Consider the following 57671-nt stretch of genomic DNA (forward strand, 5'->3'; position numbering starts at 1 on the left):
TTGGTAAATCCAGAAATCTTTGTAGTTTTCTACGCCGACTTTCTGTTGTAATTGGATAAGGAAATACCCGTGCCAGTAGTTCTAATCTCACTTGTTTTTCTGATTGCACCACAGATACCAAAGTTGTTATTACAAGAAACTGAGCTTTCGTCAGTTGTTTTTTTAAATGAGTCTGGTAAAATGTTGGTATCATTATTTTTTGGATAGGCAAGCGTGTAACAATTATGCTGCCTATTTTTTTTTAGCACACATGGGCTCAATCCTCACCACCTCTGGGTTTCAGGCTGGTTGTCACCCCCCCAGGGCACATACATCAAATTCAAAGTTGACCGTTGAGATAAGCACAGCGTAGGGAGCATCCCGGTTTTGCAAAAGCCTCAAATGGCGTATAGGTCGTTGAGGTAGGCACAACGAAGTTTTAGCATTTGATTGAAATTTTTTTTCAACCATTGAGCGCCAGAAATTTTCAACCTTCTATCTATTTGTTTGACCGTCGATTCCACCGCTCCCGAGCCGATGGAACAAATCTTGTCTTCTGATAATTGCTCATAGTTAACAATTCTAGAGCGATGCTTTTCTAGATATTTGTAAAAGTTTTGGGCTTTTTTTTGGCGACCATACTTAAATAAATCTAGGGTGGGTTCGACCCGGCCTTGCCATAAAAATTCCTTGGCTTTGGCTAGACGTTTCAACGACCCTCCCACTTTATATAAATTTTCAATTAAATGATACCAATCTAAAATTTCGCGTCGGGTTTTACCAGGATTCAACTGGCTAATAATGTTCCATATTCCCTCATGTCCATCACCCAGACAAGTTAATATCTCGGCTAAATGCTGATGGTTTATATAGTTAATTAACGCTTCATTATCTTGATAAAAAGCCCCATAATAACTTTCATGTAACCGCACGGCCTTATAATCTTGCCAATGAGACCCTTCTCCCAACTTCCCTCTCAGACGGACTTTCCCTCCATCTATGCTTGTTTCTTTGACTTCAATTTTGGCATGAGGTTCTGACCATTCTTGTTTTTCTACCAATCGATGTAAACAAGTGTGTCCAATCTTTACTCCTGTCTGAACTTCCATTTCTTGGGCAGCCTTGGAGTAGGAAAGATTAGCTATTTGACGGAGACAGCATTTTTCTAATAATGGAGATAATCGAGTAGATTTCTTGATATCTAATTTTTCGGCCTGTTTTTCAGTAATTATTAGTTCACCAATACAGCTTTTTACTGTGCGGGGTCGTCCTTGTTCTGTTCCCGTTGCTTGTTTGATAAAAAAAAACCGATTTGTGGGCCCACATTTTCCAGCCATTGTTGCCTGAGATGCTTTTCAATATTTTCCAGACTGGTCAGTTCACTTGGGGGTGTATTGTTATACAAAATTTTAGCAATTTCTGCCGTACAGGATTGCAACCGTTCTAGTTCTTCAGGGGTCATGGCTCTTTTTTTCGACTTTTTTTGACGCTTTTATCGATTTTAACTATTTTACGCTTATTCGGATATATTTACAAAACCGGGATGCTCCCCACAGCGTAAGGATTCAGGTGGTGGGTATTGACAAGTGTGATACTGGAAAGTAGGATATAGCAATTATGAAAAAAAACCTGCCACCCAAACTCAACAGTGAAATCTTAAAACAGTTGGCGACAGAGAAACTGGTAGATATGATAGTTGAGCAGGCGAGGGCTATAGAGCAGTTAAAATCCAGAGTAAGCTGTCAAACATCTAAACTGCATTAACTCGCGTTACCTTTATTTTTTATTTTTCGGTTCCAGTTCATAATTAGTCCTCCTTCATTTAACAGTTTATGTAACAGTGCTTTTAGTTTTTCAATGGATTCAAATAATCTATTAGCAACATATTCCTTGGCGGAATGCCATACTAATTCAATCAAGTTATAGTCAGGGCTATACTTGGGCAAAAACTCTATGATTAGATTCGGCATCTCTGACGCTATTTTCTGCAAAGTCTCTGCTTTTTTATGAAAACTAGCGTTGTCCAAAATTATCACAAACTTACAGCCTTTATCTTTAAAGTCTTCCGCTAAATTTCCTTGCAATATCCACTCTGCTTTTAAGTCTGCATAAAAATTTTTCAGCACAGCATAAAAATTAGCATAATTACCAGACGGAATAAAATCTACCCATCTTTTTTTGTCTGAATATCTCACTCCACCCATAACATTAATACGACCTTTTCGTCGATCTCCTCTTTTGCTACTTCGAGTTCCCTTTTTACACCAGTTCTTCCTTCTAATAACTCTTAAAGTAAATCCACTCTCATCCCAAAATCATACCTGCAAAAGGTCTGGAGATTCTTTTTTTATTTTTATATACTCAGCTAATTTATATTTAAATAAACCCCTTTCTACGGTATCTTGCTTAGACTCTAAGCTATATTTAGCCCAAAGGTAAACATACTTTTTTGATTTTAAAATCCTCCTAACTTGGGTACTACTCAGCTCTATTCCTGTCTTTTCTCCTAGATATATGGCAAGCCTAGCTGTTGTCCATCTCCCGAATTCATAGCCATATTTTTCAGGCTCAACTTCAATTTTTTCTCAAAGTAAGTTAATGTGTTTTTCTGTGGCTTTTCGGTAATTACCCTTCATCCTATTATTTTTAAAACTCTCTAAATTATCAGGATCGCCATGAAGGCTCCAATAAGCAATTTTTCTCAGAGAGCATCCTATTAATTCAGCAGCTTGAGCCTGTGTATTTCCGCTATTTAGCAATAAAAAAATTAAGGCTCTTTGCCGAATGTCTGGATGTCCATGCTCCTTTAATACTTGTTGAAGAGTTTGTTTTGTCTCGGCACTCAGGAAGTTTTTACTATGCATTAACTTTTCATAAATATGGTTATATTGTATTATACAATATGCGCTTTAAATGCACAACAGCTTAATAGAGCTAGAACAGGAAATAGAGAAACTTAAAATCAGCAGAGATTTAGACAACACAACATCATCAAAGCCACCATCGTCCGATATCCTCAAAAAAAGCGAGAAAAAACTAGAAGCTCAAACAGAGGAAAGGGAGAGACCAAAACGTAAACCAGGAGGACAACCAGGACATCCGGGAAAAACGAGGAAGGGGTTTGGTCGAGTAGATAGATTTGAGATATTACGACCGCAAGTGTGCAGATGTTGTGGTCAAGGGGAATTCAGGGGCGAACCAATAAAAATAGATACACAGCAAGGAGCTGCGGTTAGTAGAGAGTCCAATAGAAAGAGTAGAATATCAAAGATATACCTGTATTTGTAGCGAATGTGGGGAAACACTTTCCAGCAGACTGGTCGCCAGAAATAGTACCGGGACAAGATATCGGAATCAGACTGCAAGCTTTTTTGGGATGGATAAATAATTACGGACAATTATCCTACGAAAAACAACAAGAACTGTTGTGGGAATTAGGAAAAATAGACAATGGAGTGAGAACTTTAGTAGCCACCAATGAACGAATAGATGGTGCAGTGGCTCAAAGTATTGACCTGCTCAAAGAGTGGGTCAAACAAACCCAGCCCAATATCCATGCGGATGAAACGCCTTGGATGGTCAAGGGGATTAAAGAATGGTTATGGATTTTTGCCAACACAGATTTCGCATTATTTCATGCGGCGGGTACTCGTTCTCGCTCCGAGTTAGAATTAATTCTGGGTGCAAGCTATATAGCAGGGTAAACGCATCTAAATTAATTTGACAAAAATGTGAATTTGTGCATTACTAAATAACTAGGGCTTGCTGAAAAAGTCAGAAAACAGCATTTAGAAAGATGAGTGAATTCGCGATCACCTTTATGAGATAAGTTTTAGTCAAGCTTTCTTGGGTAAATACGATTTTTGCTAATCAGTAAAGGCAGAAAACCTAAAAAAAGCTGTTTGTTCTGAAATAGACACAAAAAAGCCAAAAAGCCTGCCGCAGGAGGGCAGAAAGATTCATCACCAGAAAAGTTATGGCGATGGTTGTTTGAGAAGTATTAGAAAGTTTAGCCATCACTCTACCAAGGCTGAATCTTCTTTTAGCTTCTCCAAATTTTCCCTCAATCGAGTTGCGAATTCTCTCGTCTGACTGAGCCTGTTTCTTCGTTGACTTGCTGATATTTGTCGGGGGTCTTCCTAGAGGTGGGCCACTCATCCTAATCCCTCTTTCTTTGCACCAAGCTCTATTGTCTCTCGTTCGATAAATCCGATCTACATGAATTGATTCTGGGTAAACTCCTGTGAATCGTTTAAATTCTTCTACTTGTGTTTTTAAGTCTACAGACTCGTTAAAATTATCCCAACTAATTCGGTATAAAAACACGTAGCCATTACGACAACTAGCTGACACTTTTGCCCCAACTTCAACGGATTTCCCGGCTTTTCCTCTGACAATTGGGCGGATGTGTGGTTGTGTTAAACTTACCCCATCTGTCCTGAATACTCTGTTCTTTATGTTCATACATCCATAACTGTTGACGGTAGACCTCTGTAGCCACTAACAGCATTTTATAATGATATTTGCTCAGCAACTGTAGCTGACCCATTTCATCGATATGAGCCAATTTTTTTTGATATATTGAAGTTGTTTTTTAATCGACTTTCTTCGTGCTTTTCGTAATGGCTTCCGGTTTTTGGCTATTGTTAAGTATTCTTTTCTGGCTGTGTTTCGATATGTTCTTGGTTTTTTTTTACTGGTAACTGAATTCGAGTATGTAGAGCGTCTATAATTTTTTATGTATGTTCTCTCGCTTGATTTAATAGTCCTAAGTCGGTCGGATATTTAATGTCGGCTGGCGCACAGGTTGCATCTAATATTAATTTTCCTTGATTTTTGGGTTCACTTATTTCTGATGAGTTTTTTTCAACTCCTACCCCAGGCACTTCGGTCTGCTCTTTGACCATTTTTTCGTGGATTTTATTGACTAGATTGACACCTATTCTCTGCCTAAAATGAACGAACATGGATGAGTTGAATGGTGAAGCATCACTATAGGCTGTCATACCTAGAAAGTATTGTAGGTATGGGTTTTTCCTTATTTTTTATACTGTTTCTTTGTCGCTGGTTCCTAACCTTTCTTTAATTATTAATGCCCCCAATGCCATCCTAAATGATTTGGCTGGAGCTCCAGTAGAGACTGTAAAATTTTGGGCATATTCGACTTCAAATTCTGACCACGCAATTAGTTTCGCCATGATTACCCAACGATTATTCTCTGACAATTGCCCCTCGAAGGGGAGGTCAAAGTTGGATGGCTCTTTTGGGGTTGGGTCAACTTTTCGGTACATTACGAAAGTGATGGTGTGCTGGACTTTTGACTCATTTTAGCTACTATCTTTGCACATTTTCAGCGCTAAAACGAGCCCAAGTCTTTTGATGTAAGGGTTTTAGGCTTATTCAGCAAACCCTAACTAGGGCTTGCTGAATAAGTCTGCGATCGCTCTACTTTACAGGCTATAAAAAGTGTGGGGAAGAATTTTGAGCCTAGGCCCTTGGTAGTTTTGTGCAAGGATTGAGAGTAAAATAGCATCAAACCCTTGCACCAGGACCTGCGATCGTGTACCGAAAAGTTGAGCTTGCTCCAACTCCCCCGTCAGGACTTTGAACTCTCTTTCGGAGGGAAATTGTCAGCAGATAACCGTTGGGTAAAAATGGCCCAACTAATACCGTGGTCGGAATTTGAAGCAGAATACGCTCAAAATTTTGCCTCATCTATGGGACCGCCTGCCAAATCATTTAGGATGGCATTGGGGGCATTAATCATCAAAGAGAAATTAGGAACTAGCGATCGCGAAACCGTCGAACAAATACGGGAAAACCCATACCTGCAATACTTTATCGGTCTCTCATCTTACAGTAATGAAATTCCATTTGATGCCTCTTTATTGGTACATTTTCGACAAAGGATAAGTGTCAATATGGTCAATAAAGTGAATCAAAAAATGGTAAAAAAGATTCGAGAAGCCACCACGCCTCAATCTGAATCAAACAAAAAAAAACCAGAAGAGCCGAGTGAGAGCGTACTTAGAGGAAAATTACTGTTAGATGCGACCTGTGCCAACGCAGATCTGACCTATCCCACAGATATAAGCATTCTCGATAGAGCCAGAATGCAAACAGAAAAAATTGTAGATATCCTCTACAAATCGATTAAAGACCTTTGCCCTAAAAAACCCCGAACCTACCGCAATAAAGCACGTAAAGATTACCTAGCTATTACCAAGCAGCGCCGACCGTCGCAGAGCAAAAAAAGAACAGCGATTAAAAAAGAACTGCAATACATCAAAAGAAATCTCTCTCATATTGAAAGATTAATCGAGTTTGGAGCTAGTTTAAACAACTTGAGTAAACGGCAATACAAGCTGCTGCTAGGAAAGTCATGAAGTTTACCGACAACAAGCATGGATGCACGAACACAAGACAAATAAAGTTGACGATAGAATTGTCAGTTTAACCCAACCCCATGTTCGTCCCATAGTTAGGGGTAAAGCAGGAAAACATACAGAATTTGGAGCTAAACTGTCAGCGAGCTGCTTGGAGGGGTATGTATTTTTAGATAGAATTAGCTGGGACAAGTTCAATGAGTCAGGAGACTTAATCGCCCAAGTAGAAGCTTTTAAAGAATTCACAGGACATTACCCAGAATCGGTTCATGTTGACAAGATTTACCGCACTCTCGACAATCGAGCATGGTGTAAAAAAATCGGTATTAGAATCAGCGGTCCGCCCTTGGGTAGACGCCCCACGAATGTAAGTAAAGAGAAAAAGAAACAAGCCACAGAAGATGAAAGAGTCCGCCAAGCAATAGAGGGAAAATTCGGACAAGCCAAGAGAAGATTTAGCCTCGATCGAGTGATGGCCAAACTTGACAATACCTCAAAAACAGCGATTGCAATTACTTTTTTGGTGATGAATCTTGTCGCAGGATTAAAAAGATTATTGTGGCTTTTTTTGTGTCAATTTTCATTACTTACAACTGGTTTTGGGTCAAAGATTATCAAAAATTATGCGTGTGGGAGCCAACTCAAACAAAAACTTAACTATCCGACTTGCTTGAACGAGCGATCGAACTTTTTTTGAGTTTTCTTGACTTATTCAGCAAACCCTAACTAAAAAAACCTTCTTAAAATTAAGAATTTTAACCCGACCTGAGCAGATTAAATCACAACCTTAAGAGTTTCTGAACTTCTTAAAGCCGGATAATTTTCCTTCCTAGATAGGTGTTAGATTTCGCTCATTAACTGGCAGAGTTTAAAATTTGAACTAAATAATTATTGTCCATTGCCGGTCGATACCGTTTCATTTTTAGACTTTGTTTAGAAGTTTTTTCTGGTTTTAGTAAATTTATAGCACTCCCGACGTAGGAGAGCAAAATTTTCGGGAGAATGAGCTTTGCGAATGCGACTCTTGTCTGAGCGAAAATGTAACATCTAATGTCCAATGTCAGCTATTTTCAATGCCCCAATGACTGCGAATCGCTCCAGCAATTTTTTCCGCATTACTGCTTAAACTACTAAGCGTAAAAACGAGCTTCTATCGTGGTTTTATTCCACAGCAGTCGTTCACTAATTATCATGACCACTGTTTTTGATCCAGTCCAGAATGCTTGATTATGGAGAGGTGGTAACTCAGATACATCAACAGTCCATCCCTGTCTTTTTTCCCCTCGCTGATGTCCAGCTTCTACTTGTTCATGATAGTTATACTCTCTACCTAGAACATCGGATTTTTGGGCTAATTCAAACCATTCTTTTACGGCTTTATACAGGAGAGGTTGATTTCCTTTTAAAGCTACAATATAATCTCCTTTTTTCTTGACAATCAGAGCTGTTATGTCTTTTTGACATCCCATAGCATCGATGGTTATTACACTTCCGGCAATTTCTAACATTTCTATTAATGCCGGAATGGCTGTCAGCTCGTTAGATTTTTTAGGGACTTTTTTTTCCTAAAACCAATTGATGAGATGAAGACCAGGCAGTAACTATATGTAGCGCTTTTTGCTGGTTATTTCGGTCATAAGACTGTTTCATTGTTTTGCCATCAATGGCAATCACGTTTAGTTTTAATTCCGCGACTATCGCATTTACCCAACTCAAAAAACATTCTTGAAACTGCTGCGGTTCAATTCGGGCGAAGAAGGAGACTAAATGTGTCATGAGATGGTATACCATTCGGTAATTCTAGAAAGCTTTTTAACCATTGATATTTGGCCCTGCCATAGGCTTCTATTGCCACCCATCCGTCGGCACCGCTGATGATAGCTAGAATCGCAATCGCTATAATATCTTTGAGTAAGTGTTCTTTACTTCTTTCTATCCTTGGGTCGTTCAAATTGGCAAAATGTTCTAAAAAACTGGCATTCAAAATATTCATTGAAGGCAATGAATCTGTTTGTTTTTGTTGGCAAGTTACAGTTTTACTAAAACCTCTTGCCATTGATAGCACCCATAAACTACAACAAGCTACATTGAAATTTAGTTAAATTTAACTGTAGCATATTTTGGGTGAAAGTTAAGATGCGTTTACCCTGTCTCATTTACAAGCTTGTTAAATATTGCTATCCAAGGAACTTTAGCCCAAGAACCATTACCTGCTGAAGCTTTTACGCTATAGATTTCTGGTACTTCCAATGAAGCACTTATTGATTTTGGCACTACATTTCTGACATAACTAGCAAACGAATGTCCCTTGAAGTTGTCATTACTGACCACTGGATATTCAAACATGATTTTTTCAAGGGACTCTCTAAGCGTCATAACCAAAAATTAATGTTGCATCTTCAATTTAATTATCGTCCCTTACTAGCAGCTTTCAAATATTAACCCTGGCGATAACCTAGAGCATAACCCTTAATTATACTGCAACTGCCCTATAACATTCTATACCAGATGTTAACTGCAAACAACCGTAAGATTACCCGATCGCCCATCCTGTATATTGCCCCAAATACAGCGCTGCCCCCAAGCCGCAAATCTCCCTTGCAGAAAGTGGCACAAACGTGATAGGGTATAAGCTTGTGTCCAAATAACACCAGTTCATGCCAAAACTCAAAACTCGCAAAGCAGCCGCAAAGCGCTTTAGAGCGACCGGCAGCGGTAAAATTGTGCGCCGTAAAGCTTACAAAAGCCACTTGCTACAGCACAAAAGTTCAGCTCGCAAAAGCCGTCTATCTAAGCTGGTCGTCATCGACGAGACCAACGATGCTAACGTGCGGTTAATGCTTCCATACTTGTAAAGTTTAACGGAAATTAAAGATGACACGGGTAAAACGCGGTAATGTCGCCAGAGCGCGCCGCAAAAAAATTCTCAAATTAGCCAAGGGTTTCCGAGGCGCACAGTCGAAACAGTTCCGCACAGCTAACCAACGGGTGATGCAGGCCCTGCGTAACGGTTATCGCGATCGCAAAAAACGCAAGCGCGATTTCCGCCGCCTGTGGATTGCTCGGATAAATGCTGCATCGCGCCAGCACGGAACGAGCTACAGCAGACTGATCGGCAACATGAAAAAAGCCAACATCGAAATTAACCGCAAAATGCTGGCACAAATGGCGATCATTGACCCCGCAACATTCGGTAAAGTCGTGGAAATGGCTAATCGAGCTGGAGGCTGAAAGTTCGCTTGATTTTCAAAAGGCAGAAAGCAGAAGTAAGAAAGATTTAACTGTCTGCCAGAGAAGGAAAACTCCTGATGAATTTAGGAGGTTGAGGGCAACTTTCCTTCTTTGTTCTTACTTCTGGACTCTTGCTTTTTCAGAAATCGCGATCGGGCCTGTCGGTCGCTATTTCCTGGTTTTTTATACAGTTGCAGAGGCAAATGTCAGAGATTGCTATCGCCTTAAAATAAATAAAACCTTCCACAGACATACCTAATTTTAAGAAAAACATGGATAGTAATTTGCTCATTGTTTACCTGTCAGTCCTGCTCGCTATACTCGGCAGCACATCCTGGTTTGTGGTGCGCCAGATTCTTAAAACTCGCAAGCTGGAAATGTCTCTGGAACGCTTAGAAAATAAGCTGACAGTAGAAAAAGGAACAGCACAGGAATACTACGAATTAGGAAGTATCTATGTAGATAAGAAACTGTACTCTCAGGCGATCGTACTGTTTCAAAAAGCCCTGAAAGCCAAAGACTTAGAAGGCGAAGAAAATCAAGCTGTTATTTACAACGCCCTCGGTTTTGCACACTTTGGCCAAGAACAGTACGACATCGCAATCCGCCACTACAAAGAAGCCCTGAAGTTGCAGCCCGAATACGTTACATCTCTCAATAACCTGGGTCACGCCTACGAGCGCAAGAAATTAACAGCTCAAGCCTTGGAAATGTACGAACAAGCTCTCGCCTGCGATCCAGACAATACCACGGCCAAACAGCGAGTAGAGTCCCTTCGGAAGCGTTTGGTAATCTATAATTGAGCGCCCATGTTAGGAGCAATACAGATCCCGCAAACCTGGTTTCATTCAGAAACCGGGTTTTTTCTTCACATAGTCCCAGATACTAAACTATCCAACACATTAATGCGTTAGTTTTTAAGAACAGGAATTCCGAGTCAAGCTCGATCGCACACCCTCCCAGCACTTTAAATTAATGTCAAGATAAAAGCAGTACCTGCAATACCGGTCAGTCCTAACAATAGAAGGAGGAGAACGTAGTGACATCAATTCTCGTTGTCGAAGATTCGTGGTTGACTCGCAGGGTAATCTGCAAAATTCTCCGAGCAGAAGGATACGAGACTTGGGAAGCATCGAGCGGCCCAGAAGCTCTAGAACAGCTCGGCACTAAAACCCCAAACTGTATGCTCTTAGATCTGCTGATGCCAGAAATGGAAGGTCGGGAAGTCCTGCAAGCTATGCGCGATCGAGGATATAAAATTCCAGTGATCGTAATTACCGCAGACATCCAAGCAAGCACCCGCTCGGAGTGCATGGAACTCGGAGCCCTGGCAGTCATTCACAAAATGCCCAACTCAGATGAACTGATCGGATGGATCAAAAAAGCTCTCAGTGTCAGCGAGGAGAGCACCCAATGAAATTAAGCACTCGACAGCTCGATGCTTTGCAGGAACTCGTCAATATCGGGATCGGTCAAGCCGCAGGGGTTTTGAACGACATGATCGACTCCCCGATTCGTTTGCAAATCCCGTACCTTCAAATTCTGACTCCCACCGACGTGGAAGAAGAGTTAGAGCAGCACCTCAACGGCGAGCAAATCGCCGCTGTCCAGCTCAAATTCACAGGCTCCTTTGGAGGCATTGCCCAGCTAGTCTTTCCCACCAACAGCGCTGCTTTGCTGGTGACGATGCTCACAGGGGAAGAAGGAACTCACGATCTCGATTCAGTCAAAATTGGTACGCTGAGTGAAGTGGGAAATATTGTAATTAATGGGGTTATGGGTGCAATCAGCAACGTGCTTCAGCAGCGCCTGAACTACTCAATTCCCACTTATAGTGAAGGGACGATTGCTAGTTTGCTGATCTCTGGCGGTTTAGCTACTGATACAGTTGTTTTATTAGCCCAGACCAGTTTCATGATTGAAAGGCTTCACATTGAAGGAGATATCATTCTTATTTTCAATGTTAATTCCTTTGACACCTTGTTGACTGCTATCAATCAACTTGCCGGGGGTCTATGATTGAGGAGAGCAAAAGTATTAAGGAAAAGTTTGGGGTTCTCGACAGCGTACCAGTCGGCGCCTGCTTGCTGCAAGACGATTTTGTGGTGCTGTTTTGGAACACTTGTCTGGAAGAGTGGACTAAAATTCCCCGCAGCCAAATATTGGGAACAAAGATCACAACCCATTTTCCTCACCTGAGTCAGTTAAAGTACGCCACTCGCTTCAAGCAAATCTTTGCAGGAGGCCCGCCAACAATTTTTTCTTCTCAAATTCACAAACACCTGATTCCGGCAACTTGGCAAGACGGCCAGCAGCGAATTCAGCAAACTACTGTGACTGCTGTGCCGGCCCAAGAGGCGGGCATAGAAGAACAGGAGATTAGAGACTGGGTTCTCCATACTCTTGAGTTGGAATCAGAGGGTACTGTCGGAGTCGGATCATCAAGAAGTGCTTTTTTGTCTAGCGAATCCCCACCCTCAGCTTCGTCATCAATATGGCCGGGGGTCAATGCCCCATCGTTCTACGCGCTGTTGGTGATTCAAGACGTGACTGACCTCACCCACCGCATCCAAGCTTACCGCACAATGCGGGATCAAGCTTTGGAAGAAGTGCAAGTGCGTCAGCGGGTGGAGGAAGAATTGCGCTCGAGTCAGCATTTCATCCAGCAGATTGCTGACGCTGCCCCTTATTTGCTGTACATATACGATTTGACCGAACAGCGCAACGTCTACGTCAACGGTCAAGCTTCTAAATTGCTGGGCTACACTCCCCAAGAAATTTTACAGATGCAAATTGCTTTGTATTCCAGTTTGGTGTACCCAGAAGATTTGCCGAGGCTCAAAGCCCACCAGCAAAAATTTCCCTCGACCCAAGACGGGCATATTTTGGAGTTGGAGTATCGCCTCAAACATCGATCGGGCGAATGGCGCTGGTTTCGCTGCCGCGACCAAGTTTTCGCCCGCACCGCCGACGGCTGCCCCAAACAAATTTTCGGCACCGCTCAAGATATCACTGAGTACAAGCGGGCAGAAGAGGCGCTGCGGCAGCAGAACGAACGAGAACTGCTGATGGCGACGATTACTCAGCACATCCGCCAGTCTCTGGATTTGGGCGAAGTACTCCGCACGACAGTGACAGAAGTGCGTCAGTTCCTTCAGGCCGATCGAGTTATGATCGTGCGCTTTAACCCCTGTACCGGCAGTCTCTGCGCTGGCCCGGCGACGGGGGCGGTGACAGTGGAATCTGTAGCTCCCAACTGCCAGCCAATGTTGGGAGAAACCCTGGAAAATTTCTGTTTTGACCAGTTCTATCTCGAAGCGTACCAACATCGATCGATCCGACCGATCGGCGATGTTTTGGCTGCGGATTTGCCACAATATCAAATTGACTTGCTCGCACAATTCGCGGTGAGAGCTTATTTGGTAGTGCCTTTAGTGCAAGGAGACGATTTGTGGGGGTTGCTGATGGCCCACCAGTGCAGTCCCCGGCAGTGGATGCAGTTGGAAGTAGAGTTGCTGTCTTCTCTTGCCACCCAGTTGGCGATCGCCATTAAGCAAGCAGAACTATACCAGCAGTTGCAAGCCGCCAACCTCAAGTTAGAGCGCTTGGCTAGTTTAGACGAACTCACCCAACTAGCAAACCGCCGCCGCTTCGATCAGTATTTAGAAATGGAGTGGCGCAGACAAGCGCGGGAACAAACTCCTCTGTCCCTAATTCTTTGCGATATTGATTCTTTTAAAAGTTACAACGATACTTACGGGCATCCGGGGGGAGACGAATGTTTGCGACAAGTCGCTGCGGCGATAGGCAATGCAGTCAATCGCCCCGCCGATTTAGTAGCTCGCTACGGAGGCGAAGAATTTGCCGTTATTTTGCCAAATACCGCGATTCAAGGCGCGGTGCTGGTAGCCGAACACATACAGCTCAAAATCGCAGCTTTGCAGCTTCCTCACGCTGGTTCTCAGGTGAGCCCGTACGTCACTCTCAGCCTGGGCGTCGCGAGTATTGTTCCTGCCTCTGAATCGGGATCCGAAATTCTAATTGCCACAGCCGACCAAGCACTTTATCAAGCTAAACGACTTGGGCGTGCTCGTATCCAACTTTACCAGCCCGATCCTGCTGCTGGCAAGCCGAATTGCACAGGCACTTCGATACTTCCTGTAGATTTTTCTCTACCCAACACTAATTTACCGTCTCCCACCAGCGCTTGACTAATTGCCATATTTGTGGATTCCGAGTAGTTATACCACTCCGCAAAAAAAATGCCCCTATCAGCGCGTGATCCAAACCCTGATATCCCTCTTATGTCACTCTGCGAATTAAAGAAGTAAGGAATGAAAATTTAAGGTTCTTCAGTATCTAGTATGCTAAACTAACAATTAAACTGCCAAGTAAGCAAACATCTAACTCGGAAGTTTTCAAAGTTTCTCAACCCGTAAGCAGAACGTTTAATCAAGTTGAGCTTATTGTTGATGCCTTCAACAACAACACTCGTAGTCTTATAATCAAAGTAAGCAATAATCTCATCTAGCCAACGAATAATAGTGTTATGACTATCGGGAAAAATTTTTTTGGCTCCTGATAGCCATCTTCCCAGTTTAAATAAACCAACCAACCAATTATTAGTCTGTTCAAAAATCTTTCTGAGCTTTTCTTTTAATTCAGGCATGAGCTTGAGAGTAGGAGATACACCACTTCCGGGTGTTATGAGGTACAGTAGCAGCAATTAGTAAACCAGTTTTTGAGATGTTTCGGATTCATTAAATCAAGAGCTACAGCAATTATGGTGTCAACCATTTTAGCAGGATAAACGCATCTAAATTAATTTGACAAAAACGTGAATTTGTGCATTACTAAATAACTAAAAAAACCTTCTTAAAATTAAGAATTTTAACCCGACCTGAGCAGATTAAATCACAACCTTAAGAGTTTCTGAACTTCTTAAAGCCGGATAATTTTCCTTCTTAGATAGGTGTTAGATTTCGCTCGTTAACTGGCAGAGTTTAAAATTTGAACTAAATAATTATTGTCCATTGCCGCTCGATACCGTTTCATTTTTAGACTTTGTTTAGAAGTTTTTTCTGGTTTTAGTAAATTTATAGCACTCCCGACGTAGGAGAGCAAAATTTTCGGGAGAATGAGCTTTGCGAATGCGACTCTTGTCTGAGCGAAAATGTAACATCTAATGTCCAATGTCAGTTATTTTCAATGCCCCAATGACTGCGAATCGCTCCAGCAATTTTTTCCGCATTACTGCTTAAACTACTAAGCGTAAAAACGAGCTTCTATCGTGGTTTTATTCCACAGCAGTCGTTCACTAATTATCATGACCACTGTTTTTAATCCAGTCCAGAATGCTTGATTATGGAGAGGTGGTAACTCAGATACATCAACAGTCCATACCTGTCTTTTTTCCCCTCGATGATGTCCAGCTTCTACTTGTTCATGATAGTTATACTCTACCTAGAACATCGGATTTTTGGGCTAATTCAAACCATTCTTTTACGGCTTTATACAGGAGAGGTTGATTTCCTTTTAAAGCTACAATATAATCTCCTTTTGGCTCTCCTGGGTTTATGGTAGATACGGTATCAGACACAACTGTTCGCGATTCGGTGATGCCCTTGGAGTAAGGATATGCAGTTTGTTTATCACCACAAACTCAGGAGAGCCCTCCTTTTTTCTTGACAATCAGAGCTAGAGCTGTTATGTCTTTTTGACATCCCATAGCATCGATGGTTATTACACTTCCGGCAATTTCTAACATTTCTATTAATGCCGGAATGGCTGTCAGCTCGTTAGATTTTTTAGGGACTTTTTTTTTCCTAAAACCAATTGATGAGATGAAGACCAGGCAGTAACTATATGTAGCGCTTTTTGCTGGTTATTTCGGTCATAAGACTGTTTCATTGTTTTGCCATCAATGGCAATCACGTTTAGTTTTAATTCCGCGACTATCGCATTTACCCAACTCAAAAAACATTCTTGAAACTGCTGCGGTTCAATTCGGGCGAAGAAGGAGACTAAATGTGTCATGAGATGGTATACCATTCGGTAATTCTAGAAAGCTTTTTAACCATTGATATTTGGCCCTGCCATAGGCTTCTATTGCCACCCATCCGTCGGCACCCCTGATGATAGCTAGAATCAAAATCGCTATAATATCTTTGAGTAAGTGTTCTTTACTTCTTTCTATCCTTGGGTCGTTCAAATTGGCAAAATGTTCTAAAAAACTGGCATTCAAAATATTCATTGAAGGCAATGAATCTGTTTGTTTTTGTTGGCAAGTTACAGTTTTACTAAAACCTCTTGCCATTGATAGCACCCATAAACTACAACAAGCTACATTGAAATTTAGTTAAATTTAACTGTAGCATATTTTGGGTGAAAGTTAAGATGCGTTTACCCTGGTAACTGAGAGTGTCCAGTCGGGGTTTTACTGTGTTTATTTATTTCGCGCCGACTTCTCTGGCGTTTATCTTTCTCTCAATCAAGGAATAGCAGATAAAAGAAATAATTTCGGACTTGGGAAGTCGAGGGATATGGTAAGGGATCAAGCACAACTATTTAAAGATAAGCTTGGTTCTAACAAGCTCAGAGAATTTTCAGAACCTCTCGATCTTCAGCTTGATTCAATCCCCAAGGAAACTACTTCTAGAAGGCTTGGACTTGCTTATGAAGCAGGAAACATAGCATCGAAGTTTTATTCAAGGGAATCACTTCCTGATGACAAGGAGTTGGTAGACGATGTTAGGAAAGTGGTTGAAATTTACTTTTCCGTGTTTGAGGAGGTTTCTTTGAAGGAGGAGGCTGATTCTAATTTTTTCAACGATGTTTTTTTGAAGTAGGAAGCTAAGAACTATGAAGCAGGAAGAGAATGGTTTGAAGATCGGAAAACGTATAGACTTCATCGAGTCACAGAACGAAATCAAACGTTATCTAGAAAAGTTAAGGAGTTGCAAGGATATAAGTGCAAAGCGTGCGGTTTTGATTTTGAGTCTCGATACGGAGAAATAGGCAGAGGATACATAGAAGCTCATCATAATGTTCCCATTTCCCACTTGAGCGGGGCAAAGATTCAACTAGATCCGCTTAATGATTTTACTGTGCTATGCTCAAATTGCCATAGTATGATTCATCCCATTAAACCAACGCCAACCCTAGAGGAGTTTAGGCAAAACTTGCAGATATAGTATGAGTATTTGAATGTTGATTTCGGGGTATAACAAGCGCTTGCAATAGTTATAGTAAAATAAACCCATGCAAATTATAGCAGCTAAATCCTATATAGAGTACCGAAAAAATGTTTTTATTTCAAATCCGGGAGATACTGTTGGCGTATACATTAGACATCTTGCAAAAGAAGGCGGGCGTAATTGCTTCTGGGCGCCTATGATTCTAGTGATATTTATAAATTTTTATAAAAAATAAAAATTATGAAACAGGGATACATAACTTACATTATCCAAAATTTTGTGCGGCGTAAGTGGAAAATTTATGTACAATTATTAGATAATTGTTGGCGATTTTTTAAGCTGAGCTACATCAAATTTTGGCGTTGCTGATTTACGGTATGAAAGGCTAAATATGCCAGTCATAGAAACCAGTATCCACAAAGCTTGGGAATTTTCCACTTATTTTTTTCATACCCTGATTAAGCAACGCCTAATTTTATTGTAAGTCATGCGTTGGTTTTGGGAACCTTTTACCTGTTTTGATGCTTGGCGCTGTAAAGATGAGTTTGAAGAACGGCTCTACGACTAAAAGCCTTCGTAAACCTGGGAATACGTGCTGATTAAAAATGCTGGCATCATGCCGATATCGGCACTCTATCATCACAAATAAAGAAGGTATTTAAGCTGGATTTAGTATTAAAATCTCAATACAGGTCTTTCGGGATTTTCGGGATTGGGAATTAGACGCTGATTTTTGCAATCTCCTAGCAAATCTAAAGTTTCTAACACAGTTTGACCGAGGAGTACCATATCGCCTAAAACCATTGTCGCCTCAATTGTCTCCCGCCCTTCTATTTCAATGATAACAGGCGCTGTTAATCCCACTGTTTCTTGTCTGCCATCGGCATATTTTGTTATTTCCTGACTCTAATTCTTAAACGCAGGTGTTCGCAGACTTCTACAAGAATAGCTGTGCGTACTGCACCAGTATCTATGAGTGCTACTGCTTCGTACACGCTCAACAGATTTGGATTGAGCAATCCTCTCTTGACTAAATCTTCATTAATGGCATTCGTGAGCTAGACTTTGACTCGAACTGCACCCATATTTTTGCTGGCTTGAGTTAGAGCGCGACTTAGAGCGCGACTTATCATATCGCCTCTGTTCGTCTATAAAGTATACCTTTGATTAGAGCCACAATTTATGGTAGTAAGGTTCGCAGTGCAAACCCTACAAGTAGAGTTTGTAGGTAAGTCTTACAGCGTATTCCAGGTTTAGGAAGTGCAGTAGGGACAAAGGCTTTCGCCGTGTCCCTACGGGGATATATCACTCTTGTGGGGAGTAGGGGTTGGACATCCTGGTCGCCCTAAACATACAAGTTAAATGCACAAAAGCTTACTCATCTTCTGCATAGATAAACCGATACAATTCGCTAGGATCGGGCTCAGCGCTTTTCTCAGCAAAATCGACTGCATCATCAATTACTGCTTGAATTTTATTATCGATCTCTTTCAATTCTTCAGCAGTTGCCAAAGTTCGATCGATCAAATCAGCAGCCAACTTCTTAATCGGATCGCGAGGGAACCAATATTCCTTCTCTTCCTTAGAACGCAACTCATCAGGATCGGCCAAAGAATGGCCGCGAAAGCGATAAGTCAAAGCCTCGATCAAAGTCGGCCCCTCGCCGGCACGCGCCCGCGCCACAGCTTCCTTCGCGACTTCCCGCACAGCCAAAACATCCATCCCGTCAACCTCGACGCCAGCCATGCCAAAAGCATGAGCTTTCTTGTAAATCAGCGGGTCAGAAGTAGCTCGTTCGTGGGCCATCCCGATCGCCCATTTGTTGTTTTCCACAACATAAATAATCGGCAATTTCCACAAAGCCGCCATATTCAAACACTCAAAAAACTGCCCGTTATTTGCAGCACCGTCGCCAAAAAAACAAGCAGTTACACCATCAGAACTCTCATCCCCCAAAGCTTCGCGGCGGTACTTCGATTGAAAAGCCGCCCCCGTAGCTACAGGAATCCCCTCAGCCACAAAAGCATAACCTCCCAACAGTCGGTGTTCGGCCGAAAACATGTGCATCGAACCGCCGCGGCCCTTCGAGCAACCGGTTTCCTTCCCGAACAACTCCGCCATTACCTCCCGCGCCGGGACGCCCGCGCTCAAAGCGTGAACGTGATCGCGGTAGGTGCTGCTGACGTAATCAGTGTCATCCCGGCGCATCGATCGAATCACGCCAGTAGAGACAGCTTCCTGACCGTTGTACAAGTGGACAAAACCAAACATTTTGCCCCGGTAGTACATCTCAGCACACTTGTCCTCAAAATAGCGCCCCAAGACCATATCCTCGTAGAGCATCAAGCCCTCATCCCGAGAAATGTTTACGCTTTGCGCGTCAAAAACTGGTAAAGTCCGTTCCTGAACCATAAATAATTAATACCCGACGATCGGCTTCCTAGACATCTAAATTTAAACCGAGATGGGACACAACCGCAGCAGAAAACGATCGCACCTTTTTTGTACAGCAGTTCACCAATTGTTATGAGTTTGGCAGGCGGAGCGGCTTGCCGGGACTTGGAGAACCAACTCCCATCTAAAACCGATGCCAACAAATGATATAATTCCATTACTCTCAAACCCGAATAATGCTCTGCAAGTCAAACCGCTCCTTTAGCTGACGGGCAGTGGGCCGTGGCATTTTCCTCACTGTAAAACGCTGTAGAGGGAAAAAAGTCAGAGTATCTCTACGGCAAGTCCAAGATACCGTGAATTGAGCGGTTGGAAGCCAACACCAGAATTTTTGATTGGGTTTGCGGGAGTATCTCACTTAAGATAGGCTAATTCAGTTGCTAGCGCTTTGGGGAAGTGGACGAGTGTTAATTCCACTAGATTACTACCGGATTTTGGGTCTACCGATTCAAGCTACTGCCGAACAGTTGCAGCAGGCTCACCGCGATCGAACTTTACAGCTTCCGCGCAGGGAGTATTCTGAAGTTGCGATCGTCGCCCGCAAACAACTGCTCGATGAAGCCTGCGCCGTTCTGTCAGACTCAGAGGGGCGCAAAGCTTACGATGCCAGTTTTTTAGCCAAAACTTACGATCGAGAGTCGGAAGCCGCACTCGAAGCCAAGCACCAGAGGTCAAAAACCTCAGCAGGCACGGCAACCTTCCTGCAAGAGGCAGGAGAAACCGCTCCGCCAGAGTCCAAGACTTTAGATGCTGCTCCCGACCCCCACACTCCAAGTATTGAAATCGATGACAACCAATTCGTAGGAGCCCTGCTCGTACTGCAAGAACTGGGGGAATACGAACTCGTACAGAAGCTGGGTCGCCCGTATCTTAACAATGGCAGCATCGCGATCGCAGAAGGTCGTTTCGGCGACCCTCAGCTCGTGCGGCCAGATATAGTTTTAACTGTCAGCCTTGCCTGTCTAGAACTCGGCCGCGAACAGTGGCAGCAAGGTCAGTACGAAAATGCCGCAAAATCATTAGAAGCAGGTCAAGAACTGCTGCTGCGCGAAAGCCTATTTGCAAGCGTGAGGGGTGAAATGCAAGCCGACATATACAAACTCCGTCCGTACAACATTTTAGAGCTACTATCCCTCCCCGAAGAAAAAGTCGCCGAGCGTCGTCGGGGACTGCAAATCCTGCGAGAAATGCTTCAAGAACGAGGCGGCATCGACGGATCGGGAGACGATCGATCGGGTTTAGGAATAGAAGACTTCCTCCGGTTCGTGCAGCAAATGCGTAAACACCTAACCAGCAGCGAGCAGCAGGCGCTCTTTGAAGCCGAAGCCGGCCGCCCCTCCGCAGTCGCCACTTACCTCTCGGTCTACACCCTGTTAGCCCAAGGATTTGCAGCCAGACAGCCATCGATGATCCGTCGGGCCAAGCTGATGCTGATGCAGCTCGGTCGCCGCCAAGACGTTCACCTGGAAAAAGCCGTCTGTTCCCTGCTGCTGGGCCAGACAGAAGAAGCCAGCCGCTCCCTCGAACTCAGTTCGGAAAAAGAACCCCTGGCATTCATTCGCGAACATTCCCAAGATTCACCCGACTTGTTGCCCGGACTGTGCTTGTACGCCGAACACTGGCTACAAGAAGAAGTGTTTCCCCACTTCCGCGACTTGGCCAACGAGTCAGTGTCCTTGAAAGATTACTTTGCTGACCCGAAAGTACAAGCTTACCTAGAAGCTTTGCCGCAAGATGCCGAAACCGCCAACGAATGGGTCGTCGTGCAGCCCCGATCCGGCAAGCCCCCAGGGCGACTGCAACCGACCGCAGGCCGATCGCCCGCTGCCATACCCGCACAGCCACCCACAGCCAAGCAGGGAGCCAGTACCGTCACCTTGACCCCCGTACCGGGCGAGGCTTCCACCGCAGGATCGGGCGCGAAATCCCAGGCAACAGTGACCGCGCCGAGCGCCGCTGCTGCCGCCGTCTCTCTCCCGATAGCGACAGTGCCACACCCGGCAGAATCGACTTCCAAACAACGCAGACGCCAACATTCAGGGCGCAGCGGAGCAAGTGGCAAGGGGCTCAAGGGCGATTTGGCCGATCGAGCGCGCACCAAGGCAGCAGAAATTACCGCCCAAGTCAAGTCCATGCCTCCAAACAGGCTGGCTTTGTTTATAGTCGCAGGTGTCCTGAGCCTGTTATTCCTGTGGTTAATACTCAGTCTGTTGGCTAGCGCCATGCAAGCCCTATCGGGTCCCCTCCAAGGAGAGCAAGCCCTCGTCCGCCTGGAAGAACCGCCCCTAGAAATCCCCGCCGTGGCCGCGGCCCCAGAGCCGAGCGCCGCAGGGGCAGTGTCGGGAGCAATCACTGAGGAATCAGCGGAACAAATAGTTCAAAGCTGGCTGTCGGCGAAAGCAGCGGCTTTGGGCCCCAATCACGCTGTCGAAGAATTAAAGCAAGTTTTGACAGAACCGGCTTTGTCTCGCTGGCAATTGATGGCAGAAGCTCAACAGCGAAACAACGCGCACCAGCGTTATGTACACAAGCTGCAAGTTGATGGAGTTAAGACGAATCCGACTAATCCCGATCGCGCTCAAGTAGAAGCCCAAGTCGCGGAAAAAGCCGAAGTGTTCGATCGATCTCAGCTCGTTTCTTCCCGCAATGAAAACCTGCGGGTGCGCTACGACTTGATCCGTCAAGAGGGACAGTGGCGGATTATGGATTGGCAAGTGATTAAGTAAGGAATTGTTCAGTTGACAGTTGACAGTTGACAGTTGACAGTTGACAGTTGACCTGGGATACCGACATCTGCCTGGAAGGAAGAGGATTGGAGTAATGAACAGTCTTCTTTTAATTTCTCCCGATCAGGGTTCTGGCTTTAAACCAATTCTTTCTGGTAATTGGTAATTAGTAATTGGTAATTGGTAATTTCTGCTGGCTAATTACTAATTACTAATTTCTGATTATTAGGTTAATTTTTAATTCCAAAAGCGGGAGTTGTGAATTGCAGATTATTGTTGAAGGCTGGCGTTTTATTTATCATTCCTATTGCGTAGCCAATCAATTTCAACTGCTGGAAATGCTCGCTCGCCCGCGAAGCCAAATTGAGCTTTTCCACCGCGATATGCCCTACATTGACGCAGCTTGGGAGACGAAAATTAGTTTGTTCGATCGCCCAAATGAAACCTTACTTCGCAGCATTAAGAACGCTGCGGTAAATCAGTCAGCCGATGTTACCCTGCGAATGTACTGCCCGTGGGACTTCTCGGCATCCTGCAGCGCTCAAACTTGGGTATTTGCAGCCACAGAATGGGGGATTGTTACCAGTTCAGTATTACAGGCGATGGGTGTTAAGTCCATCGCACAAACCCCGGTTAATTCAGAAACGAAAATTATTACACCTTCAGCTTGGTCAAAAGCCGGCTTAATTCGCAGCGGAGTTGACGCCGATCGCATTGCTGTCGTACCTTTGGGAGTCGATCCTAAGATTTATTATCCTGCTGCGGGCGATCGGCGTCAATCACTGCGCCAAAGCTTCGGCTGGTCAAACTATTTTATATTTTTAAACATCGGAGGACAAACCGATCGCAAAGGTATTCGCCCTTTATTAAAAGCCTTCGCTGCGGTAGTTGACAAATATCCAGATGCGAGATTAGTTTTAAAAGGATCTGAACTGCTTTATCCGTCGAGAGACGAGATTGCTGAAGCCAGCCGAGTTGTGCTCAACGATGCGGAAAGAGCGAGGGTTTTACCAAGATTAATTTATACTGGTAGCCAGCTATCTTTTGCTCAAATAGCTAAGTTTTACCAAGCAGCAGATGTTTATGTTTCTCCCTATTTGGCAGAAGGTTTTAATCTGCCGGTGTTGGAAGCTGCAGCTTGCGGTTTGCCGGTTATTTGCACGGAGGGCGGCCCTACGGATGATTTTACGCGCTCGGACTTTGCACGGCAGATTGATAGTAAATTTACGGCTGTGGCGAGTGACGGGGAAACCTTATTTATCTTAGCTCCTGAGTGGGAACATTTGACTGATTTGATGCAAGGGGCGATCGAACAGCCTGGAATCGCTGCGAAAGCGAGGGTTGCGGGCCCGGCTTTTGTGGCCCAAAATTTTACTTGGAGGTGTGTAGTCGATCGATTGCTTGAGGTTATGGGAGGAGATAAAAAGAGAGAGGAGAAGTCTATTTTTGAGCCAATAATTTTGTAGTTTGGGCGTTTCAAGCCCTAGATGGGGAAATAGGTATTTTCCGGCGTAATCCGGGTCCTGGTGGTTGGGCCGCTGTCTTGTTTCAATCCCTGATAGGGTTTTAGGTATTTTCCGGCTTCCTCCCTTAAAGCTATCTGAGCATAGTTTTTTGTTTCAATCCCTGATAGGGTTTTAGGTATTTTCCGGCTCGACTTCGCAAGTATCGATTCGTTCAACGTCTACGTCGTTTCAATCCCTGATAGGGTTTTAGGTATTTTCCGGCGTTAAATCGCAAAATAAGGGCAGTTAGTATAGTAGAGTTTCAATCCCTGATAGGGTTTTAGGTATTTTCCGGCAGGATCTGATCAACCTGATCAACCTGATCAACCTCTGTTTCAATCCCTGATAGGGTTTTAGGTATTTTCCGGCTATTCATGTTGTACTCCGTCTATTAGCCTGGATTGGGTTTCAATCCCTGATAGGGTTTTAGGTATTTTCCGGCAGGGTGGTAAGTTGGATTTGTTGCTGATATTTGGGCGTTTCAATCCCTGATAGGGTTTTAGGTATTTTCCGGCCTTTTCTTTCTTTAGGTGTAACGCCTAAAGTGAAGGAGTTTCAATCCCTGATAGGGTTTTAGGTATTTTCCGGCTCTTCAAACCTGTTAGGAATTCCCGATTTGTTGGTTGTTTCAATCCCTGATAGGGTTTTAGGTATTTTCCGGCGCTGCTGAAAAAGTGTAAGCGGCTCGTTAATCACGTTTCAATCCCTGATAGGGTTTTAGGTATTTTCCGGCTAGTTAATCCTCCTGGCTGAACAGCTTCTAAATCGTTTCAATCCCTGATAGGGTTTTAGGTATTTTCCGGCTTGATCCGAAGACTGACGGTAAATTGTTTTTGCTTCAGTTTCAATCCCTGATAGGGTTTTAGGTATTTTCCGGCCCTCTGGGAATTCTCCTAAAATTGAATTGGCAGAGTTTCAATCCCTGATAGGGTTTTAGGTATTTTCCGGCTTGGATACTGGGGAAATATTTATAGTTGGCATGGAGGTTTCAATCCCTGATAGGGTTTTAGGTATTTTCCGGCGATTCGCACCTCGTTAACTTGCAGCAAAAATTGCAGGTTTCAATCCCTGATAGGGTTTTAGGTATTTTCCGGCGGGAAAGAAGACAATAAACGCAACGGTTCGGCTAGTTTCAATCCCTGATAGGGTTTTAGGTATTTTCCGGCACACTAGAATTATAACTCATTTTAAGATTTCTGTAGTTTCAATCCCTGATAGGGTTTTAGGTATTTTCCGGCTTGAGAGAAAAGCGGAGGTGGGGGAAGGGGGGGGAGTTTCAATCCCTGATAGGGTTTTAGGTATTTTCCGGCCTCTAGATAATGGCTGTAACTAAAGAAGGTCGCGTTTCAATCCCTGATAGGGTTTTAGGTATTTTCCGGCCTTTGGCGATGGTTGAGGAGTTTATGGGTTCAGGTTTCAATCCCTGATAGGGTTTTAGGTATTTTCCGGCGTTATTAGTGCAGGTTTGATGGCAGGAATTATCAGTTTCAATCCCTGATAGGGTTTTAGGTATTTTCCGGCTATATGGAAATTAGGTTTGCAGGTGTGGAAGAATTGGTTTCAATCCCTGATAGGGTTTTAGGTATTTTCCGGCCTTAATGACAATAATTTAAAAGTGTTTACTGGCATGTTTCAATCCCTGATAGGGTTTTAGGTATTTTCCGGCAGGTTTTTGATGTTTTTCCTGCACTCGCTAGGCAATGTTTCAATTCCTGATAGGGTTTTAGGTATTTTCCGGCATATCGCCCTGCATGGCGATTAATCAAAAATTGCAGAGGGTTTCAATCCCTGATAGGGTTTTAGGTATTTTCCGGCGTTACTCTCAGTGCGTTTGGAGAAAGCTTAATAGACGTTTCAATCCCTGATAGGGTTTTAGGTATTTTCCGGCGCGACAAAGTGACCGAACGGTAAAGCCATCCAATTAGTTTCAATCCCTGATAGGGTTTTAGGTATTTTCCGGCACCAGGGGAGTGAGCCAGAGAGCGATCGCAGTTACGGTTTCAATCCCTGATAGGGTTTTAGGTATTTTCCGGCCTATGCTCCCTCAATGCGACAGACCCAGAGACTCTGTTTCAATCCCTGATAGGGTTTTAGGTATTTTCCGGCAGTAGTTGGCGAGACAACGGCTCCACCTTTTTCTGTTTCAATCCCTGATAGGGTTTTAGGTATTTTCCGGCGCGACAGTTGTCAGCTCGTTCAGGATTAGCTGAAGCGTTTCAATCCCTGATAGGGTTTTAGGTATTTTCCGGCGTCAAGGGATACAATTATGCTGTTCGTCAACGTAAGTTTCAATCCCTGATAGGGTTTTAGGTATTTTCCGGCAGCAGCAACCCTGGCTAAGGATTTAGGGTTAGCATAGGTTTCAATCCCTGATAGGGTTTTAGGTATTTTCCGGCGCATTCACCGGGCTCTAGTCGTTCCATCAAGGGTTTGTTTCAATCCCTGATAGGGTTTTAGGTATTTTCCGGCCCGGTGTCGAATCCGATCAGAATCCGATCTTGACGTTTCAATCCCTGATAGGGTTTTAGGTATTTTCCGGCGAATATCTTCTGTCTATTCCTGATAGCTGCGTTCTTGTTTCAATCCCTGATAGGGTTTTAGGTATTTTCCGGCCGCCCGTTCCAGAAGCCACGGTGTATTTGGTTTTCAAGGTGCAGTTGCGTCCATCTCCAACAAAAGTACCATTCCAGCCTTCGGCTTGTCAATACCCGAGTTTCCATACTCACTCCAAAACCTTATCCTGTAAAGCTTTCAGACTTTTCGTTAATCTTTTTTTGACACGAGGGGCATCAAACTCTTGCTGCACATGAGTTTGAGCCAAAAAATTGGATACTCCGATTTTAACACCTACCGATGGACGCAAACTAAGCAAAAAATATTGTGCGCTCAACGGGCTCTACCCCACCAATACCTTCGATCTTAGCGTGACAGCAGGCGTACAGCGGAAAAAACAAAATACAGTCTTCCTTGGGTTCGATGACTTTGTTCGGCGTGGCGATCGCCCTTTAGATCTGAGTCCTAGCTTGCATCCATCTCATCAACTGGTTCGATGACTTTGTTCGGCGTGGCGATCGCCCTTTAGAGTTGAGTCCTAGCCGGAATCACTCTCCTCAACTGGTTCGATGACTTTGTTCGGCGGGGCGATCGTAATTTAGACTTGAGTCCTAGCCTGCACCCATCTCCTCAACTGGTTGGATGACTTTGTTCGTCGTGGCGATCGTAACTTAGACTTGAGTCCTAGCCCGCATCCATAATTTAAAAAATACTCCTATATAGTAAAAAAAAATAGATCATATTTAACAGCTAATCCAGTTAGACACTTCTCTGAAAAATCTCACAAACAAGCCAGATAAAATGTTCTTAACCCTAGGTTTATTAAAATCTATATTTGAGCAAATCACAGACAAAAACGTATATTTTACGGGGAGTTAACCCCAATTAATTGCTAGTAGTGATTTTCCCAGACTGATTCCGCACAACAACCTAAACTTTCACTAATTAGCCAATTTTTACCTGCCCTATTTGCGGTATTTGCGCTTCGCTGTTCGGAAAAATATTATTGGCTAATTGCCTAAAAATTCCCCAAATTAACTTAAAATCAGTAGAGTGGCATTTACCTTAAAACTACCTATGACAAAAGCCGAAATTAGCACCAAAAACATCACAGTTCCTAACGGAGATTTGCAAATAGCTGCATACCTAGCCCAGCCAGCATCCCTAGGGCAATTTCCCGCAGTTATCGTAATTCAAGAAATCTTTGGCGTCAACTCGCACATCCGCGAAGTTACTGAAAGAATAGCAAAAGAAGGATATGTGGCGATCGCCCCAGCCATTTACCAGCGTCAAGCCCCCGGCTTTGAAACCGGCTACACCCCCGAAGCCATCCAAATCGGCAGAGAATACAAAGAAAAAACCACAGCTTCCGAACTTCTCGGCGATATCCAAGCCACCATCGATTACCTCAAAACTCTACCCTCTGTCAAACCAGAAAGTTTTGGCTGCATTGGTTTCTGCTTTGGAGGGCACGTCGCCTACCTCGCCGCTACTTTGCGCGAAATCAAGGCTACAGCGTCCTTCTACGGCGCCGGTATCGCCACCCAAACCCCCGGCGGCGGCACCCCCACGATCGCCCGCACAGCAGACATTAAAGGCACTCTCTACGCCTTTTTTGGCACTCAAGACCCCAGCATTCCCTTAGAACAAGTTGACCAAATCGCCGCCGAATTGCAAAAACACAGTATTTCTCACCAAATTTTCCGCTACAATGCCGATCACGGCTTCTTCTGCGACCACCGCGGCAGTTACGACGCTACGGCAGCAGCCGACTCGTGGGTGCAGGTGAAGCAGCTATTTCATCAGCAACTTCAACCAGCTTAGAGAGTGGGAGATGGGGAGATAGGGAGATGGGGAGAGTGGGAAAATTTTTTCTACTGACGACTGCCAACTAAATTACTGACAACTGACAACTAAACTGACATGAATTCCAAATCTACAGGTTCTCAAAGCCCAAAACCATCCTTTTCAATGGATGATTTTGCTAAAGCCCTCGAACAGCACAATTACGAGTTCCAGAAGGGACAAGTAGTGCGCGGCAAAGTGTTCGAGTACGACTCAAACGGCGCGTATGTTGATATAGGCGGCAAGTCTTCGGCTTTTTTGCCGATCGAAGAGGCTGCTTTGAGAACAGTAACGGATTTGTCGGAAGTGGTTCCGCTCGACGAGGAACGGGACTTTTTGATTATCCGCGAACAAGATGCAGATGGCCAAGTTACTTTGTCTCTGCGGCAGTTACAAATTCAGCAAGCTTGGGAAGATTTAATTGAATTGCAGGAAACCGGTAAAGTTCTTCAGGTGCGGGTTTCTGGGGCGAATAAGGGCGGCGTGACTGTAGATGTTCAGGGAATGCGCGGTTTTATTCCCCGATCGCACTTAGTGGAACGCGATAACATAGAATCGCTGATCGGTCAATCTTTGAGCGTGAATTTTTTGGAGGTCGATCGCGAACGAGAAAAACTCGTACTTTCCCAGCGGATGGCCACTCAATCGAATGCCTTCAAGGATTTGCAAATTGGTCAGTTGGTAGAAGGAAAAGTCAGCAGCATCAAGCCTTTTGGCGTGTTTGTGGACTTGGAAGGAGTTAGCGGTTTGCTGCACATCAAGCAAGTTAGCCAAAAATATATTGATAACCTTGGAAAGGTGTTTGCCCCCGGTCAACCCCTGAAAGCGATCGTGGTTGACCTCGATGAAAGTCGTGGCCGGATTTCGCTTTCTACTCGGGTACTAGAAAATTATCCAGGGGAAATGGTCGATAAAATGGCGGATGTTATGGATACCGCAGAAGAGCGATCGGAACGTGCTCGAAAGACTCTTTCTTAAGTCTTGATATAATTACCACCCCGACTTCTTTAAGAAGTCGGGGCTCTAAGAGCGCGATCGTTTTACGTTTAATTAGCTTGATTTACTTATTTTGCATTGTACATCGACTTCTTCTACCAGTTTCCCAAAAGAATCCAACTATAGGCTAACTCCAAACCCCTATCTAGTAAGTGAATACCTCTAGTCAATCAAACATCAAAAATCCCAAATTGTCTTACTTCTTCCTTTGGCGCTCTAACTCCATTTCAGCGTTGGTTATTTAACCCCATTAGCTACTACTCCCAATACTTTAAAATCCGCTACATTTAGTTGATCTAAAGCTTTGTTTACCAGTCCGCGATCGGTTTTTTCTATTTTTACTATCAAAACTGTGCCATCAGTTTGAGATGCTAGTAAATGACCATCTGCTAAACCAATTAAAGGTGGTGTATCGTAAATGACTAAATCAAATAACGCTAGGAATTGTTCCATTAAATAGTGCATCTTTCTCGAAGAAAGTAATTTAATTGGATCGGGGGGAATAGTACCAGCAGTGAGGACAAAAAGATTGTCATCATCAGGTAATCGCTGAATAGCCTCATTTAAGCTTAAATCCGAACTTAAAGTATTACTTAAACCTTTCAGATTTGATAAACCAAGGTATGTGTGGAGTTGAGGAGAACGCATATTAGCATCTACTAATAATACTCGTTTACCCACAGCAGAAGCAGTTTTAGCTAAATAAAGTGCTACAGTTGACTTACCCTCACCTTTAAGAGTCGAAGTGATGGTTAAAGAACTGACTGGGTGTTCAGCATTTAATAATTGAATATTTGTGTATAAGTAGTGAAATGCCTCGATTACAGGAAAATCTTGGGAATTTGAAACTATTATTCGTTTTAAGCTTGCACCGTTAGTATTTGAAGTTATGCTAGTGAATTGAGCGGGAACCCTTTCACCTCTACGAGACTTAATTTTCATCGCTTTGGCGATCGGAATGACTCCCAAAAGAGGACGTTTAGTTGCTGATTTAATTTCTTCGGGAGTATGAAAAACAGTATTTAAAACTTCTACTAGGAAACCTATAGCAATGCCTAGTAAAGTGCTAATAACGATCGCGATCGCTAGGTGGCGACGGGTTTGTTTTTCTGTTACTGGGTGGAGCTCACCATTTTCGTTTGTGACTAACTGTGGTTTAGATATAATTTGCCAAGAGTCATAAATTTGACCAGCATCTATTTGTAAGGTTTTTTGTTTTTCCATGAACAGCTTGAGAGTATCTTTAGCTAGTTCTAGTTTTAATTGTAGGTCATCATAGCGACGTTGAGCTTGGGGCATTTGAGTGATTTTTGCTTGCAGTAAATTTTGGCTATTAGTTATCACTCGCTCGCGAGCTTCCAACTGTTTTAGTTGTGATTGCATCTGCAAGAGAACAGTATCAGCTTCTCTTTTCATTAAATCGCGCAAACTTTGCTGCTTTTCCCGCAAAGATTGAATGGGAAGGCTATTTTCATAAAATTGAGTAGAATTTAAAGCTAATTGCGACTCTATTTCAGTTATTTTGCCAATTAAACTTTCATAAGACTTGGGGCTAATATCAATAATCCAACGATTATCGCCATTTAAAGATCTTTTTTTGTAGTTTTCATATTGCTGCCTACTTTCTGCTAGTTGTACTTGCACTTCTAGGCGACGATTAGTTACACTATCTAGCTGATCTGATAGGCTGCGGCTGCGTAATTCTGGTTGATTAAAGTTATACTTAATTCTTAAGGTTTGTAATTCTTGCTGCAAGTTATCTACTTTCTGCTGGAGGGGTGATATTTGTCTAGTGATAAAATCAATACTTTGTTTGCTAACTCTTAAGCGCTCTTTGCCCATATATTCTCGGTAATATGTTGCAGTTTCTTCCAGCACATATTTGATGCGCTTGGGGTCTCGATCACGGTAGCTAATATCTAGGAGTTTAGTACCCCCCTGCTTCCCATCTCGCAAGAAAGTAACACGTTGGATAGTCAAGCGGTTGTTGAGATTTTTATAGTCAAAATTTGGATATCTTTGTTGCAATTTATTAACTAATGGTATTAGCACTTCGGGGCTTTTTAAAACCCGCGTTAAACTTTGATAATCCACCGAGGAACCTTCTTCCGCTGATGACTTAATTCTGTTCAAGTCTGTGATGCCTATACTGTTACTTTGAGCTTGGACTAAGAGCTTTGATAGCCGATCGTCAGTCGTAAGCGGTTCTGCTAAAACTGTAAATTTTCCTTCATACTCAGTAATAGATTTTTTGGCAGCCCTGATCACGAAAGTACCAGTCAAAGTACCGATGCTGGCAGCTACTATAGCCATCACCAGAAGGCGACGTTTGACCACAGCTACTACCCATCCCATATCAAGGACTTGGTCATCTCCTTCTGGGGTACTAGCTACGTAGTTACGGGAGGCTGCGGACAGATAGTGACCATTAAGATCATCCTTTAGGGAAGAAAACAGCTTTTTATCCATAAGGCTAATTTTATGAAATTCCTAATTTCCTAAGAGTCTGAGTAGCTCTATGAGTCGGGTGGGAACGAGAATTCCACCAATAATATTATTAACTGGTGTGAGAACAGTGGTAATGGTGTCTACCAAGGTAGCAGTCCTTGATCGTCCCACTATAATTATGTCATTATCTTGAATAAGTGGGTTGGTTTGAGCATCGATTCCTTGATTCAAATTAATTGCTACTTCCGATCGCGATATAGTTCCATTAGGATTCAGCCTGATCAGTTCCACGGATCTAGAGTTAGCGCGACTTAGCCTGAAACCCCCCGCACTCATAATTGCTTGATTTAAGGTAGTATTAGGAGGTAATTTGAGCCCACCCGGAGTATTGACTTCTCCAATAACACTCACTTGCACAGTCCCCGGAGCAAAGCTAGCAGTAGCTAGAACAGAAACTTCTCCTGGGTCGATCGCCGTCGCTGTCGGCACAAATATGATATCCCCTTCTTGTAGTATAGTATCTTGAGAGGTATCTTGTTCTTGCAAATATTGCCAGAGGTTAATAGTTCTAATTTGTTGTTTGCCACTTCTAGTATAACGTTGGAGTTGGATTTGGCGAATATCGGCGATTGATGTGATTCCACCAGCTAGTTGTAGAGCACGAATAATTGTCGGCTGTCCGTTAGTTCTTTCACCATTTTGGGTATCACCACCAATCGCTACATATCTACCGGGACGCTTCACCTCTCCGAATACTGAGACAGTACGGGGTTGCTCTGGTGGTATAGAAAAAGTAGATTCACTAAGTTGATTTGTTTCTGCTAAATTAATTGTTTCTTGAGGAGGAACCAAGATTTGATCTCCATCTCGCAAGGTGATATCTTGGCTGGTCTGACCAGTTTGTAAATAATCCCACAGATTATAAGTGATAGTTATTTCTTTGTTAGCCGTGAGCCGACGCCGCACAATTACTCGTCTGATATCAGCGGTAGCTCGAATACCCCCAGCTTTTTCTAAAGCTTGAGGAAGAGTGGGAAACTGAACAGAGGGTCTGTTGCCACCTCCATTAGCTAGGGGTAATGAGTAGGAGCCGGGACGGCTTATTTCACCCGATAACCAAATATTGAGCGGGCGGGCAGCTTGTAAGCTGATGGTAACTAAAGGTCTTTTTACAACGCGACTATAAGCTCTAGTGATAACTTGGGCGGCCTGTTCTAAAGTTAATCCTTGAAGGGGAACACTACCAATAATTGGGATTTGAATAGCTCCCCCAGCGGGAATTTGATACTCTCCACTAAGCTGGGGCAGATCGTAGATATCAATTCTAATATTGTCTCCACCGCCTAGATAGTAGTCAGTATTAATTATTGTTGCGGGGCCTGGGGACTGAGCCAGGTTGGTTTGAGGGTAGGAGAGAGTGAGTACCAGCGCCAGCAGTGGCAGTTGTAAAGCATGAAGGGTAAGCCATTTCATAGTTAGTAACAAATTTGATGATAGAGGTAAAGCCATGAAAGATATTTTGAGAGTGCCGATGTTTGCGTTGATGCTATTGTGTTTAACGCTTATCGTCTTTGTGACTATTTATATTTTAGTCGCACGCAATCCCAAATTGGGGGCAAGATTAGAAAAGATTTTTGTGGGGATACTTTTTTTTACCATAACTGGTGGATCGGGTATCATAGCCATGCCTTTTACCAAACTCCATCCTAACATTTTCTACAATTTAGAAACTACACCCCCAACGATAATTGGTCAAGTTGCCATTTATGGGGCCATGATATTAATGATATTTCCCCGCTTAACTCAAACAACCCGAAAAACAGTTTCTATCTGCATTAAATGGATAGCAGGAGACATTTTTTTAGGTTTATTTTTGTTGGTTATGACTTTATCGGGCTTGTGGTCAGAAACTCCTGAAATTACTTTTAGGGCTATTTTTGCTATTTGGGTAGTAACACTGGTTTCTATTTATGTAGGGAAAGTGTATAGTTGGTTAGAAATTTATGGATTATTGAGATGGCTAACTGGTTTGTTAGCTTTATGGTTACTTGTGAAAAGAAATCCAGCGCCGGACGGTTGTTGGACTGGAGTTTTAGGTCATAAAAACCCTTTTTCTTTTCAAATGGCTAATACAGCTTCTTTATGGATTTTATATGCTTTTAAAGAGCCTAAGTATCGATATTTCTCATTATTTATCATTTTAATAGCTTTAGTAGGATTGCAAAAAGGTTGTAGTGGTGCTAGTCGGATTTTGACCGTGGTATTAATCAGTTTGTGGAGTTATTTAGCACTCTTAAAAAAATTACCTATAAAATGGGCTTTTGTCTGCTTTATCTTATTTTTGGTGGGTAGTATAGGTATAAGTATTTTGGTATTAAATAATTTAGAGGCTATTGTTGTGGATGGTTTGGGAAAAGATATGACTTTAACGGGTCGAACCGATTTTTGGCCTTTAATTATTGATCGAGTTAATCAAAATAACCCCATATTTGGTTATGGAATGCTAGGATTTTGGCAGTCTTGGCGTGGCTTGGAAAACCCCGCTTACGGAATTCTAGTAGCTAAAACTGGTTTTGTGCCACCCCACTCTCACAATGGTTTTATTGATATACTTTGCCAACTGGGTTGGGCTGGAGTATTGTTGTTTATTGGGTCATTTTTTAATAATATCTTTAGAGGTATAAAGTACCTAGTTAAAGGAAGTTTTCCAGAGTCAGGTTTGCCTTTGTATTTATTAACATTTATGCTAATGACTAATTTGACAGAGGGGGGACTATTGGGTGTTGGTACTTATTGGTGTTGGTATGTAGTTTTATCGGTAAAATTGAGCTTAGATAGCACAGCTAAGGATCATCCACACTAATGATGTCAGCGTTGGGTGAGGCCTATGAGGAGAATCTTTAAACAGAATAGGCATATCCCCGACTTGTTAAACAAGTCGGGGCATGAACACCGATCGCCCTTGACGTTTAATTAAGTGGGTTCACTTAATATGACTTGCAATTGTTTCACTCTCCACAGTTACTTCCACTGGCCAAGAATTTTCCATCTCTACTGTTTGTTTCGGCTGATAAACTGCCAAGTCGAACCAGAAAGTCGTACCCACATTAACTTCGCTAACTAAATTAATTTTAGTGTGGTGCTTGTCAATAATGTTTCTGACAATAGAAAGACCTAATCCCGTTCCTTCTAAAGTGTGTACTCGGTTTTCTACCCGGAAAAAGCGCTCGAAGATTGCTTGTTGGTCTTCAGGATCTATGCCAATTCCAGTATCAGAAATTTCTATCCGCACTACCGGAAAATGTTTAGCATCCGGTGACAAGTTTTGGTTAACGGATTGACCGTCTTTGTGGGTGGACGCCTCCGGTTCTAGCAAATACGCTCGAATAGCCACCTTGCCGCCGGACTGAGTAAATTTTAAGGCATTTCCTACTAAATTTGCAAATACTTGCAGTAACAAATCGTAATGACCTAAAGCAGGCGGCAAATACGGGTCAACTTCTTGCTCTAATTCAATGCCTTTATCCTTAGCATTTAACTGATAAGTTCGCAAGGTTTGTTCCACAGCTTGCGGGAGGTCAACAGCCTCCAAGTGATAAACTCGGCAGGATTCCAGTCGCGACAAGTCTAACACGTCGTTAACTAAACGAGTTAGTCGATCGGTTTCTCGATTGGCAATTTCTAGGAATTCCCTGCGCTCGCTTTCTAGAAGGTCTTCTCCGTACTCGTGGAGAGTCTCGATAAAAGATTTGATATTAAATAAAGGTGTTCTCAATTCGTGAGAAACATTGCTGATAAAATTGCTTTTAGCCTCATTGAGTTCTACTTCCCGAGTAATGTCCTGCACTGTCATGGCAATGCCTTTGAGACTTTCTCGGTAATTTCCCGAACCTTGATGCTTGGAGGTTTGCTCGTAGAAAGTACACTCTACAGCTACCGGGCGTTGTGGCTCGGTACAGGTATCTTCCTCATGGCGGATGCAGCTTCTGCACAACGGTTCGGCACCGGGCGCTTTGTGCAGAATGACAGTAGTTAAAACAATCCGAATTGTACGGTTAAGTGGTTCGCTCATCGAGATGCGAAATTCGCCGCCTTCGCGATCGCCCGCAGCTATTTCCTGCAACGGTCTAGCCAATTCCTGCTGCACTTCCGAAGGTAAAATGTTCAGAACATTTACTCCGATCGCCTTTTTACCTTCCCATCCAAAAATCCGCATCCCCGTCGGATTAACTAAAATTACCTGCAAATTTGCGTCTAATAAAAGCGCGCCATCAGCAATCGTTGAAACCAAAGTTTCTAACTTAGCTTTTTCCGCTGTCAGCTCTTCAATATTTTGTTCTTCATAACTTTCGAGTTTCTGGGCCATTTCATTAAAACTGCCGATCAACTCGCCCAATTCTCCTCCTAAAGGCAGGTCAACTCGCTGCTTAAAATTACCGCTGGCAATGTTTTTGACCCCGAAGACTAATTGTTTGATCGGCTGAGTAATTGTCAGGGCATTAAATACAGCTCCCAAAATTACCATCACCCAAATTGTGACAAATACTGCTAAAGTGACATCCCTAGTAAGATTTGAAGAGATAACTGCTGCCGGATTTGGGTTAATGCCGATCGCCAAAACTCCCAAATATTTGTCTTCATGAATTAACGGCACAAATACATCGGTAACTTCTCCATCTGGCGTCAAATGCTGCCGCACCAAAGGCAAAGAAGTTAAATTTCTCGCCTCAATATCGGTGAGAAAATTATCGGGAAGTTTGATCTGGCGGCGCAGTGTCAGGGAAGTCTGCACCTCGGATTCCGAAAATGGTATCCCCAGGAAAATATCTCCCGCTTCGTCGGCGTAAAGCATATAGCGGACGCTGGAGGTGCTGCTGTAAAATTGGCGGGAAAAGCGGGCGACTTCGGAGCGATCGTTTTTGGCAATCAGCGGCGCCACATTTGCCGCCAACAGCAGGCCGAGGTCGCGGCCGTAACGAGTATCGTTAAGTCGGGCGTCTTGCTGGATAGTATTCACGGCCCAGAAGGTCAGGCCGCTCATAATTAACGACACTACGAGGGTAGCAGCGGCCATCAGGCGGGTCTGGAGGGTAAAATCCGACCACCAGCGGGCAATAATTTCTCCGATTTTGTTTAGTATGGCCAGCATTTCACCAGTTCACCAGTTCAATATAAAAAGCAAGATCAATTCAGTTGGCTCCCGATCAAATTTTCTGATGCGACTTGTCCGCTACCGCCACCGCAGAGATACCAAACTTCATTGTTACATTTCTACATTGAGATTGCTTGGCTTTCGGATGGCGGCCGATGTCGCAATTCCTAATTTTTATCGCCCAGAGCTCGGCGACCGATGTCCCGACGGCAGTAAACCCCTTCAAATTGGATACAATCAACTGCTGCATAAGCTTTGGAGATAGCTTGTTCCAAAGTTTCTCCCGTCGCAGTGACGCCCAAAACCCGGCCGCCGTCACTCACCAACTGCTGCTGCTTCAACTGAGTACCGGCGTGAAACACTTCTGCTCCTTTAGCTTCAGCTTCCTCGATACCTTTAATAACTTTGCCTTTTTGATAACTTCCAGGATAGCCCCCAGAAGCCAAAACTACGCAAACAGAGGCCCCCGACTTCCAGCGAATAGAATATTCACCGAGACGCTGCTGACAGCAGGCGAGCACCAAATCTTCCAAAGGAGTTTCCAGCAGCGACAAAACCGCTTGAGTTTCGGGATCTCCGAAACGGCAGTTGAATTCTAAGACTGTGGGTTCTCCGTCGGGGGTAATCATTAAACCTGCGTAGAGTACACCCCGGTAGTCGATTTTGCGTTTTTGCAGTGCTGCAAGGGTGGGTTCGAGAATTTCTTCTTGAATCCTTTCCATGAGTTCCGGGGTGACAATGGGCGCTGGGGCGTAGGCTCCCATACCGCCGGTGTTGGCTCCCTTGTCGCCTTCCCCGATAGCTTTGTGGTCTTGGGCCGGCAACAACGGTTCCACTGTGATGCCGTCGGTTAGGGCGAGAATCGAGACTTCTTGACCTGTTAAGAATTCTTCGACGACGACTCGGATGTTGTCGGTGCCGAATTCGCCTCGGAAAATGGTGTTGATGGCGCTGTGAGCCATTTTGACGGTGGTGGCAACGGTGACTCCTTTGCCTGATGCGAGTCCGTCTGCTTTGATGACTATTGGGGTTCCTTGTTCCAGAACGTATGCTTTGGCTGCTTCTGCGTCTGTAAATACGGCAGCTTTGGGTGTGGGGATGCCTGCTTCGAGCATCAATTCTTTGGCCCAGGATTTGCTGGATTCAATTTGGGCGCCGGCTTTGGTGGGGCCGAAAATCATGAGTCTTTTCTGTTGGAAATAGTCGGCAATGCCTAGCGATAGGGGCAATTCGGGGCCGACGATGACTAATCCGATGTTGTTGACCATCACAAAGCGTTCGATGCCTTGGAAGTCGTCGATGTTGAGCGACAGATTTTGACAGCCTTGGGTGGTAGCTGTGCCGCCGTTGCCCGGTACGCAGAATACTTGTTTAATCCGCGTAGATTCTAGCAGTTTTTTTGCGATCGCGTGTTCGCGGCCTCCGTTTCCCACAACTAAAACTTTCACAGTATCCTCACCTATAAATTTTGTTCCCTGAATTTCTGATTTTCAGTGTCTGCACCTTTCTATCTGCTTTTTGCAGTGCTGTCAATTATGCCATGCTTGGCGATCGCCAATTGCTAGATGTGGCACTTTTCAGCAGGGGTGGCGTTCGGCGGCTGTTTCTCAATGGCTGGGAGCGTGCAATAATTAAAGACTTTAGCTGCCCAATTTTTATGGGTTCTGCCTCGATTTAATCATGCAATTCAAACTATTTTTGGGCTTTTAACTCGGCAATTACTGTAATTGAGCTAGGGCCAAATAGCGATAAGATAGGCAGGTTGACTTTGCGGAATTTTACTCACATGAAATCAAATCAAACCGCTGCGAGTTCATCTGCCAAATTTAAGCGGGTGGGCGTTGTCGGCGGCGGCCAGCTAGCTTCGATGATGGGGGATGCTGCTAGGGCGCTAGGTATTGAATTGGTAGTGCAAACTCCTCATGCTACCGATCCGGCAGTTTCTGTTGCTGCTGGTGCTGTTTTGGCTGCAGTTGATGATGTTTTGTCTACGGCTCAATTGGCGGCTGGCTGCGATGTTATTACTTTTGAAAATGAGTTTGTGGATTTGGATGGTTTGCGGCCGCTAGAACAGCAAGATGTGTTATTTCAGCCGAGTTTGTCGTCGCTTTCTCCTTTGTTGGATAAGTACGTTCAACGCTGTTATTTACAAGGTTTGGGTTTGCCAACTCCGAGGTTTTGGGAATGGGATTGCAGCGCGGATTTGCCCCCGGAATTGTTTAAGGCGGTGGCTCACGACTTTCCGGCAATTTCTGTTTCCGACAGCGTGCAGATGGAAGGAGACTCGGATGCTGGATCGATCGACTTTCCCTTTGTCGTCAAAGTTCGGCGTCACGGTTATGACGGCCAAGGTACTTTTATTGTTAAGGATCGGGGGAGTTTGGAGTCAATTCGTGCTAAACTCCAAGGTCAGTCTTTGCTGGTAGAAGAGTTTGTGCCGTTCGATCGCGAATTGGCAGTGATTGCGGCTCGATCGGCAAATGGCGAAATTGCGATTTATCCGATAGTGGAAACTCAGCAGCAAAATCAGGTTTGTCATCTGGTGATTGCGCCCGCTGATATTAGTTTAGATGTCAAAACTGAAGCTTGTGCGATCGCCCGCACTCTCCTCAACAGCTTAGAAGCTGTCGGCGTATTCGGCATTGAATTATTTTTAACCGCCGATAATAAGCTGTTAGTCAATGAAATTGCACCCCGCACCCACAACTCGGGACATTTTACCATTGATGCCTGTGAAACTTCACAATTTGAACAGCATTTGCGCGCAGTTTGTCAACTACCTTTAGGTAATTCGGCTTTGAAATGTGCAGGCGCTGTCATGGTAAATTTGCTCGGCTACGAGTCGGCCGAGTCCGATTATTTAGCAAAAAGACAACAACTGGCACAAATTAGCGGTGCTTTTGTCCATTGGTATGGTAAGAAAGTATCGCGTCCGGGCCGCAAACTCGGTCACGTTACAGTTGTGCTCGACGCGGACTTGGTGGCTCAGGGGCGATCGCAAGCACAGGCGATCGCTCAAACCGTTGAATCTATCTGGTATGCAAGTTAAATTGCTCAAAGCTTGCCAAAATCTGGTGAGTTGGTATATATTAAATAAAGGTTCTACTGCGACGTTGGTGACTGCCAATAATGTTTTTTTGATCTATAACTCTTAACTCTCGGGAATCAAGATGTTTGGACAGCAGTAAACTGGGCTTGTACCCAGAAACTTTAAGTCCGAGCCAACGGTACCCACCTGGTAAAATACCAGGTCAAAAGCTGAGGTAAGACGGCGTTGCGGGGAGCCATTAAAATTTGGATTGAGATAGGCGCTGTGAAATATGGCTAGCCTATTTTTTTTTGAGTAAACGCCTTTACTCATACTGGGAGTTTAGATGCGATTCGTTGAGACTGTCGGCTAATTAAAAAAGGGTGAAACCAAACATCCTATCCTCAGAAAAAAAGAACGACGATTAGCCAGAGATAACAAGAGTAGAAAAACGAGAGACACTCGTCAAGCCAATCGGAATGTTGCGCCCTCTTACCCACATTCTTGACAGATTCATCGCAGCAGCAGTCAATAGATTTTAGATTTTAGATTTTAGATTTTAGATTTTAGATTTTAGATTTTAGATTTTAGAGGCGACCCTAGGGATAAATCCGGGGGCTTGAGGATTTTCGATTTGAGATTTGGGATTGATTCCACGGATAAATCACGTGGCGGGTACCACCTTTGAAATTCCTGGTCACAATATGTTGTTGTAGACGAGTTTGAGTAAGACCCATGTAACGAGCGTCGTTATGCAAACCAAAAACACCAATTCGTTAAGACGGCAGGGTAAACGCATCGTACAGATATGCAAGAACGATCTTTAATTCCTCATATTTCGACCTGAATCCTTACCTCGAATCAAGATTGGCAAACTACATAATCGCATTGTCGATACTCGTAAAGATTTCCTGTACAAACTATCAACCAAAATAGTCAACGAAAACCAAGGGATTATTCTGGAAGATTTGAACGTATCAGAAATCAACTGTTGAAGAACCGGAAACTCTCAAGGGCGATTAGCCGACAAGGATGGAGAGAATTTAGAACTCTCTGTGAAGCCAAGTCTGAGAAATTTGGCAGAGAGTTTCCAGTAATTAGTAGGTGGGAACCTACTAGCCAAGTCTGTGCGGACTGTGGCTTTAAGTGGGGGAAAATTGATCTGTCTATTCGTTCAGTTCAAAACCGGTGCAGAGGGATTGTCAGACTAGCAACGGTTAGCAGAACCCTGTGAAGCCTCAAGAATCACCGCACATGAAAGGTCGGTGAGTATTTCAAAAGAAGCCCATTATTCTCAAACGCAACATTTGTTTTTGAACACCTGGGTTTTAGCACCTGCTTGTACGTCCGGTGAGGCTGGCCACCACCGCCACTAACTCAGCAGCATCTACGGGTTTGGTCAAATGCATCTGAAAACCTGCTAATAGTGCCTGCTGACGATCGTCATTCCGGGCATAGGCCGTTAGGGCGATCGCGGGTAGCCTACCGCCCCGCTGCACTTCAAGTTGACGCAACTTGCGGATCAGGGAGTAGCCATCCTCATCCGGCATCCCAATATCGCTCACTAAAACATCGGGGTTGCGCTCGGTTGCGGTGTCGATAATGGTCAACGCCTCCTTGACCGAAGCCACAGCCATGACATCAGCACCATACTTTTCGAGAATCGTGCTCAGCAACTCTAGCGCGTCCGCCTCGTCCTCTACCACTAAGATTTGTAAGCCTTCAAGGGTCGGCGAGGCCGGAAACTTCCCATTCGCCTCGACGATCGAGTTTAATGGCTCTGGATCGCTGGGTGGTAGATGGATAATCATCACCGGCAGTTTGACTGTAAAGGTCGTCCCCTGTCCTATCCCTGGACTCACTACCGTTACAGTCCCGCCATGTAATTCAACTAATTGACGCACAATGGCTAACCCTAAACCCAACCCCCCATAACTGCGAGTGGTCGTGCTGTCGTGCTGGCTGAAGCGATCGAAGACAAACGGTAGAAATTCCGAGCTGATGCCTGTTCCAGTGTCGCTGACAGTAAGTTCAACATGGGAATTAACCCGCTGCAAACGAATCTGGACTCGCCCGTCTTTAGGCGTAAATTTGAGGGCGTTAGAAAGTAGATTCCACACAACTTGCTGCAACCTATCGGCATCACCCAATAGCGGGCCAGCTTCAGAATCGAGCACGCTTTGCAGGCGAATTGACTTTGCCTCAGCCGCCAAGTGTACAGACTCAATCGCCGATTCAATCACCGGCACCAGGTTGACAGGACGGACTCGGAGACGCAGCTTACCCGTGATGATGCGAGAAACATCGAGGATGTCTTCAATGAGCTGGGCTTGAGACTTTGCGTTTCGCTCGATCGTCTCCAAAGCCCGCGCCACCTTATCCTCACTCAGGTTTTTTTGCCGTAACATCGTTGACCACCCTAAGATCGCGTTGAGAGGAGTTCTGAGTTCATGAGAAAGAACCGAGAGAAACTCATCCTTGGCACGGTTGGCTGCCTCTGCGTCTGCCCGAATTATTTGTTCACGCATCAATAATTCGTCTTTGGTGCGATTAGACGCTTCCAGTTGGGCAGTGCGTTCCTGCACCCGTTGCTCTAGCTCTACATTAATCGCCTGGATACGGCGGCGACTCTCTTCTAGTTCCTGGTTTGTAAGGGCAAGTTGAGCTGGACTGGGCGTATCGAGTGCCACTGGAATTAAGGGAATCAGTAAAAAGGTGAAGGTATACAAAGACCAAGCACCAGTGACAGCTTTGATCAGTCCTGAAACCCAATAAATGGGGTGCCAAAGTGTCACTACTTCCATCAGGTGCGTCGTGCCACATAAGGCAAAGATAAAAAAGAAACCTACCAGCAGTATCACCGTGTGGGCAGATAGATCCTTACGCTCATTTGTAAAGTAAACAATGGCAACCGCCACCGAGAAATAAGCGACGGTAGTCAAGGCATCTGACGTTATGTGCAGCCAGACTAACCCCGGTTTCCAGAGGTAACAATGGCCGTGAGGAATGAAATTATTAGAAAAGAAGGTGCTCAAGAGGTCAGGCATATTAGTTTACGGCACTGTCAAGTTAATTTAGGAGGTGTCATCAATTCAACCAGATGACCGCAGCAGCCAGAAGAATCGCACGCCGGAAAGTTCACCGCCCTAGGGTGATAGCGCGTAGCGATTGCCTGATACTGCTTGAGCTTGGGGAAAAAATTCTCAATCAAATGACGGGCTTTGTACAATTGAGCATCGTAAGTTTCCAGGGTCTTGCAATTATTGTGGCTTTTGTCAAATTATGGCGCTGATTCATTTACGCTGAACATTTCTCAACATAGCTCTGCAATGCTGGAGATGTAACGATAGCAATCCCGTCATCGCTGACAGAACAGGTCGAATCCGACAAAGCACGTAACAAGATATTACGTGCGCCGTTCAAATCCCGTCCAATTACCGTTTGGCAATGAGGGCATTTAAACATTTTAGAGCCACCAAGCTGGCGATGAATATGACCACAATTACCACAAGTTTTGGAAGTATAGGCTTCAGACACATCAACCACAATTGAGCCATTCCTTTCGGCTTGATGCTTGATGATTTGTTTAAAACGGTAATGCGCCCAAGTCAGCATCTGACGTGCTGATTTTTTATTAATCTTCCGTTTGGCACGCTTCACCATTTGAGACGTTTCAAATGTTGGCAGAAAGATAACTTGGTAATTCGTGGTTAGAAAGTGTGCAGCTTTTTTGTGAAGTTCATCAACAAGATTTTGAATCTTGCTTCTGATTCTTCCCGCAGCCTTTCTCATCGCTCTTCGCTGTTTGGCAGACACTTTACTCATTTTTCCCATTAACTCGTCAAGATATTGACATAGGCGGGTGATTCTTCCGATATCTCCGCTACCAATCTCAATTACTTTTTCCGAGTCGTAGCCAGTAAGGAATGTCCGAATACCGGGGTCTAAAGCGATTACTGATTTAGTCTCTGACAGTTTTGAGCGATATTCTTCAGGAAAAATGGCAAACCAGTTGCCACGATTGAGAACGAGCTGAGTGCCATACTTGCAAGATGTTGGAACGGGTTCAGATGCTGTGAATTTCAAGCCTTTAACTTTTGACTTAAACCACATTCCATCTATAAAGTTAGCATCATTGAATTTAATGGTAGAACGAGGGTTGCGGATACTGCGATACTTGGCATCCTTGCTAGCCGAATACGCTCTATGTGCGTCGAAAATAGCATTTTGCCTGATATGACACGGTGTATCTTTTACCCATTGTGGCAAATCTGATTGCATAATTTTGTTACGCAACTTGAGCTTACTTAATCGGTTTTGTCTTTGCTGAGAAATTGCTTGGTTGTAGCAATATCTTGTCGCTGCCATCCAGGTTTTCCAGATTTTGGCTAGTGCTGGCTCTGGGTAAATCTGAATCTTCATTGATTTTAGTTTTATACTTTCGCAGTCCGTAGAGTCTGCTGGAAAAGACGTGAATAATGGCCAGGATGTCTTCGACCATCTCTCGTTCTGGAGAAAGGTTGTCTTGGTGGAGAACCACGATTTTTGCTCCATCGAGTTGACCGAGCCATTCAATGAGTTCAAAACCAAATCTGGCAAGTCGGTCTTTGTGGGCAACAATAATAGAGCCGACATTGCCTGTACGGACGGCTTCCAAAACGGATCTAAGTCCTTGCCTTTTAAAATTAAGCCCGGAGGCAATGTCGGTAACAAGTTCACCTGATGGATAGAGTTCCAGTAATTTTGCAATTTGTCGGTCAAGGTCAGCTTTTTGCCCTCGACTTGAAACTCTGGCGTACAAAATTGTTCTGAGGTTGGTTTTGTTTTGTCCGGCATAAGAGTTGATTAAGTATCGCCGTTGACCTGCGGGTGTGCGGATGGTTTTGATGATTCCATCCTTTTCCCACCGTCTGAGTGTGTGCAGGCAAACTCCAAAATGTTCGGCTGCTTGTCTTGGGGTTGAGTAGGTATCCAATTTCTGAATTGTTTACTACGCTCCTAGCTTTGCGCATAATTAAGGTATTTTCAGTAAAATTCAATAAATTAATCTACAGGACTATACTCTCCCCTTCGGCATTGAGGGGGTCAATAATGCCCCGATCTGGATCATAGCCCTTGTTAGGCAGCAGTGTATCCGCCACCAGTAACGGCTGCTGTTGGTCGCCTCCTGGTCGCGTGACCAGCTTGTCAGGGGGTGAGGTGAAACCCCAACGGATTGGCCAACGTATCCACGCGCTCCCATGAATCTTGTTACTCAATCCCTGCGTCCAATTGCTTCATTCCTAGGCTCCTCAAAAAGCTCAGCAGGAAGATGTTTCTTTCAAGTGGGAAAATGCCTGAATTAAAACTAAGTGTACCGCCGGGGAAATAGAGGTTCAGTTGACAGTTGACAGTTGACAGTTGACAGTTGACAGCTACCTCTACCTGGAAGTCCGAGGATTGGAGTAATGAATAGTCTTATTTTAATTTCTCCCGCTTATGCTTAGGACTTTAAACCAATTCTTTCTGGTAAATCTGCTTTAATATATGTCAAAATTGGCTCCTAAAAACGAAAATCCAAAATGTTAGAGTTCGATCGCCTGTTCCAAACAATCGAAGAATTAGTAATGCTGCACTCACCCAGCGGTGCGGAGTCGGAAATTAACCAGCGGTTGATGGAAAAATTCGCCGCCCTAGGAGTGAATGCTTGGATCGATCGCGCGGACAATGCGATCGCTCTAATTAAGGGCCGCAATCCCGAAAAGTCGATCGCCATTACCGCCCACAAAGACGAAATTGGCGCCCTAGTTAAAACAATAGGCGAGAGTGGCCGCGTGGAAGTCCGCAGATTGGGCGGCGCATTTCCTTGGGTTTACGGCGAAGGCGCGGTGGATTTGCTCGGAGACAAGCAAACAATTAGCGGCATTCTCAGCTTCGGTTCCCGCCATGTTTCTCACGAATCTCCTCAGAAAGCTCAGCAGGAAGATGTTTCTTTAAAGTGGGAAAATGCCTGGATTGAAACTAAGTGTACCGCCGAGGAATTAGCCGAGGCCGGAATTCGGCCGGGCACGCGGATGGTGGTGGGAAAGCACCGCAAGCGCCCGCTGCGGTTGAAGGATTGGATCGGGAGCTACACTCTGGACAACAAGGCTTCAGTGGCAATTTTGCTGGCTCTGGCGGAATGTTTGAAAGAGCCTGCAGTGAATGTTTATTTGGTAGCGTCGGCGAAGGAGGAGGTTGGGGCGATCGGAGCTTTGTATTTCACGCAGCGCCAGCCGTTGGACGCGCTGATCGCTTTGGAAATTTGCCCTCTGGCACCGGAATACCCGATTCTTGACGGCGAAAACCCGGTTTTGCTGGTTCAGGACGGCTACGGAGTCTACGATGAAGGATTGAACGCCCAATTGCGCGCAGCAGCCGTAGCAGCCGATGTAGAGGTGCAGTTGGCGGTAATTAGCGGTTTTGGGAGCGATGCTTCGATCGCCATGAAGTTCGGCCACGTAGCCCGCGCCGCTTGTTTGGCTTTCCCCACCCAGAACACCCACGGCTTTGAGATTGCTCATCTCGGGGCGATCGGCAATTGCGCCGCCATCCTCAAAGCCTACTGTGAGGAGCTTTGGGACGAGTAGAAAAAAAACTTTCACAAAGTAGTTGACAGATTGGGAAAGATTAGTTAAGGTAATAAAGGTGCGGAACACAAGCAAACGCAACGCGCCCCCATCGTCTAGAGGCCTAGGACACATCCCTTTCACGGATGCGACGGGGATTCGAATTCCCCTGGGGGTATTGAAAATTTAAGTCTGATATCCAAGTGATATCTAGTATATGGGGTGGGCAATTTTGCCCGCCCTTATTGCTTTAGGACTTACGCACGGATAGCCAGAAACCGGGTTTTTGCTGAGAAGACACGTGAGATCCCGAAGCAACGGCAAAAATCGGCTTGATTTAGTTTGGTTCCTGGTGCATCGTTGAGCGATTTACCCCGGATTATTGAGCGGATACATAGGCTCAATATAGTTGAACACTTAGACAGCTAATAGCAGCAAAGGGAGTGCGATGTACATACCTGTTACTTTCGACCACAGCGGCATCCAAAGGAACGAAGCAATAGAAATAAAAGTTAGAAACTTTAAAGACTTAAACTTACAGGAAAGACATATTGAAGAGTTCTTACGCAAAAACATTAATTTGCTCTTTGGGGATGACCAAACTCTTCTAGTTGTAGGTCAACAAGTTCGTAATGCAAGTAATGGGATTAGCGACTTAACTGCCATTGATGCAGATGGCAATATTGTTCTAATCGAGATTAAACGCGACGTACAAGACATCAAAGCCAGAAAAGAACCTTTTGAATTTCAAGCTATCAGGTATGCCGCGAGTTATGCCAAAATTTCTACACCTGAATCCCTTGTAGAGTTGGTCTATAGCTCGTATATCGAGATACACAAAGAGGAGTATGAATTAGGTGATTTGACTCCTAGTGAAAAAGCGAGACGAGAGTTGAATAAATTCTTGTCAAGCAATGACGCACTCAAAACCTTTAACAAAAAACAACGAATAATACTTATAGCCTCATCCTTTGATGAGCAAACCCTTTCTGCTGTTGCTTGGTTGATTTCAAATGGGGTAGACGCTATCTGTCTTAATCTCACTCCTGTTTTTATAGGAGAGCAAGGTTTTTTGAGTATTGAGAAAATTTTGCCTCCGGCACAACTGGATGATTTTTACGTGGGTTTAGCCGGAGGAGGTTCTACCATCAAGGGAGAAATTATATCGACTGATTCTGCCTTTACAAGAACTTGGCTACCTCGAATGGACAAGCTGTTTGAGTGGGAATTAATCAAAGCTGGGGATAGCCTTGAAATAAAATATTTTGAAAGTTCTGAAGCTATAATAGTCGATGAGACATTTGTCCTATTTAATGGGGAAGAAATCTCCTATAATAATTGGGGAAAGAAAGTTACTGATTGGTCTTCTATAAATATTTATGAATGGGCAGTGCTTAGTTCGACTAAGAAGACATTACATGAACTAAGGAAGGAAAAAATGGCAGAGTTGGAAGCCAAAGGCAGTCAATGGGAAGAATGAGACCAGCGGTTGTAGAGCTATTTGCTTTCTTGAAGCAGCTCAAGGCTTTTTTCGGATATGGCAGTCGATCGACCGGACACGAGCTCAGACTATTAATTAGATTAACCCATTAAGGTGCGCCGAAGCGCACCCTACAGAAGCAATTATCAATCGCGCAACTTCAGCAACGGTTCAATCTGCTGCCGTTGAAACTGCAATTCATCCGCCAAAGGCTGATAAATTTCCCGATCGCCCGATTCATTGCAATAATCCCACAAACCATTGTAACAGTGCCTGTCGTCGTCCCAACCCGGATGGTTGACAATCGGATACAAGCAGATTCCCTCTATCGGAACTCCTGCTTTCATCGCCGCTATTACTTCAGTGCACACATAATTAAACCAGACAGGCCTAAAATCGTCTTCAGTGCCTGTTTCTGCTATGAATAAGGGGCGACGGTAGCGCTCAAACACTTCTTGCAGCATTTCACGAAACGGGCGGTACAGCGGATCGGTGTATTTCATCGGATCTTCATTGTGAATCCACTGATTGCGATCGTAATAATTCACCCCAATAATATCGAGATATTTTTCCTTGCCGCCAAGTTCCGGGCGAAAACGTCCAGCCAACATATCCCAAGCTTGATATTGAGATAAGCGATAACCTTCCGCCGCGTCCCGATCCTCCGGTTTGTCAGGGTCAGCAATAATGTTAATTGTGGGATCGATTTGAACGATGCGGGTGCGGGGATTGACTTCCCAAACTGATTCTATCGCTGCGATCGCAGCTTTGACTAACTGGATTTTGAGCTCGTCTCCCCGCCCTTTTGCAAACGGATTGATGTAGGCGACATCGCCGCCGGCCCAAGCAATAAATGAAATTTCATTAACAGGTGTCACGAAAGGTGTTTGGTCTGTTTCCTCAGTTAGCACTTCCATAAAAGCGCGCACCATCTGGGCAAACCTGGACACAAATTCGGGACTGAAAATATCAATATCGTCTGGCCAGCCGTAGTGAAACAAATCCCAAATTACCTGCATTTTCATGTCGCGGGCGGCCCGGATAATTGGCAGGGAACTGGAAAAATCGTATTTTCCGGGTGTCTGTTCAATTAAGTGCCAGCGGAGGCCTTCGCGGACTGTGTAAATGCCTTGCTCCTGCAAGCGTTGGTAGTCGGCTGCTGCAAATTTATCGTGACCGGTGGCGGCTGTGACATCGAGGCGTTTTCCAGATTGCACTCTGTGGGTGGAACATTCAAATCCGCCCATGAAAAAACTTTGAAACATCAATCGAATGGGTAATGGGTCATTAAGGTTTGTAGTCAGGACTTGAGTCCTTAAATCTCAATCAGAAAGGATTAAAGCCCTTACTACAAAGGGTGTTTTTGTAAGAACTATATCGATCGGCAAAAAGCCAAAATGAAATCAGAAAAAAATCTCAGATTTTTACTTTTTCCTTGACTAATCACCAATTAGCACTGAGTAATAGCTTGCGGCTGTGAACTTTCTTCGGGAATATCCCAGCCAAGAGTTGCCGCCGCGATCACCTCTACGGGAAACTTGGGAGTACGATCGGCATACAGCAAACCGTTAGCTTCTTGGAAAGTATCGGTCAACTGCGTGTAACAAAATCCGCTGAACATTTCCACTCGGTTTACTACCTTCAACAGCGCGGTGTAGCGCCTTTGCAGTTCCTGCGTGTCGGACGCGCGCACGTAGCCCCAAACCCGGAAAAAATCGGGGTTTTCGCGGCCGGCGCAGGCGATGCCTCCGAATTCTGTCAGCATCATCGGCTGTCCTTGGTGCGGGTGTCCGTCGAGGGTGAGGACTCGCCCGCCGGGACGCCCGCGATCGAACAAATCGGCTAGCTGGACTTCGGGCCCGTAGCGTTTGGCTAGGGTTTGCGGGTTGTTGTCGTAGTCGTGAATCGCCAAGATGTCGGTATCGATGCTTTCCCAGCCGTCGTTACCGATGACGGGGCGAGTCGGATCGAGGGTTTTGGTCAAAAAATACAGCGCTTGCACGTAGTTGCGGTGGGCTGCTGCTTCGACTAAATTCGGAACTCCCCAAGATTCGTTGAACGGCACCCAGACTACAATACAGGGGTGGCTGCCGTCGCGCTCGATGACTTCCGTCCACTCCCGCGTCAGCCGTTGTACGGCTTTGGGAGTGAAGCGGTAGGCGCTGGGCATTTCTTCCCAAACTAAGAGCCCCAGCACGTCAGCCCAGTACAAAAATCGGGGGTCTTCGATTTTTTGGTGCTTGCGGACGCCGTTGAAACCCATTGCTTTGACTAATTCGACATCGTGGCGCAAAGCTTCGTCGGAAGGGGCAGTCATCATGGTGTCGGGCCAGTAACCTTGGTCGAGCACCAGTCGCAAATAGTAGGGGCGGCCGTTTAGCATGAAGCGATCGCGCTGGATGCTGACCGTCCGCATGGCGGTATAAGATTTAACCTCGTCGAGCAGTTTGCCGTCGGCCCACAACTGCACTTGAGCGTTGATTAATGTCGGTTTTTCGGGACTCCACAGCAATTCGTTGCGGTAGTCGTCGATACCAGGGTCGGAGAGGGCGATGCGGCGGTGGATTTCGCCGTTGATGACTTCGTAGGTGTCGTTGACCAGCAGCATGCAGCCGATCGACAGTTTAACTTTAATCTGGATTCCCGACTGGCGATCGCCCGCGACAAACGCTTCAAAACCAATTTCCCAGCGTTCAAACTGCGGAGTCCAGCGGATGCGCTCAATATAAGTGTGAGGCACCAATTCTACCCAGACTGTCTGCCAAATGCCTGTCGTGCGCGGATACCAAATACTGTGGGGCTCTATTTGCCAGTCTTGCTTGCCACGCGGTTGTTCCAAATCTTGCGGGTCGTCCTGGGCCCAGACTGTCACCCGCTGCGGCCCGTTGAGGTTCACAACTGCTGTAATGTCTGCGCTGAAAGGAGTGTGTCCGCCTTCGTGTTCGATGACAAACTGACCGTTCACCCAGACGCGGGCGCGGTAGTCTACAGCCCCAAAGTGGAGGAGAACTCTGCCTTCTGTGTGGGGTATGTCAAATTCGCGTTCATACCAGCAGTTGGGGTGAAAATTCGTGTCGCCGATCCCGCTTTTTGCCGATTCTGGAGCAAACGGCACTTCTATAGTGTGAGTCCACTCAGAAATATCGATCGGCTGCACGCAGCGTCCTGCGTCATCATAAGCAAACCTCCACTGACCATTGAGACAAATCCAGTTGCTCCGGCGCAGTTGTGGGCGCGGATAACCTGTTTTCCGTCCTTGAACTGTCACCTTAGTATCAAGAGTTGCAGACTCTTCTATCTCGCAATTTTCTAGTTCTCTACCTAACCAACTCATCGGCACATCTACCCAAAGTTATATTTATAGGTTAGCTACAATTACCACCACTTTGACAAGTTTTTTGCTGATTAATTTGCAAAAGTTCTGCCATTAAAACAGCCTCATCTGAAGGATCTCTTGTGCTGAAGTCATTAGTCAGAAGAAGAAACAATAAACCAGGAAGATTTTTCCTATGCGCCACTCTCCCCCTCTCCCCCTCTTCCTCTAGCTAGCAAGACTTTGCAAACCTCCTAACGGTTCAGTTGGCTCACTTTTGAGATAAAAATCTTCGGCGAACGGCAAACACTGAAATATTTGCTGTAGTCCCGTGAGTTCAAAGAGAATTCTAACTTGTTCGCTCATGGCAGAGATCAAAAGAATACATTCGCTGTCTCTAACTAATTTCACGAGCGCCACTACCGCCATTAACTCGGAATTTTTCAGAAAATTTATTTTTGAGAAATCGAGCATAATAATTTTGCCACCGCTGGCAATTAGGCGCTGTATTTCTTTCTGAAACTGAGACAATTGAGAATTTTCCAAAACCTCATGAGACAAAACAATTTTAACTAGAACGTTCATTTTTACCTCAATGCTTGTTTGAATTATTAAATAACTTTTGATGAAAACCGAGTAGGGTGCGCACTGCGCACCTTACATTTTTTTACCTATCGCCGTAGGGTGCGCACGGAACACCAAGCATTTTGACCCTACAAACTCGCAGCTTCCAGCTACTTGCTAGCAGATTTGCCGTTGCCGTTGCCGTTGCCGTGGTTGACAGCAGCGACTTCTAGAGAAGCTGCGCTTGGGCGATGGGCAACTTCATTGGAGGAGCTGACATTAGAGGCTGAACCGTTAACATTTTCTACCAATTCAATCACCGGCTTGGTAGTAATTTGGGTGTAGGTTGTCAGAGCTTGAGCGACCACTTGATCCATGTTGTAATACCTGTAAGTCGCCAGCCTTCCCACGAAAGAAACTCCCGGAGTTGCATCAGCCAAAGCCTTATATTTCTTGTAAATTTCGGCATTTTCCGGGCGTGGAACCGGGTAGTAAGGGTCTCCCTCAGCTTGGGGATATTCGTAGACAATGCTAGTTTTTTGATGCTCTTGTCCGGTGAGGTATTTAAACTCCGTGCAGCGAGTATATAAATGCTCGTTCGGGTAATTTACCACCGGGGCTTCTTGGTGTACGGGTACGTTCAGTGTTTCGTGCTTGAATTCCAAGGAACGGTAAGGAAGTTTGCCGTAGCAATAATTGAAATAGGAATCGACCGGCCCGGTGTAAATCATTTCTCCGTAAGGGATAAAACCCTCAATCTCCCGGTAGTCGGTATTCAGCATCACCTTGATGTTTGGGTGAGAAAGCATCTTTTCAAACATCCGAGTGTAGCCGTGCAGAGGCATTGCTTGATAGGTATCGGTGAAATAGCGATCGTCCCGGTTAATGCGAGTGGGAACGCGGGCAATCACTGATTTGTCGAGTTCCGAGGGGTCCATTCCCCACTGTTTGCGGGTGTAGTTGCGGAAGAATTTCTCGTAAAGTTCGCGACCGACTTTGCTGACAACGACATCTTCGGAAGTGCGAATGTAATCTTTTGGTTCTGCTACTTTCGCGAAGAAATCTTCTACTTCAAATGAGGTGAGATTCAGCCCGTAAAGTTTGTTTACGGTGTTGAGATTGATCGGAATTGGCAGCAGTTGACCGTCAACACTGGCGAGGACTCGGTGTTCGTAGGGCCGCCACTCGGTGAACCGTGAAAGATACTCGAAAACTTGGCGCGAATTGGTGTGAAAAATGTGGGGGCCGTATTTGTGTACGAGGATGCCATGATTGTCGTAGTGATCGTATGCGTTGCCACCGATGTGGTTGCGCGTATCAATTATCAGGACAGTTTTTCCAGCTTCATTTGCTAGTCTTTCGGCAATGACGCTACCTGCAAATCCTGCTCCGACGATTAAATAGTCAAACATTGAAACACCTCTGATTGGGGGTAAGGGTAAGGGTAAGGAATAATTGGTAATTGGACATACAGCGAGGAGTGTTGAGTGTTATTTTTTGAATCGGTAAAGTGTAAATCTTTAAGTTCAACCTCAACATTCCTAACTTAAAACTTTCATCCTGTCTTCGGCTTTCTGCCGTTTCTCGTCGATCGCACTTTCGATCAACCCCAGCATTTCGCCCCAGGTATTGTCCCAAGAATTGTCGGCTAAAAAGGCATCTACTTCGCTCAGCCACTTGGTGCGAACGTCCGAACTTTCGCTGAAAATTTCTTCGCCACAAGCAACGAATTCTTCAGAATTGCTAGCAATCCGAACCAAGCCGTTTTCTCCGTAGGGCCGCACCACGTCGCGGATAGGAGTAGAAATCACAGGTTTGCCTGCCGCGAGGTATTCTGGAGTTTTCGTCGGACTAATAAACTTAGTCGATTCGTTAATCGCAAAAGGCAGCATGGCTATATCCCACCCGGCAAGATACGCTGGCAGTTCTTGATAAGATTTGCCGCCGAGATAGTGGATATTGGGGTGTGTTGGCAGAGTTTCCGGATCGATTTTTACCACCGGGCCAATGATGACTAAATGCCAGTCCGGCCTTGCTTGGGCCATGCCCGCCAGCAGTTCGATATCCATGCGTTCGTCTATGACGCCATAAAATCCCAAACGCGGGTGAGGAATGTCTTTTTGATCCGCCGGTTCTTCTGAAAGATTCTTGGCTGTCGCAAAGTGGTCTTTTTCGATGCTGCTGGGGAAGGGGTGAATGTTTGGGTGCTGGTGCTGTTTGGCTTCGTAAAGGTTGTGTCCGCCTGTAAATACTACGCTGGCGCGCTTTAATAGTTGGTTTTCATTGGCTTTTAAATTGGGGTGTGCGCCTTTGAATGCTGACAGTTCATCCATGCAGTCGTAGACTACAGCTAGCGGCTGTAAGTGGCTTGTGAAACTGACAGCCATTGGTGTGTAATACCAGAGGATGTACTGGCTAATTTCCGCTGCTCTAAACAAATCATCTAGCATGGCTTGCTGAGCAGTTTGTGCTGTTGCTTCGCTGGTTCCTTGGGTCAGGTGCGGTACTATTACCCAGACTCCGCTTTCGTGGATGCTGACATCAAGCCACCAATCTGTAGCCGCGCTAAAAATCGGTTCTTCTACAAAGAATACGCGACGAGTTTTCGCACAACGACTTAAGAGATGTTGCGGACGCTGATAGACAAAATTCCACCGCAAATGAGACAGGCAAACTAAATCTGGTGCATCTAAAGCCTCAGTTTTTGATAAGTTGGCGCGCAATGCGGGCGAGGAAGCAAATTGAGAGGGCGATTTTGCTGGATCTATAGAGGTAAATCGGATCTCCCATGCTCGCTCTTTATTGCTATAACTATTGTTTACTGAGTTTTCTGGGGGCGACATATTAGCCTCTGGAATTTGTCCATGAAAATTGGTTCGTTAAAAGTTGTCAATAGGATATATTTCTCAGCCTTCTCTTACTGAAAGTCGCAAGCATAAATCTGAGAACTTTTATTGACGAGCAAGCGCCACATTCAGTGAGCCAAACAAATAAACTGTTTAGCTGCGGAAAAAACCGACTTATCTGCTTTTTTCAGAATTGAAACTTGGAGATAAGTTAATATTGTTAGACTTGCTATTGTTGTTAAATGTAACCTAGTTTTTCTGCCCTAACTTCTATCTGAAGGATGACTTTTATCTTAGGAGACACCTAGCTTGCAGGCTGGCTTCAAAAGCCGTTAAAATGCCGATCGACCTTGTAAAAATACTCTTAACTGGCAGGTACGGGGTGAAAAAAGAGCGAGTTTTATTGCTTTATTTGGAGATGATAGAAAATTTGTCATCAAGTTTATGTGGCTTTTTGATTGACAAACCTGGCTTTTTTTTAAATCATCCGATCGCTAATTGGGTAAATTTGTATCCTACTATACCAAGTTTCGCCTAAGATTTCTGACTTCCGATAGATTAACAATTGACAGTTTATGCAGTGAGGTTAAACTGACCGAACAGCACCTGTCTCAACAATATAACAGAAACCAGGCAACCGCAACGATAAACCTAAGATTTTGCGCGAGTCTGTGGGAAGAAACCAAGTGACGACATTTGGGCTGTGGGCGTCAGTTTAACCTTGCGCCCACAGCACAAATGTCAATCATCCCTCTCAGGGCGGGTTCGCCGATACCTGCAATCAAAGACCAAATATCGACCTCAATCCGCGACCTGAAAATAGCAGCAACTTTACAGTCGGCGGCTGTCAATCTTGGCGAGTCCTCCTCCAAAGGCAAAATCTTGCACCGTCGAGCTCTTTAAGAAATCGTGAGGGAAACCCAATTCAATTGCACTTACTTTGTCTAACTGCTGCATTTGTTCCAGGGTTAATTCAAACTCCAAACAAGCGAGATTTTCCTGAAGTTGCGAGAGTTTGCGGGAACCCACAATCGGAATAACTTCGACTGGCTGTTGGATCAGCCAATTTAGGGCTACTTGAGAAGCAGGTTTGCCAATTTCGGCTGCTATTTTGCTAACTTCCTCAGCAATTTTGAGGTCTCGTTCGTTAATTTTTCCCGATTCAGGTGAATTCAGCCGTTTAGCTTCGCTGGCTGTTTCTGAAGTGTTGTATTTTCCTGTCAGCAAACCGGCTGCTAAGGGACTCCAAGCTGTGACGCCAATATCAAATGCTTTTGCCATAGGGATTAAGTCCCGTTCGGGAGTTCGCTCTTTTAAAGAATACTCGATTTGCAAGCCGATAAAGGGTGTCCAACCGCGCAGATTGGCGATCGTATTTGCTTGAGAAATAATCCAAGCCGGCGTATCGGAAATGCCGATATAAAGAATTTTGCCGGCGCGCACCAAATCATCAAAAGCGCGCATCACTTCTTCGACGGGTGTGGTAAAATCCCAAGCGTGCAGCCACAGCAAATCTATGTATTCAACTTGCAATCGCTTTAAGCTTGCTTCTACTGCTTGCACCATATTTTTGCGGTGGTTGCCAAAACCGTTGATTTCGCCATTCTTCATGTTGAGGCTATACTTAGTGGCAACTACCCATTTTTCGCGATCGGCTGCGATGAACTCACCAACATATTTTTCGCTAGTACCGTTGGTGTAGAGATTCGCGGTATCAATGAAATTGCCGCCCGCTTCTGCAAAGGCGTCGAACATTTTCCGGCTTTCGTCGTAAGAGCTCCCCCAACCCCACTCTTCCCCAAAAGTCATGGTTCCGAGGCAGATTTCGGAAACGCGAAGCCCGCTGTGACCTAGTAGTTTGTATCTCATGTCACCCTTCCCCTAGTTAATGGTTGTTAACAGTTTAGATCGGGATTTCCCAAACTGTTGCCATCAGTCGGGGTGGTTGGTTTTACGGTGCCTTAGCGCTGTGCTTAATGTTGAATGTTTTGCCAAGTCAATCAAAATGCCCTAGCAGGGTGATGCTGTCTCCCCGCTGCCTTTAGTTTAAAAAGCGCGCCCGTGCGATCGTCTTACTAATGTATTTAGGATTACATCAATAAATTAAAATACAGTAAAATGCTCAAACAAATATCTACCTTTAGATAGGTATTTTATGAAATGAGTTAAATAAAAAAAGGTTATCTTAAATAATCAGAAAACCAGACAGAACTAGAGAAAAAATTAGGGAGCGTGTCACTTTTGCGATAAATATAAATACTCAAGAAGAGTAAAATAGTGGCTTTGAGCCATTGTTGAGCAAAATAGGCGCAAATAATAGTGTCTTATTAATGGCGACTGAACCATGACCCCAGAACAGCAACAAGCGATTCAAACACATGTAGAAGCTATTTCTGCAATCCTGTATGCGGATTGTGAACCTGAATCGTTAAAGACATTAGAAGATATCGAGCTAGCAGTAAAAGAAAGAGTGTTCACTCATGTAACACCACAGAGCGGATTTTTTTTTATCTACTCAGCTAGCGGGACAGAAGCAGGAAGGGTAAAGAAATTAAAAAGTACATTAGGTGATTTAAGTATCACCGAGAAGCAAGCGGAGCTACTAGGGTGTGGTACGGGAAGCAGATTAAGTCCGCATTTAGAAAACTGCTGTTTAAGACTGAGTGCTAATGTTGCTTATGAAAGTGCATCAAAAGATATTAAATACATAACTGGGGTTACTGTACCATCGAAAACACAACTCATATTAGTACCTTATCAAGAATTTAATAAACCAGTAGCAACATTAGATATTACTGAACTAAGTGTAGATGGTGGCAAAGCTCGGTTAATCACACCTTTCATGAGAAAGATCTGAGTAGAACGACTATAAAGCAATTGTTTCAGAGGCGGGAATAGTAGCTAGTTTCGACAAAAATAATATGATTATTGATTGGGCAAATCAACAACTACTAGCAAACCCAGTAACTTGTCGCTTGTGATGGACATGATGGAGTCGGGAATATATTCAAGGAAATTAGTTGTGAACAGAACAGAAGAGAAATCTTATATTGGTATGATCTGAATGAAAATTTTCACTTATGTGGGTGGTTCAATTAAGCGGTTAAAGCAAGCCGAAACATATTTATGGTAAGGAAATGTCCGAAGTGCAATAGCACTATTCACAGAGTTAAAGAAAAAATCAGCAATTCACTTCTGTAAGTATTTAGAAAAGCATCAGGAAAGAATTATTAATTATGAAGTTTTCCAGAGAGACGGAATTTGTTCAATTGACTCTGGCGCCGTAGAATCAGGAATTAAGCAAATAGCTAGACGGATTAAAATATCTGGAGCAAGTTGGAAATCCGAACATGTTGGGCAGGTATTAGCTCATCGATGTGCT

Annotated in this window: 33 protein-coding genes, 1 tRNA gene, 1 other RNA gene, 11 pseudogenes and 1 CRISPR repeat array (1 of these 47 running past the window's edge); of the genes and pseudogenes, 23 read left to right on the forward strand and 23 right to left on the reverse strand. The window is 44.5% G+C overall.

Annotated features, from left to right (window positions below; genetic code table 11):
- The 3 genes and pseudogenes from QUB77_RS15870 to QUB77_RS15880 all read right to left on the reverse strand — a co-directional run.
- Positions 1 to 193: pseudogene (locus QUB77_RS15870) on the reverse strand (IS4 family transposase); the annotation flags it as partial.
- 184 nt (positions 194 to 377) lie between these two features.
- Positions 378 to 1441 (reverse strand): ISKra4 family transposase gene (locus tag QUB77_RS15875; protein ID WP_333174311.1). Its coding sequence is split into 2 segments (ribosomal slippage): positions 378 to 1288 and positions 1288 to 1441, totalling 1065 coding nucleotides; the frame shifts between segments, so codons are not numbered across the junction.
- Positions 1442 to 1739: 298 nt separating this feature from the next.
- Positions 1740 to 2843, reverse strand: a pseudogene (locus QUB77_RS15880) (IS630 family transposase).
- Between the two features lie 61 nt (positions 2844 to 2904).
- Between QUB77_RS15880 and QUB77_RS15885 the strand changes: the two are divergent.
- Positions 2905 to 3671: pseudogene (locus QUB77_RS15885) on the forward strand (IS66 family transposase); the annotation flags it as partial.
- Between the two features lie 196 nt (positions 3672 to 3867).
- On the opposite strand, the pseudogene QUB77_RS15890 reads toward QUB77_RS15885, so the two are convergent.
- Positions 3868 to 5270 (reverse strand): annotated as a pseudogene (locus QUB77_RS15890) (IS5 family transposase).
- A gap of 269 nt (positions 5271 to 5539) precedes the next feature.
- Here QUB77_RS15890 and QUB77_RS15895 point away from each other — a divergent pair.
- Positions 5540 to 7062 (forward strand): annotated as a pseudogene (locus QUB77_RS15895) (IS5 family transposase).
- A 157-nt stretch (positions 7063 to 7219) separates the two neighbouring features.
- Here QUB77_RS15895 and QUB77_RS15900 read toward each other — a convergent pair.
- Both QUB77_RS15900 and QUB77_RS15905 read right to left on the reverse strand, forming a co-directional pair.
- Positions 7220 to 8421, reverse strand: a pseudogene (locus tag QUB77_RS15900) (ISAs1 family transposase).
- Positions 8422 to 8507: 86 nt separating this feature from the next.
- The gene (locus QUB77_RS15905) at positions 8508 to 8711 is read right to left on the reverse strand and encodes an MrcB family domain-containing protein (RefSeq protein WP_333174308.1); all 204 of its coding nucleotides are present in this window, start codon (positions 8709 to 8711) and stop codon (positions 8508 to 8510) included.
- Positions 8712 to 9022: 311 nt separating this feature from the next.
- On the opposite strand from QUB77_RS15905, the gene rpmI reads away from it, so the two are divergent.
- From rpmI to QUB77_RS15935, 6 genes are all read left to right on the forward strand, one after another.
- Positions 9023 to 9220: a 50S ribosomal protein L35 gene (gene rpmI, locus QUB77_RS15910; RefSeq protein ID WP_006634164.1), complete on the forward strand. Its 198-nt coding sequence runs from the start codon at positions 9023 to 9025 to the stop codon at positions 9218 to 9220.
- A 19-nt stretch (positions 9221 to 9239) separates the two neighbouring features.
- Positions 9240 to 9596: a 50S ribosomal protein L20 gene (gene rplT, locus QUB77_RS15915; RefSeq protein ID WP_190658174.1), complete on the forward strand. Its 357-nt coding sequence runs from the start codon at positions 9240 to 9242 to the stop codon at positions 9594 to 9596.
- 272 nt (positions 9597 to 9868) lie between these two features.
- Positions 9869 to 10399, forward strand: coding sequence for a tetratricopeptide repeat protein (locus QUB77_RS15920; RefSeq protein WP_333174303.1), 531 nt, complete (start codon positions 9869 to 9871; stop codon positions 10397 to 10399).
- Between the two features lie 236 nt (positions 10400 to 10635).
- Positions 10636 to 11013: a response regulator gene (locus QUB77_RS15925; protein WP_333039645.1), complete on the forward strand. Its 378-nt coding sequence runs from the start codon at positions 10636 to 10638 to the stop codon at positions 11011 to 11013.
- The gene (locus QUB77_RS15930) at positions 11010 to 11615 is read left to right on the forward strand and encodes a chemotaxis protein CheC (RefSeq protein WP_333067864.1); all 606 of its coding nucleotides are present in this window, start codon (positions 11010 to 11012) and stop codon (positions 11613 to 11615) included. The genes QUB77_RS15925 and QUB77_RS15930 overlap by 4 nt, the downstream gene beginning before the upstream one ends.
- Complete coding sequence (locus QUB77_RS15935; RefSeq protein WP_333174300.1) at positions 11612 to 13807, forward strand: diguanylate cyclase domain-containing protein; 2196 nt, start codon at positions 11612 to 11614, stop codon at positions 13805 to 13807. The genes QUB77_RS15930 and QUB77_RS15935 overlap by 4 nt, the downstream gene beginning before the upstream one ends.
- A gap of 161 nt (positions 13808 to 13968) precedes the next feature.
- Here QUB77_RS15935 and QUB77_RS15940 read toward each other — a convergent pair.
- A pseudogene (locus QUB77_RS15940) lies at positions 13969 to 14286 on the reverse strand (ISL3 family transposase); the annotation flags it as partial.
- Positions 14287 to 14585: 299 nt separating this feature from the next.
- Positions 14586 to 15912: pseudogene (locus QUB77_RS31755) on the reverse strand (ISAs1 family transposase).
- Between the two features lie 91 nt (positions 15913 to 16003).
- On the opposite strand from QUB77_RS31755, the gene QUB77_RS15950 reads away from it, so the two are divergent.
- Positions 16004 to 16444: an MrcB family domain-containing protein gene (locus QUB77_RS15950; RefSeq protein ID WP_333174318.1), complete on the forward strand. Its 441-nt coding sequence runs from the start codon at positions 16004 to 16006 to the stop codon at positions 16442 to 16444.
- 108 nt (positions 16445 to 16552) lie between these two features.
- Complete coding sequence (locus tag QUB77_RS31760; RefSeq protein WP_445251753.1) at positions 16553 to 16789, forward strand: HNH endonuclease; 237 nt, start codon at positions 16553 to 16555, stop codon at positions 16787 to 16789.
- Positions 16790 to 17467: 678 nt separating this feature from the next.
- On the opposite strand, the gene QUB77_RS15955 is transcribed toward QUB77_RS31760, so the two are convergent.
- Together QUB77_RS15955 and pdhA are read right to left on the reverse strand one after the other, a co-directional pair.
- Positions 17468 to 17656 carry a hypothetical protein gene (locus QUB77_RS15955; protein WP_333174292.1) on the reverse strand — a complete coding sequence of 63 codons (189 nt, stop codon included), beginning with the start codon at positions 17654 to 17656 and terminating at the stop codon, positions 17468 to 17470.
- Positions 17657 to 18166: 510 nt separating this feature from the next.
- On the reverse strand, positions 18167 to 19204 hold the full coding sequence (gene pdhA, locus QUB77_RS15960) for a pyruvate dehydrogenase (acetyl-transferring) E1 component subunit alpha (RefSeq protein WP_333174290.1): 1038 nt from the start codon (positions 19202 to 19204) through the stop codon (positions 18167 to 18169).
- A 446-nt stretch (positions 19205 to 19650) separates the two neighbouring features.
- On the opposite strand from pdhA, the gene QUB77_RS15965 reads away from it, so the two are divergent.
- The 4 genes from QUB77_RS15965 (at position 19651) to QUB77_RS15980 (ending at position 28853) form a co-directional block, all read left to right on the forward strand.
- Positions 19651 to 21972, forward strand: coding sequence for an IMS domain-containing protein (locus QUB77_RS15965; protein ID WP_333174287.1), 2322 nt, complete (start codon positions 19651 to 19653; stop codon positions 21970 to 21972).
- Positions 21973 to 22235: 263 nt separating this feature from the next.
- The gene (locus tag QUB77_RS15970) at positions 22236 to 23438 is read left to right on the forward strand and encodes a glycosyltransferase family 4 protein (RefSeq protein WP_333174284.1); all 1203 of its coding nucleotides are present in this window, start codon (positions 22236 to 22238) and stop codon (positions 23436 to 23438) included.
- 79 nt (positions 23439 to 23517) lie between these two features.
- Positions 23518 to 26090: direct repeats of the CRISPR family, unit length 37 nt; unit sequence GTTTCAATCCCTGATAGGGTTTTAGGTATTTTCCGGC.
- Positions 26091 to 27107: 1017 nt separating this feature from the next.
- Positions 27108 to 27854: a dienelactone hydrolase family protein gene (locus QUB77_RS15975; RefSeq protein WP_333174281.1), complete on the forward strand. Its 747-nt coding sequence runs from the start codon at positions 27108 to 27110 to the stop codon at positions 27852 to 27854.
- A 99-nt stretch (positions 27855 to 27953) separates the two neighbouring features.
- Complete coding sequence (locus QUB77_RS15980) at positions 27954 to 28853, forward strand: S1 RNA-binding domain-containing protein (RefSeq protein WP_333174279.1); 900 nt, start codon at positions 27954 to 27956, stop codon at positions 28851 to 28853.
- Between the two features lie 255 nt (positions 28854 to 29108).
- Here QUB77_RS15980 and QUB77_RS15985 read toward each other — a convergent pair whose 3' ends face one another.
- On the reverse strand, positions 29109 to 31340 hold the full coding sequence (locus QUB77_RS15985) for a polysaccharide biosynthesis tyrosine autokinase (protein ID WP_333174275.1): 2232 nt from the start codon (positions 31338 to 31340) through the stop codon (positions 29109 to 29111).
- 21 nt (positions 31341 to 31361) lie between these two features.
- On the reverse strand, positions 31362 to 32828 hold the full coding sequence (locus QUB77_RS15990; protein ID WP_333323280.1) for an SLBB domain-containing protein: 1467 nt from the start codon (positions 32826 to 32828) through the stop codon (positions 31362 to 31364).
- Here QUB77_RS15990 and QUB77_RS15995 point away from each other — a divergent pair.
- Complete coding sequence (locus QUB77_RS15995) at positions 32827 to 34182, forward strand: O-antigen ligase family protein (RefSeq protein WP_333174270.1); 1356 nt, start codon at positions 32827 to 32829, stop codon at positions 34180 to 34182. The genes QUB77_RS15990 and QUB77_RS15995 overlap by 2 nt on opposite strands.
- 120 nt (positions 34183 to 34302) lie before the next feature.
- Here QUB77_RS15995 and QUB77_RS16000 read toward each other — a convergent pair whose 3' ends face one another.
- Positions 34303 to 36468 (reverse strand): ATP-binding protein, encoded by a 2166-nt coding sequence (locus QUB77_RS16000; RefSeq protein WP_333174268.1) that lies wholly within the window; start codon positions 36466 to 36468, stop codon positions 34303 to 34305.
- 170 nt (positions 36469 to 36638) lie between these two features.
- A complete protein-coding gene (gene purD / locus QUB77_RS16005; RefSeq protein ID WP_333174265.1) occupies positions 36639 to 37919 on the reverse strand; it encodes a phosphoribosylamine--glycine ligase in 1281 nt (426 codons plus the stop codon).
- 338 nt (positions 37920 to 38257) lie between these two features.
- Here purD and QUB77_RS16010 point away from each other — a divergent pair, with 338 nt between their 5' ends.
- From QUB77_RS16010 to QUB77_RS16020, 3 genes and pseudogenes are all read left to right on the forward strand, one after another.
- On the forward strand, positions 38258 to 39520 hold the full coding sequence (locus QUB77_RS16010) for a 5-(carboxyamino)imidazole ribonucleotide synthase (RefSeq protein WP_333174263.1): 1263 nt from the start codon (positions 38258 to 38260) through the stop codon (positions 39518 to 39520).
- Positions 39521 to 39570: 50 nt separating this feature from the next.
- Positions 39571 to 39758: non-coding RNA, 6S RNA (gene ssrS, locus QUB77_RS16015), on the forward strand.
- A gap of 598 nt (positions 39759 to 40356) precedes the next feature.
- Positions 40357 to 40679: pseudogene (locus QUB77_RS16020) on the forward strand (RNA-guided endonuclease InsQ/TnpB family protein); the annotation flags it as partial.
- A 148-nt stretch (positions 40680 to 40827) separates the two neighbouring features.
- Here QUB77_RS16020 and QUB77_RS16025 read toward each other — a convergent pair.
- The 3 genes and pseudogenes from QUB77_RS16025 to QUB77_RS16040 form a co-directional block, all read right to left on the reverse strand.
- Positions 40828 to 42546, reverse strand: a complete 1719-nt coding sequence (locus QUB77_RS16025) for an ATP-binding protein (RefSeq protein ID WP_333174260.1) — start codon at positions 42544 to 42546, stop codon at positions 40828 to 40830.
- Between the two features lie 250 nt (positions 42547 to 42796).
- Positions 42797 to 43867 (reverse strand): transposase, encoded by a 1071-nt coding sequence (locus QUB77_RS16035; RefSeq protein ID WP_333323281.1) that lies wholly within the window; start codon positions 43865 to 43867, stop codon positions 42797 to 42799.
- A gap of 19 nt (positions 43868 to 43886) precedes the next feature.
- Positions 43887 to 44474, reverse strand: a pseudogene (locus QUB77_RS16040) (IS607 family transposase); the annotation flags it as partial.
- 586 nt (positions 44475 to 45060) lie between these two features.
- Between QUB77_RS16040 and QUB77_RS16045 the strand changes: the two are divergent.
- The 3 genes from QUB77_RS16045 (at position 45061) to QUB77_RS16055 (ending at position 47566) form a co-directional block, all read left to right on the forward strand.
- The gene (locus QUB77_RS16045) at positions 45061 to 46107 is read left to right on the forward strand and encodes a M42 family peptidase (RefSeq protein ID WP_333174252.1); all 1047 of its coding nucleotides are present in this window, start codon (positions 45061 to 45063) and stop codon (positions 46105 to 46107) included.
- Positions 46108 to 46191: 84 nt separating this feature from the next.
- A tRNA-Glu gene (locus QUB77_RS16050) sits at positions 46192 to 46264 on the forward strand.
- Positions 46265 to 46534: 270 nt separating this feature from the next.
- Positions 46535 to 47566 carry a hypothetical protein gene (locus tag QUB77_RS16055; RefSeq protein WP_333174249.1) on the forward strand — a complete coding sequence of 344 codons (1032 nt, stop codon included), beginning with the start codon at positions 46535 to 46537 and terminating at the stop codon, positions 47564 to 47566.
- Between the two features lie 146 nt (positions 47567 to 47712).
- On the opposite strand, the gene QUB77_RS16060 is transcribed toward QUB77_RS16055, so the two are convergent.
- The 6 genes from QUB77_RS16060 to QUB77_RS16085 form a co-directional block, all read right to left on the reverse strand.
- Positions 47713 to 48813 carry a beta-glucosidase gene (locus QUB77_RS16060; RefSeq protein ID WP_333174247.1) on the reverse strand — a complete coding sequence of 367 codons (1101 nt, stop codon included), beginning with the start codon at positions 48811 to 48813 and terminating at the stop codon, positions 47713 to 47715.
- A 203-nt stretch (positions 48814 to 49016) separates the two neighbouring features.
- Entirely contained in the window at positions 49017 to 50900 is a 1884-nt protein-coding gene (locus QUB77_RS16065) for a glycoside hydrolase family 2 TIM barrel-domain containing protein (RefSeq protein WP_333174245.1), read from the reverse strand.
- 207 nt (positions 50901 to 51107) lie between these two features.
- Positions 51108 to 51464 (reverse strand): STAS domain-containing protein, encoded by a 357-nt coding sequence (locus tag QUB77_RS16070; protein WP_333174243.1) that lies wholly within the window; start codon positions 51462 to 51464, stop codon positions 51108 to 51110.
- 149 nt (positions 51465 to 51613) lie between these two features.
- Positions 51614 to 52855, reverse strand: a complete 1242-nt coding sequence (gene glf, locus QUB77_RS16075) for a UDP-galactopyranose mutase (RefSeq protein WP_333174241.1) — start codon at positions 52853 to 52855, stop codon at positions 51614 to 51616.
- A gap of 129 nt (positions 52856 to 52984) precedes the next feature.
- Positions 52985 to 54286, reverse strand: coding sequence for a glycosyltransferase family 1 protein (locus tag QUB77_RS16080; RefSeq protein ID WP_333174238.1), 1302 nt, complete (start codon positions 54284 to 54286; stop codon positions 52985 to 52987).
- An 834-nt stretch (positions 54287 to 55120) separates the two neighbouring features.
- A complete protein-coding gene (locus tag QUB77_RS16085) occupies positions 55121 to 56158 on the reverse strand; it encodes an aldo/keto reductase (protein WP_333174237.1) in 1038 nt (345 codons plus the stop codon).
- A gap of 475 nt (positions 56159 to 56633) precedes the next feature.
- On the opposite strand from QUB77_RS16085, the gene QUB77_RS31765 reads away from it, so the two are divergent.
- Together QUB77_RS31765 and QUB77_RS31770 are read left to right on the forward strand one after the other, a co-directional pair.
- Positions 56634 to 57146: a hypothetical protein gene (locus tag QUB77_RS31765; protein WP_445251892.1), complete on the forward strand. Its 513-nt coding sequence runs from the start codon at positions 56634 to 56636 to the stop codon at positions 57144 to 57146.
- A gap of 366 nt (positions 57147 to 57512) precedes the next feature.
- Positions 57513 to 57671 (forward strand): annotated as a pseudogene (locus QUB77_RS31770) (hypothetical protein) (its annotated part continues 42 nt past the right edge of the window); the annotation flags it as partial.

Source organism: Microcoleus sp. AT9b-C3, assembly GCF_036705485.1.
In the GTDB taxonomy this organism is placed as follows: Bacteria; Cyanobacteriota; Cyanobacteriia; order Cyanobacteriales; family Microcoleaceae; genus Microcoleus.

What these genes read in the sequence shown, in the direction of transcription:
- QUB77_RS15905 (WP_333174308.1), bottom strand. Translation starts at nt 8,711, where the DNA reads ATGTTTGAATATCCAGTGGTCAGTAATGACAACTTCAAGGGACATTCG.
- rpmI (WP_006634164.1), top strand. Translation starts at nt 9,023, where the DNA reads ATGCCAAAACTCAAAACTCGCAAAGCAGCCGCAAAGCGCTTTAGAGCG.
- rplT (WP_190658174.1), top strand. Translation starts at nt 9,240, where the DNA reads ATGACACGGGTAAAACGCGGTAATGTCGCCAGAGCGCGCCGCAAAAAA.
- QUB77_RS15920 (WP_333174303.1), top strand. Translation starts at nt 9,869, where the DNA reads ATGGATAGTAATTTGCTCATTGTTTACCTGTCAGTCCTGCTCGCTATA.
- QUB77_RS15930 (WP_333067864.1), top strand. Translation starts at nt 11,010, where the DNA reads ATGAAATTAAGCACTCGACAGCTCGATGCTTTGCAGGAACTCGTCAAT.
- QUB77_RS15935 (WP_333174300.1), top strand. Translation starts at nt 11,612, where the DNA reads ATGATTGAGGAGAGCAAAAGTATTAAGGAAAAGTTTGGGGTTCTCGAC.
- pdhA (WP_333174290.1), bottom strand. Translation starts at nt 19,204, where the DNA reads ATGGTTCAGGAACGGACTTTACCAGTTTTTGACGCGCAAAGCGTAAAC.
- QUB77_RS15975 (WP_333174281.1), top strand. Translation starts at nt 27,108, where the DNA reads ATGACAAAAGCCGAAATTAGCACCAAAAACATCACAGTTCCTAACGGA.
- QUB77_RS15980 (WP_333174279.1), top strand. Translation starts at nt 27,954, where the DNA reads ATGAATTCCAAATCTACAGGTTCTCAAAGCCCAAAACCATCCTTTTCA.
- QUB77_RS15985 (WP_333174275.1), bottom strand. Translation starts at nt 31,340, where the DNA reads ATGGATAAAAAGCTGTTTTCTTCCCTAAAGGATGATCTTAATGGTCAC.
- QUB77_RS15995 (WP_333174270.1), top strand. Translation starts at nt 32,827, where the DNA reads ATGAAAGATATTTTGAGAGTGCCGATGTTTGCGTTGATGCTATTGTGT.
- QUB77_RS15990 (WP_333323280.1), bottom strand. Translation starts at nt 32,828, where the DNA reads ATGGCTTTACCTCTATCATCAAATTTGTTACTAACTATGAAATGGCTT.
- QUB77_RS16000 (WP_333174268.1), bottom strand. Translation starts at nt 36,468, where the DNA reads ATGCTGGCCATACTAAACAAAATCGGAGAAATTATTGCCCGCTGGTGG.
- QUB77_RS16010 (WP_333174263.1), top strand. Translation starts at nt 38,258, where the DNA reads ATGAAATCAAATCAAACCGCTGCGAGTTCATCTGCCAAATTTAAGCGG.
- QUB77_RS16025 (WP_333174260.1), bottom strand. Translation starts at nt 42,546, where the DNA reads ATGCCTGACCTCTTGAGCACCTTCTTTTCTAATAATTTCATTCCTCAC.
- QUB77_RS16035 (WP_333323281.1), bottom strand. Translation starts at nt 43,867, where the DNA reads ATGGCAGCGACAAGATATTGCTACAACCAAGCAATTTCTCAGCAAAGA.
- QUB77_RS16045 (WP_333174252.1), top strand. Translation starts at nt 45,061, where the DNA reads ATGTTAGAGTTCGATCGCCTGTTCCAAACAATCGAAGAATTAGTAATG.
- QUB77_RS16055 (WP_333174249.1), top strand. Translation starts at nt 46,535, where the DNA reads ATGTACATACCTGTTACTTTCGACCACAGCGGCATCCAAAGGAACGAA.
- QUB77_RS16060 (WP_333174247.1), bottom strand. Translation starts at nt 48,813, where the DNA reads ATGGGCGGATTTGAATGTTCCACCCACAGAGTGCAATCTGGAAAACGC.
- QUB77_RS16065 (WP_333174245.1), bottom strand. Translation starts at nt 50,900, where the DNA reads ATGAGTTGGTTAGGTAGAGAACTAGAAAATTGCGAGATAGAAGAGTCT.
- QUB77_RS16070 (WP_333174243.1), bottom strand. Translation starts at nt 51,464, where the DNA reads ATGAACGTTCTAGTTAAAATTGTTTTGTCTCATGAGGTTTTGGAAAAT.
- glf (WP_333174241.1), bottom strand. Translation starts at nt 52,855, where the DNA reads ATGTTTGACTATTTAATCGTCGGAGCAGGATTTGCAGGTAGCGTCATT.
- QUB77_RS16080 (WP_333174238.1), bottom strand. Translation starts at nt 54,286, where the DNA reads ATGTCGCCCCCAGAAAACTCAGTAAACAATAGTTATAGCAATAAAGAG.
- QUB77_RS16085 (WP_333174237.1), bottom strand. Translation starts at nt 56,158, where the DNA reads ATGAGATACAAACTACTAGGTCACAGCGGGCTTCGCGTTTCCGAAATC.
- QUB77_RS31765 (WP_445251892.1), top strand. Translation starts at nt 56,634, where the DNA reads ATGACCCCAGAACAGCAACAAGCGATTCAAACACATGTAGAAGCTATT.